The following is a 55729-nucleotide window of genomic DNA, read 5'->3' as shown; positions in this document are numbered from 1 at the left end:
AGTCAGCATAGGTCAACAGATACAGATTGTTTCAGATGTGACAAATCAAGAAAATAAAGATCAGTCATTTGCATATTTAGTACAAGTACAAGACAACAGCGGAATAACTGTATCTCTATCATGGATAACAGGTGCAATGATACCAAAACAGACTCTAAATTTAGGCCAATCGTGGATACCAACTTCTGCTGGAACATATACAGCACAAATCTTTGTTTGGGAAAGCATTAACAATCCAAATGCAATATCTCCGCCACTGGCACTACAAATTCAAGTTACATAGATAGAACTCTCAGAGTTTTCCATATCGAATTTGAACTTAGAAATATCATTAAATAATTGTCCAGCATATTTCATCATAGATTGCACAAGGAAGTACTAAAAAGAGTATATTCTCATAAGAAATACCTAGTTTTATCCATTTCAATATTTATTGTATTGCTGGTTGCTCTTTCCATAGTTTCAGAATTCATTTTCTTCTCACCTATCTTTATTTTTTATGTTCCAGCATATGCAATTTTTGATTTCATACTAATCGTAATAATTAGTGCATTATCTGGAATTGTTATAAGTTTAGGGATTTACCGCATTCACATATTAAACAACAATGTAAGAAAGTCTGGAACAGGATTATTTGGCTCTATTATTGGCACAAGTGCAGGAGCCTGTAGTTGTGGACCGTTGGGTTTTGCAGTAGTATCAACATTTGGATCTGTTGGAGGAATTGCCACATCTTTTTTTACAAATTATGAAACACCGTTGAGATTGATATCAATTGCAATATTGTGTTATACGTATTATACATCAGTCAAAAGCATAACGAATCAGTGTAAGATTGTCAAATAGAGTCAGGTATTACAGGATTACTGACATAGATTTTAATTTTATTTTGTTGTAAAAATATACAAATCTCAGGACGTCTAATAATCTCGGTAAGCACATACAGCGCATAATTAGGGGTTGTTACAAGTAAAATTCCCATACTTCCCATATAGACCTGCGACTCTTGCAATCTTTGCCCCTGAAGGATCTTCTTGAATTATAAGATTACATGTGGGACCAGAATGTTTGCCAGTTCCAATCTTACTTGCAAGAGCCATTGCTGCAACAACTGAAGAGTTTTCAGGATGAGGCTTTTCAAAAAGAGAGTGACCAACAATTTCAGGTACAGCAACCAATAATATTATTCCAATAGCAAATAGATTGATTGTTTTTTTACGATTTGAACTCAATGCGTTCAGGTTATTTTAGATTATTATAACTGTCATGATTATTATCAATATCAGCAATTCAGAATTTTTAATTGTCCAAAATATCTAATTTTTTGAACATTTATCAGTGAGAACACCTAACAATGACATTGAATAGATCCTCGGATCCTACACCTAAAAATGATACGAAGGATTTGCATAAAAAAGCACTTAGATTACAAAAAGATGGAAACCAGGAAGAAGCAATAAAGCATTTTGACAAGGCGTTGGAGTTTGAACCAAACAATTCAGAATTATTATATGACAAGGCAATATCATTTCAGATGCTGTTAAGATTTGATGATGCAGTAGAATATTACAACAAGTCATTGAGAATAGATCCAAGTAACTTTGGGGCATTTATCAACAAAGGACTATGTCTTTCAAGTCCAAATATGAATAAGCAAGAAGATGCTCTTTTTTGTTTTGACCAAGCTCTTGTACTAGTACCAAATGATCTTGGCGCCCTATCACTTAGAGGATATGCGCTAGATAGCATAGGCAGATATCGTGAAGCAATAGATTGTTTTGATAAAGTTCTTGAAATCCAACCAAGAGAAATCAATATTCTGATAAACAAAGGTCTGGCGCTATCACACCTTAGCAAATATGATGAGGCAATAGCGTATTTTGACACGGTACTCGATTATGAACCAGATAACTTTTTTGCAATGCAATTAAAACAAGAAGCTTCCGATAGTATGAAAAGAGATTTTTTGCGTTAGTCACAACAATACCCGATGTATCAAATGTGTAATCATATTAGATTGAATTTTTTCATATAACAATTATAGCGGTGAAACGTGAGTAAATTAACTAATTAGATCTAACTACATCAATGGTTAAATAGCAAAAAACTAGAACTTGATTAATTGAATAAAAAAGATGCTCAAGAAATAGTAAAAGAAATCCGGGCAATTAGTCAGTATGTCAGATTTGCAGGTGTGGTAGACAGCAAAGGCAAAGTTGTAGCATATGCCAGAAGGCCAGGACATGAACCTCTACTAAATATAAAAAATACGTCAGACCAGTTTTCCCATTTTGCTATCAAGACACGAATGGGATCACAATTTAATAGACAATTAGGAGATGTGCAATTCATGTGGGAGGAGAGAGAGAAAGTTCAGATTATTTCTTTTGCACTAGGTAAGAATACAGTGTGGGCATCAATTGATAAAAAAGTAATTCGATCTGAGGTACTCAGAATAATAGACAATTGTCTGCCCATTGTAAAGCATTTTTCATAGAAACATAAAAGAAAATCTGGAACAATAAATACTGGTGCAGTCAAGGGGCATTGTGAGTAAAAAATTTCTAGCAAGCATAGTTGTGGTTGTGCTAATTCTTGGTTCTACTAATTTGGCATATGCTACAAAACATGATACTTCCATATTTTCAGATGCGCAAAGATTTGCAGATTCGAATGCTTATAAAAATGATAATTATAGTTTTTCAATACAACCTCCTCTCAATTGGGGCGTTTTGACCAACTTGCCACCCAGTTTATCAAACCACACAATAGTGACATTTTCAAATAATGATAAAAGTCAGTTAGCCACGTTTGGAATTTCTCATAGACATATAGGTCAAAATGTAATAGATGCCATAAACAATCATACCGACAATGATGTTCTTGCTACAATATCTCAAGAGATGTCCGTTCCAAGCCCAGATTCCAAGACCATAGTATACAACGGAATTGTTGACAGGTATAACGACGGGATGCGGGTTGCAGTTAGTTGGGCCACGCAGTATACCGCAGATAATTCCACATCATTAAGTGAAAGTATATTTTATTTTCTTAACAGCGGAAACCAGTTTACCTTAGAACTTACAAGCAATCAGGATAACATTGATAAAAATTCACAATTGTTTGAAGATTCAGCAAATACATTTCTAGTAAGTCAGACTAGTCCAGTTCCAGAATTCCCCACCTCTCTTGTCATACTGATAGTTGGAATGTTCTCAGTCATCTTTATTTCTAGAATAAAAAACTAATAGGCAACAAGAGGACTACATTAGATGACAGATTTATGAGGGAAGTAAATGTCAGAGTGCCAAGCAGATCAAGTATAACAAGAGCCTAACTACAAAAGTACCTGAATACTGAATATATAGGAAAACATCAACATAGGTCTAAAAACTCTGAGTGAACAGTTATTATGTAGTATTTAGCAACGAAAACCATGTCAACAGAAGACAGACAAATGTTTCCTGCCACATGCGCAGACTGTAAAAAAGAAACACAGGTTCCCTTCAAACCAGCAGAAGGAAGACCAGTATATTGCAAAGAATGTTTACCAAAACATCGTCCAGCACGAAGATTTTAGGCTGAAAAACGCTTAAAAAAAATTTTTTTGAACTCATACCACATTGTAAAATCAGAAAGATTAAGTCATTTTCAAAACATAACATAATAGTTGTCCAAGTTACACGCATCTGAAAACTTTGCAAAAGAAAGACATTCTGGAATGACAGGAAAGGATGGAATAACTCCATATCATGAACATTTAGCGTCTGTGGTAGCTAGACTTAAAAATCTCGGAATAGCCGATGAAGATGTAATATCATCTTCATGGTTACATGATATAATCGATCATACGGAAACAAGTTTTGATGAGCTAGATCAAAGATTTGGATCCAAAGTAGCAGTTCTAGTTTTGTCAGTATCAAGAGACAAGAGTTTGCCTAGAGCCAAACAAGAAGAACAATATGTCAAACAGCTAAAGGGAATGTCTTTTGAAGCAAAACTAATCAAACTATGTGACATATCAGCAAGTCTCAGAGATTTGAAGAATTCGTCATTTTCAAAGACAAAGAAAACAAAAGAAGTAAAAAAGATGGCATTCCATCTGAGTATAATAAAATCAGATTTAATCAAAAATAAATCCCAATTTCCAGGAATTGTTAGTTTGATTAATGGTATTAATGATATGATTTCTGCATATGGTCAAAGGCCCATCGTCCTTCAATAGTGTTCATGAAAAGTACAATTATGATTAAAAATTCAATAGCATTTTAGAGTTGAATAAAAAAAGAGATTCAATGGTACTAGATCCATTAATTCGAAAAGAAATTGACAGTGCCATTAAAAATTGGTGTCCCAATGTGACACTTCTAAAGAAAGAAGAATCACGTTCACAGAAAGTTTGGAAATTCAAAAGTGGTTCAGATTTCATATATGGCTATCTAGTTGGTCAGATGGAAGGATACATTGCAGGCATGATTGTAGGAAGACATGGTAAGATACCAGATGCAGGTGAAACCAAAGAGATTAGAAAAATGGTAGAAATACGCGCTGAAGAAATTAGACAAGTAATGTCTAACCACGAGAAGAAAGAAAGATAGATTAGAAAATTCTTTACTAGGTAATCATATTTTTATTAGACAGCATTATTTCACAAACATGGCATTAGAAAAAAAGGATAAAAAAATGCTTGATACAATGATAGAAGAGGAAATATCCAAGATTCCCGGACTTGTGAGAAATCTTAGGCTACCTCAATTTCAAGATGCATTTCAAATTAAAAATGAGCCAGAGTACGTATACGGATATACCCATGGTTCCATAATTGGCAAGTTTGAAACCTATTATTTTGTGGTCCATTCTGGGAAAAAACCAAATGGTATTGAAGTTGAAGAAATTGGAAAAACAATATTTGAAAAATCAAGTGAAATAAGAAACGCCATATCTAAAAGTAGTGAATAGCACTACAGTAAAATAAGAAGATCAAAGAATCAGGACAACATTAATGGAATAGTGAATTTAAAAGATGCGCCATTTTTCAGATTTGGGTCAACCCACATTCTACCACCGTGTTCTTCAACAATACCCTTACAGATTGTCAACCCAAGACCTGAACCTCCATATTTTCTAAATTGCCTAGAATTACCCTTGTAAAACTTGTCAAATATTTTGTCCAAATCCTCAGATTTTACGCCCTCACCATTATCTTCAACAATAAACAACAAATCGGAAGTTCCATCTTTTTCAACTTTTATTATAATTTTACCATCAATTTTAGGAACAAAATCTACTGAGTTTTTTACAAGGTTTACAATAACCTGTTTAAGCATATTTTCATCAGCATGAATTTCCCCACATATGCCTACTACTATTTTTAATTCAATTTGTTTTTCAGCAATAATTGGTTTTAAGAGATTCATGCAATCATCCATAAGATTTTGTATGTTGACTTTTGTTTTTGAAAACTCTAATGATTTTAATTCGAGTTTGTATGTATATACAATATCTTTTACCAATTCTTCTAATTTATCAGCACATCTGTGAACGGTTGTAATCATTCTTTCCTGTTTTTCGTTTAACGGACCTGAGATATGAGACTCTAACATTTCTACACATATTTTAATTGGAGAAAGCGCAGACTTGAGATCATGATTAATTATAGACACATCTAAAGCATGTAATGCAATTACTCGTTCTTGTTCATTTGGCTGCAAATTTGATTCAAATGGAATGTCTCTTGTCATCACCATAACAAAACATTTGCCTAAAAAACAATATAAGAAACAGTCAAGATACTTTGAACAAACAAAAAACAGATTAGAAAATACTCAAATTATTACAAAAAATGACCATAAATGAAAATATTAGATAAAAATTGAGAAAAATGAGGAATCAGATATTATTCTGAACACCTTATTTTATTGGGAACCTTCTACTAGTTCAGCAGAAGCAAATCTCTGGCCTACTTGGGTAATTCTTACCTTTGCATTCTGGCCAGCTTTGCCGTCTTTAACAAATATCACAAAGCCTTCTACTCTTGCAATACCGTCGCCTTTTCTACTGATTTCAGTAATGGAAACGTCGTATTCTTTTCCGGTTTCTACTGGTTTTGGACCGTTATCAAAACTTCTACCGCCGCCACCGCCGCCGAATCTTCGACCGCCGCCGCCATATCCGCCGTTTGAACGTCCACCATAGGAACTTCCTCTATCGTTGTAACTCATCGTCGCACCTCCTTCTAATTGCGAAATAGATGACACTCAATAAAAATGCTCGAAATTAGTTTTTGATGTCAAAATTTTGACTCTTTTTCGATCATTGACTCATTTCATTATGCTTAATACGGATAGAGAGCGTCAATATTTATGGCAAAAGCCAAAGCAAAACCAAAAGCAAAAGCAAAAGCAAAGAAGAAATAAAAAATCTGACCTGTAAAAGGTCTTATCCTTTTTCTAAGATTCTTAGATTTTGTTATATCTAACAATTTCTCACACCACGCGATGAGAGTTTCGTGGTTGAGATTCCCAATTTACGTTCAAATTATTCTACAATCAGAGTATGATATTTTATAAAAATTAGCACTTGCAATAAAATCTTTTAAATGGATCATTGATTTTTAATTTTTACAAGTGTAATACGATATGAGTATAACAAAGACTATAGAATTTGATCAGTTTTGCAAGTCCATAATGACCGCAGATAGAAATGTACGTTCTGTTACAATAATAGACAAAAAAGGAAGAGCGGTTCATAACATATCGCATAAAAAATTTGTGCAACCGAGTATAGAGAAATGGAATGACATCCATTACATGGAATGCATGTTTGACATATCCATGGGAGCAAAGTTTGACAATCTGTACGGACCTATCAGATATCATCATTCAGACAAAGATAATTTCATGATGTTTAGTTTTCCATACAATAAATATGTCACAATTATTACAAGTACAAAAAAGATTAGTCCTATTGCATTTGCAACAAAGATATCCAACATCATAATTAATTTCAAACAATAATCATCAAAGTCATAATCAACATGATTTTTTCTAGATCATGTAGTTTTCAATCTATCTACAGCCTTTTTGAAATCATTCATTGGAACAATTTTCACCGTACTTATTGCTGATATTCCCACGGTTATACATAACTGCTCAATATCATGTGCACTTGTCGCATCCATAATTATTATCCATTCATGCTCAAGAACTGACATATAAAAGCCCAATATTTTTTGGATATGAAATTTTTTTTTATTTACTTTAAGTTTACCTTGGATTTCCAGAAATATTTTTTTACTGTTTTTATTGTTTAGCGGACATAATTCTGGACTATGTACAGCAAAAACTCCAAAGAGCATCATCTCAATTCAAAGTGATTTCTAATAAAGCTTAAGGCAAGTAAGGAGATTTTTGATATAAGTGACATAATAGATGATTCTCAGTTATGGAATCCAAAATTGCCTTTATATGAAAATAGGATCAAGGCATCAACAGATGAACTTATTATTTATCATGATTTTCAATATTAGGAGGTCAAATAATTGAAACAAAAAATTGGTAAAATTCTTGTTCCGATGGATGGTTCGGACAAATCATTCAAGGCTCTCAATGAAGCAATTTATTTGGCAAGACAGTGTCACAGTACAATTACGGGATTGTGCATCATTCCCATCTATACCATCAATTTGGGAAAATTACTAACTTCATTAAAGAATCAATCTCAAAAAGAGGCAAAGAAATTCTTAGCAGAAGCAAAAAAGCAATGTGCACAAAATGGTATCGTATTCAGCGAAAAAATAATCTATGGAAACCAATCTTGGGAGATAACAGAGTTTGCTGCATACAAAAAATTCGATCTGATTGTAATAGGTTCTCGTGGGATGAGTAGAACAAAAGAAGTATTCCTTGGCAGTGTGGCAAATAACATAGTTCACAAATCCAAAGTTCCAGTACTTGTTGTAAAATAATCATAATGTAAAAGTTAGAACTGAAAAAATCGTTTAAATGAATGAATACTCAAGCAACCACATGATAAAGCACATCATGATACCATATGACAAATCAGAACCTGCCAATCGTGCTTTTGAATATGCAGTAGATCTTGCAAAAAAATACAATTCTACGATAAGCATAGTATCATGTGTGGTCATTCAAGTTCCTACAGATCCTTATTTTGGAACAGCATACATGGAAACTACAAAGTTATTACGAGAGGATGCACTTAGTTCAATATCAAAGCTAGAACCAAGGTTAAGAGAATCAAACATACCATTTAAGACAGAAGTGTTAGAAGTCATATCAATTACAGAATCTTTGATATCATATTCAGAGTTGCATAACGTCGATTTAATAATAATTGGCTCTCGTGGATTAGGAGGTTTTAAGAAATTACTGCTCGGAAGCGTAGCAAGCGGAGTATCTCAGCATTCAAAGTGTCCAGTGTTGATCGTAAAATAATAACAACTGCTCATAGGTATCATAACAAAGAATAAAATATGTTTTAATTCAAATTTTTCTGACGACGTTACATTTTTTTCTCATGTTATTTTCTTGAATGATAAAGTTGATCTCCTTTATGGATAAACTGTTTTCTACAATCAGCACATTTTGTTATATGATGATGAACTGTAGTGTATGATCTATTAGATCTTTGATCTTTTGAGAATTTCATTTTGCACTGATCACATTCAAACTTCTTTCCAAAAAACTCTACGATATCAATCATAACAGTTACAAATAAGAATATAAGTAAAGCAGGTTTTTAGATTATTTTCTATATCGTGATACAAATGTGTTAGTAGAATTACCATTCAAATCTATTACAAATTGTTGTCTTATGAGATTGCCATAGACAACTAGATCCCTTGCTAACATATCTAACCGTGATTCTAGTTTTGATGTAATTTTTCCATTTACAAAATCTTCACTATCACTTACAGATACTCCATATGGGATACTCCATCCATAGCACTGTCTAACTGCTGTTCTCATCTGATCCATTGCTGTGAGGCCCTTCTCATGAGATGCACAAATATATCCAAATGTCTTTCCCGCAAATTCCGCCCAAAAGTAATCAAGAAAGTTTTTCATAGCCCCTGACATAGAACCATGATAATCAGGTGTAGAAAGAATCAATGCGTCAGACCAGTTAACATCATCTTGGACTTTTTTTATCTCAAAAACGAATTGATTTTCAGTTGGATCATACAATGGTAATTTAGTTTGTTTTAGATCAAGTAGTCTCGTTTCCGCACCCTGTTTTTTTGCAAAATCTAATGCAGTTGACAAGGCAGTTGTACTGGACGCACCTTCACGAAGACTAGATCCAACTCCTAGAACTTTTAACGTCATAATCATCTTGTTGCTTGATGGGAATAAATAATCTCGTTTTCTTGAATTTTTCTAACTTGGGAATAAAAAAGGTGTGACCAAGTTTTACAATCCACAGTCAACTAATATAAGAAATTTCAATATGTCTTAGGAGCATAGTGTAATTTGAAATTCTATATAGAATTCAATCCATGTAAAGAATGTAGGGACATAATTAAGGAATTAAAAGATGATATTCATATACAAACTGACGATGGATCCAAGAAATTTTTACGGCACATAACGTATAATCATACCGAAGTAGTTCAAGCAATAATCGAAGAATTTCCAAAAGAATCAGATAAGGATAACTTTCCTTGGTTTAGATAAGACATATTTTCATATCAAATCTTATTTTCTGAACCAGTCCTGTGTGATTATTTTAATTTCATCCATAGATTTTTGCATATTTGTAGTTTTTATTTCATCATCAGCATTCATACCTTCTGCCAAAATTCCACGTACATCTGAAAATCCCATAAACTGAAACTCTATTTTGGCAAGCGACATTGCGTGCTCCCAGTACATCATAGGTTCTTTCGTGTAAAACCCCCCAGACGATATAATTATCAGAGCCTTCTTCCCCTCCATCAAACCAAAATATTTTCCACCTACATTGTTCCATGTCTGACCTTTTAGCATGACAGAATCAAACCATGCTTTTACAGAAGCAGGCATTGAAAAGTTATGCATTGGAAAAGCCACTACAACGATATCAGCAGATTTCATTTGTTGTGTCATACGATCCATTTTTGCTAGAGTCACTTTTTGTTCAAGTAAAAGTTCTTCTTGTAGATAATTTCTTCTAATGTAAGCATTTATGCTTTCAACATTGAACATATCTGGAACATCTACACAAAGATCTAAAATTTCAATCTCAGAATTTTTTATTTCATTTCTAAATATATCCAATAATTTCTTACTGCTAGACCTCTCTTCTCTTGGAGTATATTTTACAAGCAGTGTCTTCAAGATCTATTTTTTAGAATTTAATGTATATAACATATACTACAAAAAATTTATTTAATTTTACAGATATGATGATACATTTGGAGTTTGATCTATGCTTCTCTCTATTGCAGAATAAATCGGAGTCTCTAATCTACTAAGAGTCTTTTTCCTGATGAACCCTACCGTCATTATATCGGCAGGAAAGATTAAGCTAAGTAACCAATCAAATCCAACTTTAATTTTCTTTTCACGTGTTGGCAAGTGTGCCCAATAAAATGATCTCCATAAAACCCATGCTGGAAATCCACGGATTTTTCGCCCATTTAACAATGCAACACCTGTTCGTTTTCCAATTGTGGCCATTACTCCTTTGTTATGATAAGTAAATGGCTTCATTGAACTTACATTGCCAGTAATTTCTGCAACCAGGTTTTCTGAGACCAATTTGGCCTGTCTTATTGCTATCTGTGCAGTTGTTGGATATACAACTTTATTTTTATCATCAACCAGATTAGCACAATCACCTAACGCAAAGATACTAGGATAGTCTTTTAGTCTCATATACGAGTCAACAACCAAGCGACCTGATTGACCATGTTCACATTTGAGTGAAGCTATCAGTGGATCTACTGTAACTCCCCCTGCCCAGATCAAGGTAGCGCATGGAACTATAGTATTATCACTTAAAAGCACATGATCTTCTCCTGCATCTACTGCCTTAGTATTTGCAATTACCTCAATTCCAGATTTTCTAACATAATCAAGTGCAAATTTACCAAGTTCATCCCCAACCTCTGGCAGTATTCCATCCCTTGCGGATACAATAATGACATGGATTTTTTTAAAATCAATATTTTTGTAATAGCTTTTTGCCGCATTTTGCAGGAAATGATTTATCTCGGTTGCAATCTCCACTCCTGCAAACCCTCCACCTACTACGACGAATCTAAGAAGTTGTTCTTGGAGAATTTGATCTCTTTCCTGATCAGCACATTCCAGTACGCTTATGATATGATTTCTAATAGCTATTGCATCCTCAAGAGTCTTTATAGTAAATGCAAATTCTTCGATATTATTATTTCCAAAGAAATTATCCTTACTGCCAAGAGCAAGAACAAGATAATCATATTCTAATACGGTTTCTTTTTGATCAAATATTCTAATTACAGAAACACTTTTGTTTTCTACGTCAATTGACAGAATTCTTGCATGACAAAAGTTTGCTGTCTTACAAAAAGTTCTGATCGGTGTTGTGATATCACTTGCATGAAGCATACCTGACGAGATTTCAGGAAGCATCGGCGTGAAAAGGAAAAAGTTGTCTTGACTAACCAAAGTAATTTCCGTATCACGTCCTTTGAATTTATTTTGTATCTCTCGTAACACATTGCTTCCAGCAAAGCCACCTCCAAGTATAAGAATCCTAGTCTTGGCAGGATTTTTTGTACTAAATTTTCTTATCATTTTTCGTACCTACCATCATATCCAGCAAGAAGATAAAAGGAATGCGTATTATACATGCATAGTCAACTGTTAGTACATCAATAAACTAGTAGCTTATTTGAGATGAACAAACCCGTAGAAAATATTTGTGTATTATACATTAGAAGATTAGTAGTTCGTTCCATTTCAATATGGTTTGTCTCAATTCTAACTCTATGCCTATATAGAGACAACATGATTTTCATAGTCAGAGTAGAAGAAGACATATCAGGACAGATTTGTTAAAACCAGATTTGCTCAAGCGGCTAACTTTCTCAGATTTCCGAAATTAATTTTAACTATTAATGAAATTCTTTAGACATAGAGGGTAATTGAAGGTAAAATACAGTACTATACAAAATGATTACATGTACAAACTGTGAAACTGTTCACATATCAGAATCTGCACTCGTATGTTCAGACTGTGGAACTGCGTTCAATTAATCAACAGAATCAGACATAAGAAAAAATCCATTCCTATTAGAAAATAACGATCTAGTTACTTTTGAAGAATCCATAATGCATGGAAATTTATTCTTCTACAACATGAATCAATCATGCATGAAGACAAGGGCATTTGCAAAGGCACGTGTAAAGAATACAAAGTTAGAAAACCAAGAGATGGAACTAGTAGATATTCATCAGGCCAAGTACGTTGTCAGATCTGTGGGGTATTCATGTCAAGAGAGGCATGTCATGACAGAGAAGATAGGCCTGTAACTGATGAAACTGTAGATTTGTATTGTAATTGTTGCAATTGCATGGTAAGATCTAGACCTAGAAACAAACCTGGAACTAAACATAGTAAAAAAACACCTCAAAAAGAATACGATGAACTGAAAGAATTAAGAAAAAAATATTGAAAACGGTTCACATATTACAAAGATGAATTTTTCCACTCTGATTCAGACTTTCCAGATTTAAAAGTGCATCATGATAACTTGCCCTATTTGCAAGTTCATGTTCTAGTTTATTGATACCTTTTTGTCCATTAGTAAAATCATGCATTCTGGATGGGTGAATGGCGTGCAGTAATTGATGTACCAATACAACAGTTATCATCCTTCTGTTATCTCTAGTATCTTCCCTGAGCATATCATGAATACATATTTTGTACAAGGGTTGACTTAGTAACCCTCTAATCAGATTGATATCACCTGATGCATTACCATTATTTTGTATCTTCACATCAAAGGTCTTGTGTGCAAAGAAATTTGCACAGTCTACAAAGCTTTTATCATCAGGTTTTTCATCATGATATTCCACGATCAAATTTTTTGCATCTTCTAGACAATCAGATAGCCAATACGGACTATCCGTGATAGAGGTCATCGAAGATACATTTTTCACACTAGGTTCCACATTGATGTTTACAGTATCTATTGAAGAGGGCATATGCAATTCGTTTGGAGATTGAGATACAATAGAATTTGAAAAAGCGTCTGCTTTAACATACTCTACATTCTCAAGCATCGTGCATTTGTGTCTCTGAGGTGATAGATGGTCTTTACAATAGACATATCCGCATAATTTACAAGGCATGCTCAAAGTTCCATCGATTTTTGTCCCATCAAACGTGCAATATTTTTCCGTAATTTACGAATAGAATCCATTTAAAATAAAGTTGGTTGTTTATGGATTTGACTAAAAGGTTTAGGACATCTAAGTATTTTACGGAATTACGCTGTATGAAAAATATACCGCATCCATCTCAAAGAGATATCCAATATTTTTTAGGATTTTTATGCCATTTAAGTAATTCTTTTTTTTCTTCTTCGCTGACATAATTTCTTGAAACTGCAGCTTCAATTAGATCTGAGAATATAAGCAGTGGATGCATTTTGCATTTCGTTTTCTCAAAGTTCTTCTTTGCAATATCGAGATCATAAGTAAAGATAAAGACGCAGTCACTTACCTTTCCTCCATTTCTTCTCACAGCCGTGATTGCAGATATTGCACTTCTGCCTGTACTTACAAGATCTTCAATCACTAAAATTCTATCACCTTTTTTCATATCACCTTCTATCTGTCTCTTTTTACCGTAGCCTTTAGCTTCAGGTCTTATGTATATCATAGGCTTGTTAAGTCTCTCAGCAATTAGTGCAGCCCATGGAATTCCTGCAGTGGACACACCTCCAACAATATCAAAATCCAATCTTTTTGCAATCTTGACTACTTCATCAACAACGGTTCGTCTCTTATTTGGATAGCTTATCAATCGCCTATTGTCGCAATACATAGGCCCTTTGATACCAGATACAAAAGTGTACAAGTATGGTTTTGTAAAACTAAAAGTTACTGCTTTTATGTCAAGTAACATTTCAGCAACCCGCTTTGAAGCCTTAATTACCAATAACCATCAAACATACAACAAATACGACGTATTTCTGAATAACGATTTATTCAGAGAAGACTAATAACATAAAAAAAATTGATTACCAAAGATGGTAGATGTAATTTTCTTTTTCAATGTTTAAGAACAGTTTTAATTTTTTAAACTAATGTCCTACAGCAGCAAGGCCCATATTTTCTGTTAGATTTATTGTGAGATGTCTTCCACTAGTTTGAGTTGTCGTAGAGTTTGTACTAGTTGAGTTTACAGCAGGAGTTGTAGTTGGGGTTACAGGATTAGTTGTTGCATGGTTTGTTGGAGTTACAGGGGTTGCAGGTGCAATATTATTACTCCAAGTTTTAGTGAGGTTAACAGTAACATCAAATCCAGCCAAGGTGCCAGTAAGTATCGATGCAGTTTCTTGGTTTGAGTTTACATCTATCGCAAATCTTGCAGTGTCACCCGCTTTAAAGGCGCCAATTTGTCCTGGGTCTGTTACCGTAGACATCAGACAAGTAGCAGTAGAAGAAGAACAATTAGTGCTCTGAGATATAGAAATGTGTGCCAGTCCTCTTCCCGCCGGAGACTGGATTATAATTATACCATTATTTCCATTAATGACAGTCCACATGATTGCACCATGAAAATTACTGCTTTCAGCAATAGGTCCTTTTGTGGACAATTTCATAGTATTTGTCGTAGTTTGCCCATATACAGCATGGTCAAGAGGTAAAGATGCAATACCTAGTACCAGAATTATCATGAAACTTGCTATTAATTTGGACTTCATTGCCATACTTGAATCAGATAGCCTAGAAATTCACAATGGTGAAAAAATATGAAGAAATTAGCTAGGTTTCATCAAGATTTTTCCAAACAAATTTCCTTTGAGCATCTTACAATGAGCCTCTACAGCATTTTCAAATGCATAGATCGAGTCAATAATAGGTCTCAACTTACCTTTGGATACCCAAAACATCCCGGATTCAAGTTCAGCACGAGTACCTTGAGTAGAGCCCAAGATGCTAACACCTTTGAAGAAAATATGTCTCAGATCTGTATTTACATCATATCCCGTAGTTGCTCCAGTTGTAACTAGAGTAGAGCCGTATTTTAGCAAGGCAAGTTCCTTGTTCCAATGTGAACCACCAATATGTTCAAAGATTACATCTATGCCAGGACCAGTTTGTTTCTTTTTTGCAAGATCTTTTGATATAGCATAGACTTGTTTGTGCCAGTCATCTTGCCTATGATCTACAGCAAAGTCCGCGCCAAGTTTTAAGCAATCTTCCAATTTGCTTTGACTTGCAGTTGTAATGACATCACAATCATATAGTTTAGCTATTTGGATACCAAATGTTCCCATTCCTGATCCCCCGCCCATTATCAAAACAGTTTGTCCCGGCCTTATCTTTGCACGACCAACTAACATGTGCCAAGAAGTGGTCATTGTCATTGACGCCGCTGCTGCATTTTCAAAACTAATATTATCAGGAATTTTCAAAACGTTTACTTCTGGAAGATGAGCATATTCACAAAAACCTCCCCACAGAGGTCCTGTTTGAAATCCCCATATTTTCCTATTACGACAATCATATTCACGGCCCTCGGTACATGCAATACAAACTCTACATGAAAGATTCCCATGCGAAACAACTCTATCTCTAATCTTTATTGTTGTAACATCATCACCTATTGCAACTACTTCTCCTGCAGCATCAGTTCCCGAAATATGTGGCATTGGAATTTGAATCGGTTTTCCCCTCATACCCCATATATCATCATGATTTAGTCCAGCCATTTTGACTTTGAAGACTACTTCATGTGATTTTGGTATAGGAATAGGAATCTCTTCAATTTTCAATATCTTTGAAAAATTATCATCAGGTGCATATTCTTCATACACTAATGCTTTCATAGCATCTTTGAAATAATTCCATCAATATTAAGAAATTGTTCTAGTTTAAGAAATGTATGATAAAATTAGAACTATGCTTGGTCCATAGAATCAAAAATATGATATTATTTTACAAATAAATAGTCACTATCATTTCTTAATTTATCCAAAGCCAAAATATTTTCCATGTCATTTCGTGTGCTCGCGATAGGCATTACTTTTGGATTTTCTTCTATTATAACAAACATGTTATTTCGTTCATGTTTGATTTTGATGCTAGATAGTTTGCTCCTGAATAGCTTACTTTTCTTTCCGTCAGATGCCACCATAAATTTTTCTACGACTAACAGTCCATTTTTTACCATAAAATTAATTTTTCTGTGAACAGTTGTACGCGAAATTTGAGTTTCTTGTATAATATCATTCATGGATTTTGCAGTATCACGTGTACAATTAATTATGCTCATAGATTGTTCGTCCGACAAAGAATGCAGTATTGCGTTATAGAACGTTACACTATCAACTGTCATAGAATCACCTTTTTTCATCATGAAAGGATAAAGAATTATTTTGATTTAAGATGTCATTTTCACATTATGAACAAACAGAATAGAACGTAATATTAGATAATGATTTTTTTGCTAAAACTGAAAATTACAACGTTTTCATGTACAGTTTTAGAGTCAATACGAATATGGAGCGATTCCAAAATATTTGTCACATATAATACAATAAACTGCAGCCATTTAGATCCCAACTGAGTTTCAAAAATTAATCTATATTGGTCATTTTTTACAGTGTTGGTAAAACTAAACCATCCACAATATTTACTCATCACAACAAAATGATTCTCGGTTATCTCATCTAATTTGTATTCAATACCCTGTATCGCAAAAAGCTTTCTCACTGCATCAGGTCCTTCTTTTGCAATCTCCTCAAGATCTATATCAGATATCTTATCAATCATTCTAGAGAAAAGAAAATCGAACATTGTTACTGCAGGTAACGCATTAATTTGCATATCAAAAGAGACATTTTTGAAAAGGATTTTCGTAATAAGTGCATTTAATGGAAGATCTCGCTTGTCAGCCTCTTTTTTCAATATTGATGAAACAGAATTTGGTAGTCTGAGTGTAACTCTATGAGAGCCAACTCTATTTTCCAAATTTTCGTGCATCATCTTTTTGTGATATATGCAATTTGTCATATAAACAAGTCCATAAATTCCAAAGTTTGGAATTAATCATTACACATAAAGATTAAAGAAGCAAAATCATTTGAAAAAATATTAACGAAGTTTTTATTAACATAATTTTAGATTTCACGACCATGTTTTAGTGCTAAATCCATTTTTATCATATCTAGTTTCTCAACAGAGTCATGCAGACAGGGTTTAAGATCATATAGAGCTCAATTGAAAAAAAGTTGAATAAGATAGTATTTTTTGTCAAGCCAGATACGGTTACGACTAACAGATAGAGATATCAATCTAACAGAAAAAATAATCTAAAGACATGGAGAATAATTAATGAATTTCATATATTTTGTATCTACAAAATCAAATTACATTATACCACTAGCATTATTCTTAGGAGCTCTTTTGATTTACGGATATGATTTAGAAGGACAACCAAGACATGGAGATGAAATCAATTATCTTGGATGGGCCGGAAATTATATCAAGCTGATAAATAATGGGGATTTTGCAAATTCATGTTTGATATCAATTGATAACTGCAATTCTTTGTATCACATACCTGCACATGGAGCAACATACAGTCCACTGCGCATGATTTTGATCGGACTGCCTCTAAGTTTTGAACATCAAGATTCTGGAAATTTTTATGATTGGTCGTGTTATTGGTTTACTTGCTATAATTTTCACTATGCACCCACAGTTGAACAGATGGCAGCAGGACGCTTGCTCTCACCAGTCTTTGGCGCATTAACCATAGTTGTTGCGTTTCTAGTTGGAAAGATTCTCTTTAACAGATATGTGGGATTTGCATTCTCACTTCTTTTCCTGTTTTACAATCTTTGGGTATGGTACAGTAGAACAATAATGACCGAAGTGCATTACATTTTCTTTAGTATGCTCTCATTATTGCTTTTGCTTTACTCTTTCAGAACTGGGCATTTGAAGATAAAATATTTCATTTTAAGTACAATTTCATTTGGTTGTGCAATAACTTCAAAGCTATTATCGGTAGAATTTTTACCCTTGTTTGCTACAATTATAATAACAAATTATTTTTTCAATTCATCTAAAACTAATAGCTATACAAAAAAACTTGTAAAAATAATATCCATTATTTCGGTATTTTTCTTATTATCAATATTTTCATTTTTACTAACACAGCCAGGATTTTATAAAGATCCACTTCTTCAAATTAAAACAATAAAGTCAGATATGGATAATTACAACAGAGATGTTTGGTTCATTGCATATCCAACCATTCAAGGCATTCAACCTACCCGAATGATCTCACTCTTTCATTATACATTATTTCCAAGCCCCATACAACATCAGATCCCAGGAGCTTATCCAAATTCCACGTTTAATTTAGGATGGAATAATCCTCCTACCAATTCTAGCATACCAATTACGATTTTTTTCTTCATAGGATTCGCGTATTTGATTCAGAAGATAAGAAGATCTAGAGATTGCAAATCAGAAATACTGATCCTCTCATGGTTTGTAAGTACTTTCATTTTAACACTCATGATTGCAAGAGACTTTTCATTAGAAAGATATCTTTTGCCATTTTTACTTGCCATTATTTTTATTGCGTCGTATGGATTTTGGAATTTTATAAAAAACATACCAAGTAGAAAAATAAAAATATCTTTTGCAGCATATTTTCTATTTGTACATGCTGTTACGTCCATGTCATATTGGCAAAAAATCTACCAATCACCAGGTACACTCTGGACTAATCCTTTACCGTATGGAACATTACAAGAATCACTAGTCAATCCATTTACCTTATTTGTAAATTTGACATTTATTGTCTTTTTCATATACATCATTCTAGTTAGATTTCGTGTTAAAGTAGCAGTCTGATTTTAAATTTTAAAACACTATTCTTCAGAATCACAATCTTCAAGTCTATTTTGGTTGTAGAGTAACTTGTTATCTCCTATTTTTATAATAGAGCCAATCATAAAACACAATTCGCTTCTTTTTCCACTAGAATCTATTATTACAATTGATGAGACATCATCACATGGTACAGATACTAAGATAATAGAATCCTTTTGATCATTTTGAACTTCAACCCAGCAGGCGTTTGGTAAAATAACCTTACATTCCAGAAAATTAGGTAGCGATATATCTACAGACACGAGTCAACTATTTTTTCACCATTTATTATACATTATTTTGATTAGTATCATTGTTAATCATAGAATCAAAATCGATTGATGAAGGACAATATACCCATAAAACCTGATGGATTTTTGACAATAAATGTCTGATAACCTATTAGAAGTAATCGAACAGCTAATGAATTCTGGTACAGTGGATTCGCAAAGACTAGATCATATCCTGACTTCTATCAAAACAGGAAAAAAGATCTATTCATCTGATCAGAGATATCTCGAGGCAGTAATTTCTAAAAATATAACAAATGAATTTGTTCCAAGATTAATTGAAGAAGTAAAAAGTTTGAGCAAGTCTGTTGAAAAAGAAGTTGAAAAAACATTACATATTAAAACAAGTCCCTTGTGGTATTACTTGCCTCTTTTTTTCAATATAGTGGGAGGTACAATCTCTTATGTCATATTAAGAAAGACCGATTTGCAAAAAGCGAAAAAGTGCTTTATTTTCGGTCTAATATTATTTCTGATTCCAATTACTATATTTGTTGTACTTAATCTTGTTCCAGGCATGCAATATTCTGCATATATGGTAAAAAAAGCAGCAGGTGAACAAAACCTAAGAATCTACGATGTGGCCATAATAGACTCTAACATACATATTGAGAACGTAAAAGTTGGCGATGTCATAATTTTCTACAATCCAGGAACACATCAGGAAGTACTAATTCATAGAGTTGTGCAGATACTTTCCAAAGATCCATTCACTATCAAAACAAAGGGAGATAAGAGCTTAGAGTCCATAGATGGATTGGATTATCCAATTACAAAACAAGAGTACATTGGTAAGTTAGTATACATAATACCACAGATTGGATATGTCGCAAAACTTGTCACTGCAAAATCAATTCTGATAACTATTTCTACCATTGTTGGAATTGGTGTTGTTCAACACATGCTATATCGTAAGAAAAAATCTTCGTCGATAGACCAAAATTCATGATACAGAATAAAATATTCATATTTCAGATATCATTTAGATTATTTTCATTTTATTTGTTATTCTTTTAGCCCTCATTTTTTCTTAATTCTCCTTCTTGTTAAAAAAGGCATTAAGGCAAAAAATCTTACAATGTTCACAGAGACAGGTTAAGGAGTACAAAGAGAAACCCTCATTTGTTGAAAGACTTTAAGAATTCATTGTAAAAGATTTGCCAAATGATGATGAAAAGAAACCCGATGATAAGATTATCATGGATTATGAATAAATAATTAGAGAGAGAGCACTGTTAACATCTTTTGAAGGTTTTTTGTGTGGTTTTTTGTTGACCATAGCAGTGAATTCTTCTAATAATTTCATACTTGTCAATAAAGCAATTCTTCTAATTGTCATATCATCAATAACAGTATCAATCTCACTTTTCATTATGCCAGTAATTTATCATCATTTAGAATATTCATACCTCGATTTTGAAAAGTTCAAAAAAGAAGTCACAAGTTTATACTCTATGGACTAGTACCTGCAATGATCACTCTATTTTTAGGCATAGAATTAGCCATGTCTTCAGTATTAACAAATAATATTTTTGCATATGTGTTGGGCGCAATACCATTTATGCTTGTAGGAATAGTCTACAAATTACGAAAATAACAATAATTTCTAATTACATTCATAGGTTATTTTTAATTATATGATCAATAACAAATAACGGAAAATTCTTTCAAACCACATAGAAGGCATCAGATATATCCCAAAACAGCATAATTGAAATATTTAGAATCCAAACTACACTAGTTGAAAAGATCCCTTTTCACATTAGTCTTAGTAGGAGGCTTTTCAGCCATAATCATATTCCTAGTAACAAGTTTTCTACCTTTAACTATCACATCGGAGAAATACAGCATTTTGGTTGATCCAATCATGATTCAAGATGAGATGGGAACAGAAACACATGTTACCATAAAAAATACCGGTACAGATACCTTGACTAACATTGTAGTAAATTATGGGGAAGCTGTAAAACCAGATGTTATTCCCAAATTAGATTCTGGAGAAAAAATTTCACTCTCACCACCAGTTGGTAGCGACTTAAAGGTGGTAAAAGTAACTACAGATGAAGGAATAGATATAACAAAAGTATACCGAACTCCTACTAGTGTAAGCTTTGTTGGAAACTCCGGCTACGGCGGATAACATTGCATGTTTACCTCAATATCACATTCAGTAGAATGTTAAGAATTATTTTCACTGACAAAATAAAATCAAGATTTAGTCAGAATATTTTTTTGCAGTTTTTATTAATTTTAAAGCTATTTTTTCAGCATCAGAATCTGGCAATATAGTACATAAAATAATACCATATCGTCCAAGTGGAACGGTAATTCGTTTTACTTTTTCATATTTTGCCATAGCATATAGCGGCTCACCAAGAGTTCTATGAGATCTTCTAGTTACCCATCTAAGTGAGGCATCTGCAAGAGATTTTTCTATAGCCTCCTTTGTTTGTAGACTTTTAGTTCCCGCGCGTTCCCTATAATGAAAATCTGTCCTATAAGACATTGCAACCATGAGAATGTCTGCATCAGATTGTATAATTTCTTCACATATTTTTTCAAGATTCATCATTTCTTTCCCGAGAGAGTATCTCCTTTTTCATAGCATTTTTCAGCCGAATCAAATAATGCAATTGATCGGTTTATCATTTTTGGAGCATTATTACGGTCATCATTTGCTTTGTCAACTAGAGACTGTCCAAAGTTTCTCAGAGCATTGGCTTTGTTATACCATGCATTGGCATATTCAGGTGCAATCTCAATTGCAGCATCATAGCACATAATGGCCTCTTCAAATCTATTTAGCCGTGATAAGACAATACCTTTGTTATTCCAAGAACTAATATGGTTTGGATCTAGTTCAAGCGCCTTATCATATGCAATTAATGCATCATCATTATTTCCCTCTTTTGCTCGTTCATTACCTATACCATACCAATAATTGTAATCATTACTTGTCATATGTAATATTATTTTATTGACCTATTTTAAGAACAAGATATCAAGACAATTCCACACTTTAGACATAATAAATAACAAGATATCAGATTAGAGAAATGTATGCCATCCATTTTCTACAAGCGCTATTGAGTATTATTTATCCTTCACGCTAATTTGACATGAAGAACAATTTCAACATCTCGTAAAGATTAAAAAATCATGTAGACATTTTTCATGTTTTTGATAATATTACTTACACCAATAAAAAAATTCGTTTTTAAACGCAATTCTTTTGTAGAATTACATCAACTTACCATTTCTATGAACTGCATAACTTTATCATCATAATTAAATGCAGTCAACTCTTTTACAATTGAATTGGTTATTTCTTGATGATCTACACCAAAAATTTCTTGTAGTATTCCCTTTAGATATTCTGGATGTTCATGGCATTCTGCAATAGATGAGTTAAATTTCTTGTAGAGTCCATAGTTTACTTCATCTAAAAGTGGAATCCCACCTTTTTTAAGCAAAGTACTTTCTATTGCTACTGAAACTAGAGCTTTTTTTGTCTTATTCATATATAGAAATATGATGCAATGATTTTAGATAAGAATCTGACTGTTATTTCATTCAAAATAATTTACAAAAATGGAATATTGTAACAAAGATCGATTCCAATCTGGAAATCCAAAAAACTATCTAACTGATCGGATTGGTATGGATATATCTTCAATTGGAAGCAAAATGTGAACAGATGTACCCTTTCCCTTCCCTTCAGACTCTGCCCAAATCTTCCCCCCATGATTATCAATGATTCCCTTACAGACTGACAATCCAAGTCCAGTTCCCCCATGTTCTCGAGTTGCTTTGGTATCTACTTGGTAGAATTTAACAAAGATTTGCTCAAGATCACTTTTGGCAATTCCTATACCATTATCTTTTACTAGAATTTTTGCCATACCATCTTCTTTATATGATTTAATCAGTATGGTTCCCGTTTGTTTTGGAATAAAGTCTAAAGCATTTGTAATCAGGTTTGTCAATACTTGTTGTAATCTTATTTTATCACAATAACAAAAGAGTGCAGACATGAGATCAGTTGTAATTGCAATTTCTTTTCTTTCAGCACTTGGCTTCATTCTATCTATTGATTCTGTAATAATTTGAGATAGACTTTGTATTTCCTTATGAAGTACCAGCTGTCCAAGTTCAATCTTTTGTGAATCTAATATATCAGAGATTAATTTCAAAAGCGAGTTGGAGCTAGAACGAATAATTTCTAGTCTCTCTTTTTGAGTAGGATTTAGAGGGCCCAAAGCTTCTGAAAGCAGTATGTCAGCATAACCTTTGATCGGCGCAAGAGGAGTTTTAAGTTCATGTGTTATCATGGCCATAAATTCATCTTTAATCAGATTCAGTTTTTTAAGTTCATCCAGTTGTTTTGATACCAATTCTTCTTTTGCTTGCATTTTATTTCTTACAAGATACATCGTAGTAAGATCTATCAAAGATATAGTTCTTCCAATCAGATTACCTTTTACATCATAAACACTTGCCCCGCTAAGCAACGTTGGAAATATTTTCCCATTTTTTCTTTTTAACCAAATTTCTTTGAGTGATATTTCGTGAGTTTTTTTCCATTTTTTTAATTCAGATTTTAACACATTGATACTTTTTTCTGCACTATGATCAAATATGGATTTTCCAATAATTTGTTTTTTTGTATAACCCAGTTTTTTTGCATATGAGGTATTACAGGATATTATAAAACCATCTTTATCTATAGTTCTTTGCAGGACGGGTGAACTTTCATAAATTTGTCTATAATCAATTTTATCTTCCAACTTCTTTTCTTTAGGCTTGATTTTGTTCATGGTTCGCATCTGCAAATAATTAAGATCTCCAGAATATTAGGTATTAACATCGTCAAATTAAACAAAATAATAGCATAAAAACTCGTAACGGATTGAGTTTAAAACCAAATACCTGTTGATGCATGAATGGAGTAAGACACCTCCTTTTTAGACAATTATTTGAAGAGTTAGAGAATATTTACTTGCCGCCATATTTTAGCCAGGCATTATTTGAGATCTCACCATAATATCGCATACAGTCCTCACAAAATGAATCCCATTCATCAATCTTTAACATATCAAAGAATTCTTTTGTCCAATCATATGAAGGAGATGATCTATACTGAAATTGTTGAATTGTATAGATCTCTTTTTCCTGGAATTTGTTTAGGCACCTTTTGCATTGAGCATTCTTCATTCTTTTCAAACTGTCCTTGTTTAGTAATAAATCAGGCAATGAATAAAGATATCAAGTAACACTATAAAATAAACTCAAGTTGGAACAGAACATTATAGCAATAATTTGTGACTGTGATGAGACACTTGCTCCAGACACCACGGGATTTTTACTCGATTACAACGGATTATCCCAGAAATTATTTTGGGAGAACATATCCAAAATGGTTTCTCAAGGATGGGATCCCCCTTTAGCATACATGAATGAGATTGTAGAGTTGATGAAGTCTGGGCATATCGAACAAGATACCAATGAAAAATTAGCTGGACTTGGAGAACATATTATTCCATATAAAGGAGTTCCAGAATTTATACCAGAATTAAAATCAATGATAAAGCAAAACAAGGATTTTGTTAGGGCCGGTATTAGCCTTGAGTGCTATATCATATCATCAGGAATTGAAGATCTAATCAAAGGTAGTATTCTTACAAAATATTTTGATGGCATATTTGCTGGAAGGTTTGCAACGGATATGCACGATATGATAATAGGAATAAAATCAAGTGTTACGTTTACCGAGAAAACCAAATTTCTGTATGCAATTAACAAGGGAATATCAGGAAGTGACTTGCGAAAAAAACCATATCTTGTAAACAATGCAATCAAGCGTGTAGACAGAAGGATTCCTTTTGAACATATGATATACTTGGGGGATGGGCCAAGTGACATCCCGTGTTTTTCTACAATTCGAGGATATAGTGGAAATTGTGTTGGAATAGTTGGAAAAGATTCAGCCATCAAAGGATATGAACTTGCTCGAGGTAAAAGAACTACCGTAGGTCCGTATTCTCGAGATTATAGAAAAGGAAGTGACTTGCGAATGATGTTAGAGACAATAATTTACAAAGTTGGATATCAAATAGTAGCAAAACACAAAGAATAGTTTATTTTAAAAATCAAGTTTTCAATCTAGAAAAAAATATCAGTGACATCATACTTACAATTAATGCAATAGGCGCAAATGGAAATTCAGGTATTGTGTTATGATTTACTGCCGTAGAACTGGACGAAGTGGAGGATATAGTATTACCATCAGGATAAACAAGTGAGACAGTTATTGCATCATCACCGCTTGCAGCTAAATATCCATCGGTTGGGCCACAAATTGGTGAACATGTAGAGGTAGTTGAGGACAATATTACATATCCTGCAAAATCTCCAGTGTTAAATCCAGTCTCAACAAGCCTGTACTGTATACTACCCTCCCTAGTTGAAATAATCACTTTACTTCCATCCTCTCCTATCGTATCTATTGCATAAGGATTTGAATTAAAATCAGGTGCATGAATTAGAATATCAACCTTAGAACCAGGGGAAAGAACATCTGGAGATATTACAATTAAGGGAGAATTATTTGAAGATACGTATTGTGTACCACAGTTTACATTTGTTGTGCAAGATGCATAAACATCCATAACTGAAATTATGGAATAAGACACTCCAATCAATATAACTATAATTGAGAAATGCAAAATTTTTAGTTTATTAATTTTATGATTCAAAGTAAATCCAGTCAACGATAACGCTCAGAAATTGTCGCTAAATTTTATCACATGTGCATCTAGCTCATGATGCATGTGTTTTATTAAATCGTCATATAACGTTAATTTTGTTGTACATTGTTCATACTTGAATTTCTTTTTGAAAATATCCACGATACCTAAATTATAATGCTGGTAGATAAGACTGTTGAATATTTTCATCTGAAATATGTTAGAAAATTACATTATCAGTTTTTTATTTGCGTCTTGTTTTGATTTAATTTTTCTACAACTCTCATGTATGAGTCAATAAAGTCTTGTGCGTATAGATTAGCGTGTTTTTCTGATCCTCTATGAGTTCCCCGCTTTGAGCGTATATGATGATAATATTCATGTAAAATAACAAAGGGATTATAGAAAATGTCAGAGTTTAACGCATAAATTTTTTTTTCTTGTACAACATATACAGCATAAACAGTTCTTCGTTTCTTTTTGATTGTACCAACTACAATTTCAGGAGTATCAACTTTATACAATTCGCTTAGATTCTCTAATGCAATCTCTGTCTTTTTATCTAAAATCAAAGACACTATCTTTGCTTTTACCAAATCGTCAAGTTCATGCATTGTATGAAAATAACATATGTATGATATAATAGAATCTTGTTAAGTGTTAGTCCACTGTATAACAGGCTCACATAAAAAACTCTTCATCACTTTAGGAATGCATTAATAATGGATTTTAAAAATATTCAGTAGAATAGTGTGACAGAAACAAAAAAGGATAAGAATCACTCGAAGCAGGATAAAATAAAACCATCTGGTAAAAACAAGTATATCGCACTTGGAGTTATCGCTGCCATAGTAGCTGTAGTATCATATGTAATCTATAGTACCGACAATACAATCGATAGTAGATTTCCTTCAATTGATGGCATACCTTGTGAAACTCAAGAATACTCTACATTTCACATCCACGCACACATGGATATTTTTGTCAGTGATCAGCACATAGGAATTCCCGCCCAGATAGGCATAACAAATTCATGCCTGTATTGGTTACATACTCACACTCCCGATGGAATAATTCACATAGAATCACCTGCAGAGAGAGAATTCACAATAGGACAGTTTTTGGATATTTGGAAGTCAACAAGTAAAACATTATCAATTCCAGATAATGAGCCAGAAATTTTCATAAATGGAAATTTGGTTTCTACAAAATTAAACAATACGGCAATGAGTGCTCATGATGAAATTGTTCTAGTATACGGAAATGTTCCACAAAACATGCCATCATTTTATCAATTCCCAGAAGGATTGTAAAAGTTTGCTCTTCATTCAAACTAGAACTTCATAATACATCATTTGCTATAGGAACGCATCTTTCAACTAAAATATATATTTTACAAATTTTTTGTAAAAAATAATTTACATTATCAGCTACAGCCAAGTTGGGCCATTATTTTTGCAACTATATCAGGCGATATTGTTGAATTGGTAAGAGTTGCATTCACCGTCTGGCAAACAGAATACGGTACTGAGGGCGGTGTTGGAATTGGAGTGGGAATCGGTGGTGTTGATGGAGGAGTTGGAGTTGGCATAGTAATTGGAGTAGGAATTTGTGGTGTAGAGGGAGTAGATGGAATAGAATACGTGGGATTATAATTTTGAGCAGGAACCGATGTAGTCCTTATGTAATTTTTTGCAGATCCATGAACAATCTGAGCATTATTCAGATTTTCTGAAAGCCGGTTCCATTCTCCAGGTAGACACATGTGATTTCCACATATCATGGTATTCCCAGTCCTTGTAGTAATATGTTGATCATGTAAGATGGAAAAATCGCGTTTTACTAATTCATATGCGGACGCTGGAATTATTTGCCCCAAGACAGATGTTATTAAAATTGCCATAACAGATATAGTAAATATTATCTTCCCACCATCATATTGCATTAGAATCCACAAAGTACTTTCTCCCATTTAAAAATACCTCAAGATTCCAACCGTGATATCACATACAAAACATGCCTCATAAATCACAAAAGAAATGATTTACAGACTCTTTGTCTTGAACTGGAAAAAAACTTCTTTTCGTGTTCCTTCCTGGTCCCATGCTGCAACTTTGTATCTGCCTGAAATTTTCCATTGTTTTGTATCAAACCGTAAAATATTGGAGTAAGAACCTTTTTGTGAGTTAATGTATTGATCTTCACTAAACATCTCTTTTTCAGAAGGATCCAAGACAACGAGATGCATTGCAAGTTTTGGGGTAAGTGATTCATAATCCAATTTTATTTTTACATATTCGCCTTCAGCATAGATTGCCTTGTCAATGTTTAGAGTAATTTTATTAGGCATTGTTTTGATTCATTTGTCTGTAATTTAAAAAGATAGCCATATCATACCAACTTCAAATTCCACATAGGTGCCAAGTTTTAGAAAAATGGTTCATGATCATACATGGATTATTCCATTTGTAATCAAGTACTGGATTGATTTTACAAACTCATCATCAGATAAGAAATCTTCTGACCAGTATTTTGCATCATTTTTAACCCATGTTGGTATTGTAGGTACATTGTTTGTCCTAGTATTAGTTTGAGAGATAAGAATTCCTTGTTGCATCATGTATTGTATACCTTGGGCAAATTGATTATTAGATATGGAACCATCTGACCACAACTTGGCATTTTGTTTTATCCAGGGCGGAATTGATGTAGAAGCATTTACAACATTTGAAGAATTTATTTTATTAGTATCAAGTAATTTGTAAGATGTCTGACTTATCGAGACTTTACCATTTGTGTTTACAGCATTAAATACTACCAATTGTATGAGTATGCCAGTATCTTTGTCTACCTGTACTAGAATAGAATTTGTCTGATTATTATTTTGCCCAGACATAACATTTCTTTGATAGATATTGAATTGTATAGACTCCTCATGATATGCATTATTCAATTTTAAAGGGGTTGGGAGTATGTACATAAAATTCGATATTTGCCCGCTAGGTCTTGTAAATAACGATTTAGATAGATCAAGTGTATCAGATTCACTGGCATTTGTGCCATTTTGTATTACAGTTGTTTTGACTGCAATGTTTTTGTTATCAGTTGGATTTACAAAATCAAATCTTACTGTTTGGTTTCCAGCATCTGTGGTTATCTTGTATGTCACATAATCACCTGGTAAAACACAGATCTGACCATTTTGACAAGACGGATTTGAGACTGGAGTTATATTCGACATAATCATCGAGGCCTCACTTTGTGGGGCATTTTTTGGTAGGTCACTTGATGGTCCTTGCCCATAGACTACCATCATAGGGATTAGATTTCCAGAAGGAGCAGTAACTGATGTAGAGTATTGCGGACAGACCTTTGAAAAGTCTCCATTTTGACACTGATTCACTAGTGCTTGTATATAATGAACCCAGTTGATTGCTATCGTATCAGGCTCTCCAAAATATCGTAGTGCAAAGTGAGACAATTCATGTGATAGAACCCATGCACCTGCCCAACTCTCTATCTGCGTATCACATGAGCACACATAGATTGCTTGTGTACCTGTTCCAGTTATTTCATACATACCATAGAATCCTTGCTGGACTAGTTTTTGACCCACTGTATTATCTGATACAACTATTGGAAGTGTATACGTCGACAATCCTGAAAAATATTGTTGATAACTCTTTTCTGGAATGCATAACGAATCTTGAAGGTCAGATTGTACTTTATACAAAGCAAGATATTCTTGTGTTATTACTTGATAGAATTTCAGGCTCGCATATTCAGCGTCTGAGCATTTGTCACTTTCTGTGATATAAAAAACAGCATATGATAATGGTCCACTGTTTTCGTTTTTTTGTTGTTGTAGTGTTACAAAATCCTGAACTGTAGAATTTGTTGTTTGTGCAAATGCTGGAACAATAGAAAATACTAAAAAAAAAGATAGTAAAAGACTAAAAATGCTTTTTTGCACACAGTTTCATCAGATATATTGAATTTAATGTTATTTTTTCCTAGACTTTTCTCTAGTAATGACATGAAGTATGGATTCAGTCAGGCCAGGTCTCCTAGTAGGTGAAAGAAACATTGCAAGATCTGTAGCAGTTACAATTCCAACTACTTTTCCTTGTTGCAACACAGGAAGTTTCCGAATTTTGTTTTTTATCATCAGATCTGCTACTTCCTCTATAGTCTGTCTAGAAGACGCGTAAATCAGAGGTCTTGTGGCAAACTCTCCCAGATTTCTATTCTTAAACGAAATATCGGATTGGGATACTCCTTTTACAATATCTCCTTTAGTGACAATACCAAGAGGCTTACCTTTGGAAGTAACAACTAGACAACCTACTCTTTTTTTTGCCATCATTTTAGATGCATCATAGACCGTCTTACTAGATTCAAGACTAACAACAGATCTGGTCATTATTTTCTCTACAGAGGTTTTGCTATGTGAGACAAGAACTTCCAAGGCTTCGTTCTTTCGTATCTTGTCTATCATGGCCTGAACCTGCGTCATACTCATGTCTGCTTGATAAGATATGGATTCTACTGATAGGTCTGAATGATGATACAATGTATCAATGAGACTCTTTTTTCTCTCTAGTTCAGTTTGAGTGCCTTTAATTACCATCATATTCTTGAGGATATTTTCTTGTCAGATTATTAAAGAACTAGCTACAATCATCAGAGCTAGCACACCCCTTATTTTCGTGATTCGCATATTCTATTAAGCATAAATATGTGTAATAAAAAATCAGAGTTTCTTTTTATCACATAAGTACACATTAGATCTCATGTTTAGAGAGTTTCCTGAGCTTAAACCTCCAAAAGGAAAATTTCGAATAATTGGAATAGAAAAGTTTGAGATTCCTGGAGAAGCACACTGGATAGTAGAAGACCTTGACAATCGTGAAGAGGCAGTCAAGAAAGCAAGAGAAATGACGAAAAATGCTTCAAAAGATGCAGCCCATCCAAGTGTAGCAACTGTGTTTTATGTTTATGACGAGAATGGAGAATACCTAGGTGGTGATATTCATTCTAAATAATTAGAGATTAAGATCATCGGATTTATTGAGCGATACATTTTGCTCTCTTCTTCTTTTGATGTACAAGCTGATTGCACAGAAAGTCATTGCTCCAAGTAAAATTATACCAGGTACTACCCAGCCTATGTTCATCATAATGATTTAAATTTCTTTATTGCTTCTCTTGTCAATCGCTCTTTTTCTTCTTCTGTAATAACAGTAGGATCATCCGAGACCAAAGCTTTGTTATAATCTTCTTCAGTATTTGATTTCATCTTCTTTTTTTCTTCCATGTAATAACATGAATTCCTACTCTATTATATTTATCACAATCATTCCATTTTAATTTCATCTACGATGAAATACTTCATTAATGAAATAATATACGAGGACGTCCTAATGTTCTCATGGGAATAATTTGTATGAATAAATCGCATCTTTTCGTGCATAGACAAAGCCTTGTTCCAAATCTGCCTCATTACTGATCTATCTATAGGCCACAACGTATCACTAGTGGAAATCATTATTCTCCCTCCTGAATATTTAGCAGAAAATGGCTTGGTCTGGGTTGCAAATTGTTTAGGCATTGCAAGTTCTGTCACCATCAGATTCCAAAAATCATCAAATTTCATCATCCTATAATGCATAATCGTTGATTTAACTAGTTTCACTCGGATTCAGTTTTATTATTACAACAAAAACAGGTGTAGATAGTTTTTGTTTCATTTGTAGATTTATCCATAGGAGAACCACATTTGGGACATTCCATGACACATCAAAAACAAATCCCGTATTTAGAAGATACAAACAAGTGGTTTTAACAAAAAATGTGTCAAATACACATTATATCATAGAACTCATTTAAGCAAGATCATTAATACAATCATCATGCAGACAACTGGATCATGTATGAAGTGTGGATATCAGGCAAGACCTAGAAAGAATCAATCAATTGGTACGGATACTCCCACTTGTCCAAAATGTAATAATGCATTAACATAGATTCTACAGATCACCATACGAGGCTTTTAATCTAACATTGCACTACTAATACCGTGGAGTAGTGTGAGTTTGCACATCCCTGATGTTTTATGTCGGAGAAGGACTGGAGTAACTAACCAGCTCGCAATGAAATAAAAATTATTTTGATTCTAGTTTTCTTTTTTGTTTGCAGGGAGGACAGATGGGACCATAATCACGATCTTTACTGAATATCACTTTTTTACAGTCCAAACAATAGTAAATTGGCATTTGATCTCTTATTTTATTCTAGTTATTATCACTATTGCATACAATAGGTTTTAGATTCTCTTTGCAACATTTCAGCAAGTTCTAAATTAGATTTTAAATTTTTGATTAATCACTACGCGAAAAAACCAAAGTTTCTTTAAAAAATCAAGTAACAGAATCAATAGGTATTAGACTTTTAGGATTTGGGTTAAACTTGCTTACTATGTATTGTACCTTGTCATCACCTTCGGGCATTGGATTTGCACATCTACCGCATTTTGGTAAAACTACAACTGCATCAGCATCAATTTCCCCTATGAACCTATCACACTGTGAACAACGAACTGATTTTTTATCATAAATATTCATGGCAGATAGTTAGTGTTTACCCCTAATAAGGGCACTAATGATTTCTATTGATGAAAATAGTTTTTGCATCAACTAATTGTTGCAAATCATCTGACCCAATCTGTTAAATGTCAGACATAGAATATCAAATCATGTCATATTCTGATTGGATGCCATTTAACAAAGAAAATGTAGATAGATCTACTGTAAAATCAGGCGTATATTTTCTGGGCTCAGAACATGAAACAACATACATTGGGGCAAGTAACAACATACAAGGAAGATTAAAGGAACAACTCAGTTCGAACGATCCTTGCATAAAATCCACGGTCTCATTTTGTTATCATGAAACATTATTCCCAGAGGCCGAAGAGGAAAAACAACTAACGGCGTTCCAATTTGAGCATGGTAGATTACCAATCTGTAATAAATCAAAATAATTCACAACTAGTTTTCAGAACTAATATTTCATAAATATAAGAAAATAAATTAAAAATTTATTTTGCGGTTTCTATTTTTACTAGTTCTTCATTGGCAATTTTTCTTTCAGATTCAAACATAGTTCTTTGTCTATCACTTAGATACTGTTCTTTTAGTTTTTCATCCACCTGATTGATCCTCTCTTTGTAGATCGCAATAGATTTAGTGATAGAGTCTTTCTTGTTCATGTTCTTTTCTGCATCAAGCGATGATTTAGCAATATCTATTTGCCATAGTCGTCATAGTAATCATAGTTATCATAGTTAGAGGTATACTCCAAAATGTGTTAAATTATAATTGATTCATCACTAGAATAATTTGGATTTAATCTTTAAAACTGATTACGTTATACACAAAAAACAAGTGTCAGAGATTACTCCCGAGCGATTACAGACCCTAGCCCAACTTAATCGGCTAAACAATATTATCGCTCACTCTATGCTTATTACTTTCAAATAATCATAGAGACACTTTTTTTTAATTTGAGCGTTGTTGAGGAATCCATCTTTTAAAAGGTCCAGTTTTGATATTCAGGTGATGTTATTTTTATAGTTCTTACGCAGTATGAGTATGTGATACAGTGCTATAACGGAGATTGTAAATTTATAATTTTAAGAAATACTGAATGTAGCAACTGTGGTACTGATAATACACTTGAGGCATTAGAGATTGCTTTTAAAAAACTAGAAGATTCCGGACTAAAAGATTTTAATGAGTTTATGCTGGTACATTTCCCTTTAAAAGAAATACGTGATAAACATGAAATACGATTACTCTCATTAGAAAAAGAACATCTCACATCAAAGCTTCAAAAAATACAAAAAGTCCAAGTAAAATGATTACATTAGCATGTCAGAAAAATCCGTGTTAAGATCCTGTATATCTTTCAAAGGCATTTAGAAAAGGATTCAAGATCTTTTGTGGAAGTTTTCTCCTATTTCTTCTTAGAATAACATAACAAGTTATTATCTCTCTGATTTTTTCTTCAGGAGTAAGATTTTCTAAATCATATTCAACTAAAAAATCAGAATAATCTTTTCCGCTGATACGGATAATCATTCTGGGAGACAATAGAGAGCATTTTTGGCCTTATCGATTTAATGGAATTGATTGAATTGAAGATTACTAGAGATTAATCATCAATTAAAGATCTTAGACGGATCTTGGATTTGATTTTTCCAAATTTGTAAATTTATACCAATTTTTTCTTTTTATACAATATTCTTTTTCACTTTGATATTCTACCCTCTTGTGTTCATTGAGTTTTTTATCTTCAAGTATTAAATCCAATTTCTTGAGTCGCTCAGAATAATATTTAATTGATTCAGTTGCAAATTCTTTCTCATTCATAATATATCACATATCCAATCAAAGATTTAGCAATATCTATTTTTGATTTATGACATATCATTAATCTGCTTTCTATGTGCTGTCCCCAACTGTATCTGAGGATACACTGGTAAGCCTTCTTCATATTCAACTTTCTCCTCGTCAAAATAATCAAAATCTCCAGCGCCTTTGTAATCTGACAAGAGTTCCAGTATGAGTATTTTCTCTCGACTTGGCTTTTGGGACATTTCATATGTAATAACATAAACATCGATTGTTTTGTTAATCCGCGGATCATACCAATGACCTTCAACACATTTTTCGTAAAAAACTTCAGTCATTTTACCATTTTTTCCTTTCAGAGCAACCTACCACTAGAATAGGCGTTCTACGTTTCATACAGTCGTAGATTTCCTGCGTACCTTAAAGATTCCCCAATAAATTAGCCAGAGATGGTCTGATCATAATAAATTTTAGCCATTACTCATTTCGTATATTTTTCTATAACTGTACGTTCTCCAACAGTTCGTATTTCAGTCAAGAGATCATCTAGAATTTTAAGTCCTTGCACAATCTGTTCTTTTTTTAATGAACTATTTTCCAGTTTATTTGTCATTACTAGTTTTTCATTATATACAAAACTTGAAAGGCTAATACTATTTTGCATATTCAGTCCCAGATAGAATTGCACATATTCTGATACAGTTCTAATACCCATATCAGAACATTGAATTTCCCAGTATTTGATTTAATTGTATCATATTAGTAAAATAAAAAAGAGTTCAGAACCTATTGTTTCTTTGATTCTTCAGATTCTTTTAATGCATTTATGTCATTATGCGATGACTTGTTACAAGTGCAAGATTTAATTTTTGCAATGATTTCTTTTAACATGATTAGACAGTGTTTGGCACATATATAAGTCAGGAATTCAATACGAGTGATTCGTTTTTTTCTTTTTGTCCCTGTCTACAACAAGAATACCGTCAAACCCACCAAGATGAATAGTTTTATTGGCAGGTAGTTTTTTCATTTCTTTTCTTTACATTTACAGAGTATAGTATCTTGAATAGGATCACTAACGTATTCTGAGACCATGTGCTGATTATTATAATCACAGTTACAGCACGGATAAACAATTTCAAGCAGGCATTGTTGACTATCACATACAAAATTACGATGACATTCTGAACAGTGGTGTTTTCTGCCTTGTGTCACTAGATGGTAGATAGTCATACTAGTGTTTAAGCAATTTCCATTACATCCTTGATCGCAATTATCAAGATCTGCAATATAGCATATACACTAGACAAAAATAAAATACAAAAATTTTGTTTATTCTAATTTAGTCGTTTTCCATGGGAACTGGATTTTGGTCCAGATCTTACATGAAAGTTAAGACAACACTTGCATTCCTTTTCAATGCATTCTTTTTCTGTATGATGCCCACAGATACCACAATCACAGTGAATCTGGATACGTTCTATACTGCTCATTTTTCTAACATATTACATACCGCGTCAGATAAAAGTGATCGCTCTATAGTTTACACTAAATACAATTTTAGAATGAAAAATTGAAAAAAGAAATGACGTATGATTGTGTCGTGTATAGTCTCTATGTATTATGACTGACTGATGTATTGGGTTGTTAGTAACAGCCAGCTCGCCCCTCGGCGAACCTTGGGGCATACACTGCTGTTCTATCAAAGCAGTCTTCTGCTGCCACCCTTCGTCTTACGACCGGATACCTTTTCTCGGGATAGGTTTCCTCCTTAGATGCTTTCAGGAGTTAGCCTAAATGGCTTAGCTGCACGGCTTGCCTTATCAGACAACCGTTAAACCAGAGGCCACGCTGCTCTGTTCCTCTCGTACTCGGAGCAACTTCCCCTCAAGTATCCACGCTTCCATCAGGCAGAGTCCGACCTGTCTCACGACGGTCTAAACCCAGCTCATGTTCCCCTTTAATAGGCGAGCAGCCTCACCCTTGGCCCCTGCTGCAGGGCCAGGATGGGAAAAGCCGACATCGAGGTACCAAACCGCGGGGTCGATAGGAGCTCTCGCCCGCGACGAGCCTGTTATCCCTGGGGTAATTTTTCTGTCACCACGAGCCCCCAATAGTGGGGACGTCATGGATCGCTAGGCCCGAATTTCTTCTCTGAATCCCGTGCGTTTGGAGATCCAGTCAGTCCAGTTTGTGGCCTTGCCCTCTTCAACGGATTTCTGACCCGTTTGAACTGAACTTTGGGCCCCTTCGATATCTTTTCGAAGGGGTGCCGCCCCAGCCGAACTGCCCACCTGCACCTGTCCCTCAAACTAATGAGGTAAGAGGTACGAAGGAAAATGACTGGTGTTACACTTTTGCTTCCAACGCACCCGAAAATGCGTTAGCATGGCTACCAGTTACTCTATGCAAATTCCACCATACCACAAGCACAAGCTGCAGTAAAACTCCACGGGGTCTTCTCTCCCCGATGGAAGATGCTGGACTGTTCGTCCAGCTTATGTGGCTTCACCGGGTTGTAGGCGGGGACAGCGGGGCCCTCGTTGTTCCATTCATGCACGTCGGAACTTACCCGACAAGGCATTTGGCTACCTTAAGAGAGTCAGAGTTACTCCCGGCGTTTACAGGCCCTTAGCTCAGTTGAACCCAAGTTTTAGGTACCTGCACTGGCCAGGATTCAGTGACTATACGCATCCTTTCGGACTAGCAGTCACCTGTGTTTTTATTAAACAGTCGGGACCCCCTTGTCACTGCGACCTGCGACGGCAATTCTACATTACCGCTGCAGGCATCCCTTATACCAAAGGTACAGGACTATTTTGCCGAGTTCCCTCGCCTACGGTATACCCGATACATCTTAGACTTCTCATCCAGCGCACCTGTGTCGGATCTCGGTACGATCATTATAAGACGCTCACTACACATTTTTTCATGGTCTCTTGGACTCGAGCAAACTCAGCTAACGCCAAGCCATTAACGTCTCGAATTGGTTCTCGTCATTGCGACACTCCCCAACTCTTGAACGCTTAGACAGAACGATGGTTCTGTAAGCCCTATCCGAAAGCGTATGCTAGATTATAACGCACCTATAAGGTACTTGAATATTAACAAGTTTCCCGTTCGATCAACTCTGTTGAGGTTGATCTTAGGATCGACTAACTCCCGGCTGACGACGCATTGCCGGGAAACCCTTACGCTTGCGATGGTGGAGATTCTCACTCCACTATGCTGTTACTGCCGCCAGGATCTGCAATAGGAATCGGTCCACAGGACCTCACGGCCCTGCTTCGACCCAATCCCTACGCCTAACTACCATGTGTTATCATATGATAACAATCTGAAGTATCGGTGCTTTGCTTTAGCCCCGTCCATTTTTGGGGCATCCAAGCTCGGCAGGTAAGCTGTTACGCACTTTTTAAAGGATAGCTGCTTCTGAGCTTACCTCCCTGCTGTCTTGGCTTAAATACGCCCTTCAGTTTGACACTTAGCAAAAACTTGGGGACCTTAACTTCAGTCTGGGTTGTCCCCCTCTTGATTACGAGCCTTACGCCACGTAAATCCGTCTCTTTACTTCTACGACGCACATCCCTTCGGAGTTTGAATGGGCAGCGAAAGATTTCTCTCCCGACATGCCCTATCGGTGCTCTACAGGACACGCTGTCTCCATAAAGGCTGTACTGCGATACACTTCGTTAGGAACTAGCGATCACCAGACTAGATTGGTTTTTGACCCCTATCCCCAAATCAGACAAACAAATTGCACGTTAGAACTGCTTCAGACCTCCATCAGGCTTTCGCCCAACTTCGTCTTGTTCAGGGATAGATCGTCTGGTTTCTAGCCTTGCCGCTATGACTCTACGCACTTTCACACGCTTCCCCTCGTTATTCACTGCGGGAACTTGGTTTCCCTTCGCCTCCATCTTTATAGATTTAGGCTTGCCATAACAGTAAGCTCCCTGGCCCGTGTTTCTAGACGGAACGCATGACACTGGAGCTATGAACGCCAGACCTTCAGCCCTATTGCTAGAACCTCCAATCTGACAAAAACTCCTTTCATGCCATGCACGTCTGTAACCAATAGATTTCAGGCACTTTTCACCCCCCTTCCGGGGTACTTTTCAGCTTTCCCTCACGGTACTACTCCGCTATCGGTCTTGAGAAATATTTAGCCTTAGATGCTACTTTCACCTATATTCATTGCCCACTACCAAGGACAACTACTCGCGTTATGATAAGATCCTCTCTTCTTTCGCTCACGGGGGTTTCACCTTCTTCGCCAGGCCTTTCCAGGCCACTTAAGCTCTGATTTGAGGATCGTAATATCATAACAACACCACATCTCTACCATGTTACCATGGCAGATTCAGTTTGGGCTGTTTCCTTTTCGCTCGCCGCTACTTGGGAAATCTCTGTTGATTTCTTTTCCACGTGGTACTCAGATGCTTCACTTCCCACGGTTCGATCTCAACTACCATTGTAATTGAGTATGCTTAACGCATTGGATTCCTATTCGGACATCTCAGGATCACAGGTCGCCTGCACCTACCCTAAGCTTATCGCAGCTTGCCACGTCCTTCATCTCTTCTCAAGCCAAGCCATCCCTCTATTGGCGTCGGCACATCAGCATATTCAGTCATAATATTACACGACTATACACGACGATCATCGCTAGTCCCAGGTTACGGGTACCAGCTACGTCCTTCACCGAACAATTTCTTGTCCAGTTGCATCTTTTTTGTTGAAGAAAGTGTGGGCAACCCACACAACCCAATTATGTTTAAGGAGGTGATCCGACCGCAGGTTCCCCTACGGTCACCTTGTTACGACTTCTCCCTTGTTGCTAAACTCGTGTTCGATGACGTCAATTAGGCGTCACCTCGCACAAACCCAACTTCAATGAAGCGACGGGCGGTGTGTGCAAGGAGCAGGGACGTATTCACTGCGCGGTTATGACGCGCGGTTACTAGGGATTCCATATTCATGAGGGCGAGTTGCAGCCCTCAATCATAACTGAGATAGAGTTTAAGGATTGCCTCCCTCTTTCGAGTTCGGAACCCGTTGTCTCTATCATTGCAGCCCGCGTGTAGCCCCAGGGTTTCGGGGCATACTGACCTGCCGTGGCCCCCTCCTTCCTCCACTTCAGCAGTGGCGGTCCCCTTAGTTAGCCCAGCTACTCCTGAGAGTAACTGCAGCAACTAAGGGCAGGGATCTCGCTCGTTACCTGACTTAACAGGACACCTCACGGCACGAGCTGGCGACGGCCATGCACCTCCTCTCAGCTTGTCTGGTAAAGTCTTCAGCTTGACCTTCATTCTGCTGTCTCCCCGGGTAAGATTCCTGGCGTTGACTCCAATTGAACCGCAGGCTTCACCCCTTGTGGTGCTCCCCCGCCAATTCCTTTAAGTTTCAGACTTGCGTCCGTACTTCCCAGGCGGCAAACTTAACGGCTTCCCTGCGGCACTGCATTGGCCATAAGCCAATGCATCACCGAGTTTGCATCGTTTACAGCTGGGACTACCCGGGTATCTAATCCGGTTTGCTCCCCCAGCTTTCATCCCTCACCGTCGAACGTGTTCTGGCAGACCGCCTTCGCCACTGGTGGTCCTCAATGGATCAGAGGATTTTACCCCTACCCACTGAATACCGTCTGCCTCTCCCACTCCCTAGCTCTGTAGTATCTCCAGCGGCCCATCTGTTGAGCAGGTGGATTTAACCGAAGACTTGCAGAGCCGGCTACGGATGCTTTAGGCCCAATAAACGTCCTGACCACTCGAGGTGCTGGTATTACCGCGGCGGCTGACACCAGACTTGCCCACCCCTTATTCACCTGTGCTTTTAGGACAGGCAAAAGACTCCTTTATCAGGAATCACTCGGACTGACCCAGTCGTGCTTTCGCACATTGCTAAGGTTTCTCGCCTGCTGCGCCCCATAGGGCCTGGGTCCGTGTCTCAGTACCCATCTCCGGGCTTCTCCTCTCAGAGCCCGTACCTGTAATCGCCTTGGTGGGCCATTACCTCACCAACAAGCTGATAGGCCGCAGTCCCATCCCATGGCAGTAAACTGTTTGGACCATAAGCCATTCCAGGCACTATGATCTATCGTGGTTTATTCTCAGTTTCCCGAGGTTATCCACGTCCACGAGTTAGGTTGACTACGTGTTACTGAGCCGTCCGCCTTGTATTGCTACAATGACTCGCATGGCTTAGTACCAATCCGATAGCAGTCAGGTCCGGCAGGATCAACCGGATTCGTTTTGTTCGTACATATTTCAGTACGCGTCGAAGTAAGACGTAATATTTATTGGAAATTGGTGGATTGCACACACTTTCTTCAAACTTCGGATAAGATCTTTTGATCAAACCCACATATTGTATGCGTAACTGGAGGCCTGTGAATCACAAACTGGTATACTACCAAACATCATCACAAGCGCCGCCTTGCTGTTACGTATGCAAAAAGGGGATCAAAGAGAAATAATATAAACCATGCCCAAAACCTGCTTTTTTTATAATTATTATCCGATCACTAATATTAAACAGACTGGCAATTGCATGCAGTTGTCTTCTACTTTAGATACATATAAGAAAAATACCAAGAAATCCGCCAAGATATTTGAGAGATCAAAAAAACTTCATGTCAACGGTGTTAGTCACAACATAAGATTTTTCGAGCCATATCCGTTTGTCACAAAGTCTGCAAAAGGCAAGTATCTGATAGATGTAGACGGTAACAAATACACAGATTATTGGATGGGTCATTGGAGCCTCATTTTAGGTCATGCCGTACCAAAGGTCGCAGACAAGGTTAGAAAACAAATTCAACATTGTTGGATGCATGGAACCGTAAACGAAAATACGGTAGAATTTTCAGAGATAATACAAAAAGCAGTTCCAGTTGCTGAAAAGATTCGATATGTTTCTACTGGAACTGAAGCTACAATGTATACAACAAGAATTGCAAGAGCGAAAACTGGAAAAAAAATAATTGCAAAAATTGAAGGTGGGTGGCATGGATATACAACCGATTTACTAAAATCAGTCAACTATCCATTTGATCAATCAGAGAGCGCAGGATTAATAGATGAAGAACACATAATTTCCATTCCGTATAACAATCTAGAAAAATCAATCTCAATTTTAGAATCTGTAAAAAACAATCTAGCCGGCATAATAATAGAACCATTGCTTGGCGGTGCAGGTTGCATTCCCGCAACAAAAGAATATCTTACAGGAATTCAAGAATTCACTCATAGTAATAACGCACTTTTTATTTTAGATGAGATTGTTACAGGCTTTAGATTCAGATTTGGTTGTCTTTACAAAACAATGAATCTTGACCCAGATATTGTAACATTAGGAAAAATTGTTGGCGGCGGATTTCCAATCGGAGTGATTTGTGGAAAAGAGGAAGTGATGAAAATTACCGATGCTAACTCAAATAAAAGAATCGATAGATCATATATTGGAGGAGGAACATTTTCTGCCAATCCTATGACTATGACGTCAGGAAAGGCAATGTTAAAATTTTTAAAGAAAAACTCTGTTCCAGTCTATAAAAAAATTGGGAGACTGGGAGAAGAAACACGAAAAGGATTATCAAAAATATTACAAGACAAGGCAATAATCACAGGAATGGGATCATTATTTATGCCACATTTTTTGGCAAACGGTATAACACAGATTACAAATGCAGAAGAAGCATCAAAGTGCAACATAGATATCCTAAAAAAATACCATTTCGAATTGATTGCCAAAGAGAAGATATTCTTCCTTCCAGGTAAGCTTGGGGCAATATCCTACGTACATTCAGAATCAGACATTAAGGACCTGCTTGAAGCTTCAAAGAGATTCGCAGTTTCGTTAAAATAATTAGCCAAGCTCATTAACTAATCAAATAAAGAGATTCCAGTTGTGTATAAGATAATCATCGTTGCAGTAATTACAATTTTACTTGCCCCGATGGCAGTATCGTCCTCCTTTGCTGAAAATTTCAAGACCAGTCCATTTTTTGGAAAAGATGCAGGGGATGGATTGACAACATACAGCATACAGTATTCATCAGTAAAGGACATCATAAGCCCATCAGTTAGTACAAAAGACAAGTCCATAAGTTTCAACTTGGTTGGAAAAACTGATACAAATAGCACTTTGATTCTGAAACTACCAACTGGACTAATTAGCGGTCCATTTATCGGAGTCTTTGTAGACAATAACATAATTACGAATTACTCCATAACAAATGAAACTGGAGATACAGCAATATCAATACCAATCACTCCTCTTACTGAGAACATATCCATTGTCGGAACTACCGTGGTGCCAGAGTTTGGACCAATAGCTGCCATTGCATTAGCAATAGGAATTATAGCAATAGTGACCATTACAAGATTCAGACCAATTCACCTATAAAATATAATCAATTGGAAAAAGTTTCTTTTATTTAATCAAGTAGAATAACTTTGATCAGGATCAAAGCGTTTTCCACGAGTGCGTGATTCTATATCTTGAGCCATGGAATCAAGATCAGATGTATCACCAAACTTTCGATAAGTCATCTTTTCAAGTGTCTTAAGTATACTCTTTGCAGAACGATACTGTGGAAGTTTTGGTTCATTCAATTCAGCATACAAACCAATTCCCTGTATTCCATTCATCTTTGCAAATCCAAGTATCAATCCATTAAATCCTGTAATAATAGAAGATTCAGGAGTTGTCAGTATCCCAAGTTTTCGTACTTGTTCTGTTAGATCTTTAGATGTAGTAGTGACAAATGTTTTGGGTTCGCCATCAATTGGTTTTTGAGTATGAAAACCACCTAATGTGTAGATGAATCTTGTAGAATGTTTTTTTGCCACATTTATGACATCTTGACATAATACGTTGAGCTCTTCCGTAGAGGATGGTTGACCAGAACCTCCTCCAAATACAATGATATCTTTTGCATATCTATAGTCCCATTTTTCTTCTGGAATGTCAATGTATCCTCCGTTATCAATGACATATGCAGGGTATGATGGTTGTACTTCACGAAATATCGATGTATTTAGATTTGAATTGATAAAATCAATCACAATACTTCCTACATCGCCCATATCTTGCATGGCTGCAATTAAGAGAGGTTTTGAAACATCAGGCTCACTCTTTTGTATAAAATCCATACTTATCATATGATCTTTTATGATTAATATCTTATCTCTCAGACTTGACTCATTCTGTCTTTTTGTCAAAAATAGAAGTAGAATGGGCTGCGAGCGATTATTTACTAGATATTCGTAGGTATCTTGTTGGAAGATAGAGAACCATATCCATTTAGTAAATATTCTGAGAACAAGACTCTTCTCAATTCAATTTTCATGAAAGAAAAAATATCAAAGTATTCTAAACAAATAATTGACAAATATTTTAAATCATTACTAAGGGCGCACAAAAGTGTAGAATTAACTAGAGATTTACTTGAACTTGGCATGATACAAGACATAGTAGCAGATTATCTAAGGGATATGCAATGGCATGTAAAACATGATACATCCTATTCAGATTTTGATCCTCAGTATAGGTTTGATCTAGTGGCAAGAAAAGAAAAAAGAGTCATTGTTGTTCTTATTCAACCTGAAATTACCAGACAATCAATATTAGAAATTCAAAAAGATGTCTTTAGTGTAAAAAAAGAGATGCCAAGTACTCGAGTGCTCTTGGCTACAGATATTTTGGAATTACCTTCCATTTTAGAAAAAAGTACACTTTCAGATTTTATTATAGATATGGCAAAAAAATACAAACTGGGGATACTTCTAGTAGATAAAAATCTAGACTATCAAGAGACATGGCTAGTCCCATCAGAATTTCTTTATGCCTAGTTTCAATTCAAATTTTCAAGACAAATAGAAGGATTTCCAAGAATTTATTGGAAAAATAGTTGGGTTATTATGGGATAACAGCTTGACAGGTGTGTTATTTATGGTAGTACAAGGCTCTGAATTGGACGCACGCTGTGGTAGATGTGGAAAAGCCAAGATGTTAACAGACGGTACTACAGGTGAGCGATTCTGTGGAGGGTGTGGATTTGTAGTAAATGAAATTGTAAACGACTTGGGTCCAGAGAGACAATCATTTTCAAAAGAACAGTTCGAAGATAGGGCAAGAACTGGTGTTCCAACATCCCTTGCAATGCATGACATGGGACTTGCAACAGTAATCGGACAGGCAAATAAGGACTCGACTGGGAAACCATTGTCAGCATCAATGAAAAATACAATCACACGTCTTAGAACATGGGATAGTAGAAGCCAAGTACATGAGGCAACTGAAAGAAATTGTAGACAAGCATTCAGTGAACTTAGTAGACTAAAAGACAAACTTGCTCTATCAGATGCAGTAGTTGAAAAGACTGCATACATCTATAGAAAGGCATTAGAAAAAGGATTAGCAAAAGGTAGATCAATTCCAGGATTAATTGCAGCTGCATTATATTTATCATGCAGAGAAACCGGCACACCTAGAACATTAAACGAAGTTGCAAGAAGAATCAATGTGAAAAAGAAAGATGTCTCAAGATGTTACAGATTATTATTACAAGAGCTGGACATGACTATGCCAGTACTTGATCCAATAAAATGCATGTCAAGAATTGCAAGTGAATCAGGTCTTAGTGAGAAAGTAAAACGAGAGGCACTTAAGATTTTAGAACAAGCAAATGAAAAAGAGATTTCGGCAGGAAAGGATCCAATGGGCCTTGCCGCTGCAGCATTGTATCTATCTTGTGCAATACATGGAGACAGTACAACTCAAAAGGTAATTGCAATTGCAGCAGGGGTAACAGAAGTAACCATACGAAATAGATACAAGGGATTACGAGAACTCTTGGATATTCAAGTTCCGGACAAAAAAACAAGGTCCGAATTGGCTTGAAGAATTACTCTAAAAAATTTGTCAGCTACCCATAAAATTAACAAGATGTCCTATGCTGAAGATGTAATCCTAAAGGTGTGGCAAAAAGGTCAGATTGATGAATACAACATTCCTAATAATTTTAGAAAAGATAATTGTGGTGCATGGATTGAAAGAACGGAATATGAAAATGTCAACTCTCCATTTGGATGGCATATAGACAAAATAAATCGCGACCTGGATTCAGATGACATAACAAATCTGTATCCAGTTCATTCTAAGAACAATGTAAGAAATCAGGATGGAACCATAAATTGCAAGGTAACGTCATCAGGTACAATAAACGTTGAGAAATTATAATTTCTAAAAAAATTATCTAAAGTGTGATATAGCTACCTTTTGCCCAACTTTAAGATCCTTTTGGATCTTGACCTTCTTTACCGCTTCCTCAAAGTCTTTCATCTTTACCTTTGCCATTTCAACTTGTTTTTCTGCCTCTTTTGGATCAGGATATTTTTCAACAAAGTTATGTAATACGATAGAGGCAGCAGTATTTGCAATTGCTGCAACATCTGCTCCGCTCATACCATCAGTCATCTCTGCAATCTTTGTCAAATCAACATAATCGGGGTTTAGTCCAGTTGGAGTTCCCATCTCCTTTTCAATTGGAATATCACGTGAACTAATCTCCAATATTTTGAGTCTGCCTTCCTTATCTGGAATTGGAACTACAATGATTTTATCAAATCTACCAGGTCTGATTAGTGCTGGATCAATCATGTCAGCTCTATTAGTTGCAGCTATTACCACTACACCATTCAAAGAAGTGATTCCGTCCATCTCTGTTAGTAATTGACTGACAACTTTTTCTGTAGTTGCACTCTCTCCCATTCCTCTAATCGGAGCAATAGAATCAACTTCATCAAAGAATATGACACATGGTGAAGACTGTCTTGCTCTTCTAAATATTTCTCGAATTCCACGCTCTGATTCACCTATCCATTTAGATAGTAATTCAGGACCTTTTACTGAGATGAAATTTGCCTCACTCTCTGTTGCTACGGCTTTTGCCAAAAGTGTTTTGCCAGTTCCACTTGGCCCATGTAGCAAAATACCTCGTGGCATTCTATATCCAAGCTGAGAGTAAAGATTAGGATATTTCATTGGCCATTCTACAGCTTCCTGAAGTTCTCGTTTTACATTCTCAAGTCCACCAATTTGGCTCCACTGTACATCAGGAGTTTCAATATACACCTCACGCATTCCAGCAGGAGTTACATCCCGGAATGCAAGTTGATAGTCATCAGCATTTACAATAAGTTTATCCAAAGTTTCTGGGGGAATTTTTTCGTCAGATAAATTGATTTCGGGCAATAATCGTCGTAGGCATTTCATTGCAGCTTCTTTGCATAAATACTCCAAATCAGCTCCTACATATCCATGACTTGAGCCTGAAATTTTTTCCAAGTTTACATCTTCAGTTAGAGGCATGTTTCTAGTATGAATCAATAAAATCTCTAGTCTTCCCTTTTTATCAGGCACTTTGATCTCAATTTCCCTATCAAATCTTCCAGGCCTTCTTAGAGCTGGATCTAGTGCATTTGGCCTATTTGTTGCAGCAATAACAATTACTTTACCTCTTCCTTCAAGACCGTCCATGAGGGATAACATTTGTGATACTACTCTTCTCTCAACTTCTCCTGTTACCTCTTCTCGTTTTGGTGCAATAGAATCAATTTCATCTATGAAAATAATTGAAGGTGCTTTTTCTTTTGCCTCCTTGAATATCTCACGTAGTCTTGCCTCACTTTCACCATAGAATTTGCTCATTATCTCAGGACCTGATATACTGATAAAGTGCGCATTAGTCTCATTTGCAACTGCTTTTGCTAACAGTGTCTTGCCAGTTCCTGGCACTCCATACAGTAAGACACCTTTTGGAGCTTCAACACCTAGTTTCTCAAATATTTCTGGATGTCGCATTGGAAGTTCAATCATTTCTCGTACTTTTCTTATTTCATCAGACATTCCGCCAATGTCTTCATATGATACCTGTGGTACTCCACGTAGACTCTCTCCTTTTTCAGCAATATGAAATTCTGTCTTTGGCGTTACAAGTACTGCGTCAGTAGCTGGAGTAATTCCAATTACCTGAAATGTCAACCTGCCACCAAAGTATGGCACCATTATATTATCACCTTTTACAAGCGGAATATTTTCTAGAGAGTCAGTAAGATATCTTTCGTCAATTGGAGGTATAGAATCAAGCGGTGCAACTATGACTTTTTCTGCAGGAACAGTTTTTATTTTCCGTACAGTTACAGTATCACCAATTCCAATACCTGTGTTGTTCCTGCCAAGACCATCAACTCGGATAATTCCTTTCCCTTCATCAGATGGATATAGTGGAAGACATCTCGCAACAGATCTTCGTTTTCCAGTAATTTCTAAAATATCACCAGTTGATGCACCAAGAGCATCCATTGATTCATAATCAATACGTGTTACACCTCGACCTACATCACGAGTATACGCTTCCAATATTTTTAATTGAATAGAATTTTGGGCTATACATATACATGGAAGGCATGTCTTGTTATACCTTTGGAATCTTTGATACACATGACATTTACTTACTAGATCTGACAAGGAACAAAAGGAGTAAAAAATCCCATAATACAAAATAATTGAGAACTTTTATACCATAAATGTAATTTCAAGATCGAATTGGATGCATATCTTGAAGAAGAATTATACGATCTCATAACATATTGTATTCAAAACTCTAGTGCTTCAGATTATTCCATCAAAGAAGATAGAATTAAGGAGATAGGCCGAGAGTTATTTGCTGATGGTGGAGTTGACGCACTTGAAAACATGTATTTTTCCATAGAACATAGAGTTAGGGAAGAGATTTCAGAAGACGCCAAGCCTTATCGTTTCCTTTGGAATGATATTTCTAACGAGTGGAATCATTAGGCAATAGAAGCCAAGGGCTCTTCCTTTATTGTTTCTTGCATCGTTCTTCTTGCCCTAGCTAGTACCATTCTAAGATGTTCGATTTCTATGTCATCAATCATTTCACACATGATGATTTTATAAAATAATTATGATACTTAAGAGATGTGTATCTATAATGTAAATGATCTATTGGATTCAGGATTATTTGTCGGTTTAAGATTTGCGCAATAATCAATCCATTGATGTGTAAATGAAATCTCCTTGTCACCATGCACATAGCAGCCAATTACATTTTTACCATCTACTTTTAGTGGAAAATCTACTACAAATTTTTCTTGTTCATCTATTTTTCTAAAATATGTTGGTCGAAGGCCCATTGAGTACAATTCAATAACATATTCAAAAGGATTAATTCCGCCAAGTTTTTCTTTGACTGATTCAAATGCTGCATATCTTGCAGCATATTTTGCAGCATCTCTTGCCACATCCCTTACAGTTTCACCAGAGAGAAATTCACTACCATACCAACCATAATTATTTCTGGCAGATTGGCTTGCTTCTTTCCAAGCATAATTCCATGCAGAATCCCAAGTGTTAGTACAGTTAGATTTCATTGCCTCAACTCTTGCCAAATCCCAAAGTGAGTCAGATGCATGCTGAATAGTATCATTTTCTTTTTTCCAATGCATTAAGGATGTAGTGTATTTTTCAACAATTTCTTCTACCTTTGATAAGATAGTGTTAGCTTCTGCAATAGAACGGGCAGGAGTGAAATATGTCACAGATTGTAACTTAGAAATTTGTGAATTACTTGAACTGGTTTGAGACATTTTCAGAATTCAAAACTTATCAGTTTTATATTAATCTGTTTTTTTACGCTCATACAATCTCTCTGGAGGTTCATGTCCATCCTTTTTACGTCCTGGTAGATATAACTTGGCTACTGCACCCATCATAAATCCCCCAACTACCACTATTGCAATTCCACTAACAATTAATACCAAAACTCGTCCAATTGATTTGAGTACAGCCATCCCTTTCTAGATACATTTGCAGGTAAATAGGGTTTAGCCATGAGTGTTAACTTGTACTCTTTTTTCAATCCATCATCTTTTAGAGTTCTGTAATTTCAGAATCTCCAAGATATGTTGACAAGTTTCCCGTTATCTTTTTTATGATCCCAAGCGCTGATTTTATTTCTTGTTCTGAAACCTCTTTTGTTGAAATTTTCTTAATTTGTGTAGCAGATTCCATAATAGAATCCCATAGTGAATCTGTCTTGGAGGTAGTATAGACTCTTTTTATTCTCCTATCTTGAGAGTCTAACTTTCTTTCTACATACCCATCCTCTTCCATTTTGTCAATTATTGGCACAAGCGTAGGACTTTCAATTCCTATCTTATCAGCAAGTTCTCTTTGAGTAAGACCAGAATGTAGGTAGAGAGCAAATATGACTTTTGATTGGGTTATTGTTATTCCTATTTTATTACGCAGTTCAAGATCAAATGCCTTTTGAAAAGTTTTGGACGCAGAGTAAACTACAAAGCCTATACTATTTTCATAATCAAACTTTTTCATTTGTCTCCTAATCATTAGGAAGCTAATGATTATATAGACCTTATCCTATACACTAGATATGAAAACAATGAGAGGAGAAAAAAGAAATGGCAATTAGTATGAAACAACAATACCGATCAGAGTTAGGAATAGTCTCAGAGATACTACAAGTAACAATGGATTGTGGCATTCAGGGTACAATAATATCGTCAATTGCAAGAAGAGCAAACCTATCACATTATACCGCAATGGAAAAATGTCAAAAATTACTTGATTTTGGACTTATGGAATCCAGAATAGATAAGAAAAGTCGTTCTTTTATAATTACCGAAAAAGGAATTCAATTCTATCACCAGATGCAAAAATTTCTAGAAATTGCTCAGGAAATAAAAATAAGATGTTAGATTAGCAAATAGATTATTCTTCTATTACAAGACCCAATTTTACTTTAAAGAGTTTAGTCAGATTTCTTACAGAAACATTACTTACACCGCAAACCTTTGCAATCTCTACTTGTGTTTTTTTCTCATTAGTGGTGCATGTTGCCAAGTAAACCGCTGCTGCAACTAAAGACATCGGATTTTTTCCTATAGAAAATCCAGCATCTTCAGATTTCAACAATAAATTCAAAGCATTTCTTCGTGTACTTTCACTGACATTAATCATACTACAAATTTTAGTTACAAATTCTACAGGATCATAAGGTTCCAACTTTAGATCCAGACTTTTTACCATCGTTCGGTATGCAGTGGCAAGATCACCTTTTCTAATATTTCCAGCTTTTGCAATATCTCGTAAAGTCCTGGGAGTTGCAGTCTTTCTACAGGCAGCATATAACGCCGCATAAAGTATTGAAGAAATCCCCCTTCCGCGAGTTAGTTTTAGAGCAGCTGCCTTTCTGTAGATATATGCAGTTTCTTCAATTACATTATCTGGAAGCGAAAGTTGTGATTTCATTGTATCAAGTAACACAAATGCTTTCCGTAGATTGGAATCGTTTCCTTTTGATTTACTTCTACTATCCCAGATTCTAAGTCTGTTAAATGTATTTTTCATGTACCCAGATAGTGAATTACCAGAAGCATCTTTGTCTTGACTTCCTATGGTGGTTGCAAGACCCATATCATGTATAGCAAGACTTGATTTAGCTCCGGTTCTACTTTTATCGTTAAATTGTTCAAGATCAAACGAGCGTAATTCAGGTCCTACACTATCTATTTTTTCTATCAAAACTTGACCGCAGCTTGAACAGAGAATTTCACCCGCATCATTGTCCGTTATAAGAGGTCCCCTAGTACAGACATCTAATTTGCATTTGTCAAACATCTCATCTTGCAATTGGGTATATTATGTCAAATTTGATTAATTAGTAATTTGCGACAAATACTAGGGTTATTTCGCAGTAGCTATAGCTAATTTCTCATTCTAAGACTATGGAATAAAATAATTTTCATCCTAAATGCTTTTTCGGTCATGTTAGATCTATACTCATCAAGATTTTTAGTTTTATTCAGTTGTATCAACTTTATTCAAATCACATGTATTAGAATATACGATTATGCTGTTATGTATCCGGTACAAACATACACATCAGCAAAGAGTGATTTAGCATCCACTTGCTTTAAATTAAGAATAGCTTGCTACAAAGGAATGTCAGAAGATTTAATCCGTTCAATTGAAGAACTAATAAAATCTGAGAGGGGAGATGTTGGAAGGCTGCAAGATATTCTGACTACAATTAAAAATGGTGAATCGATTTCTTTTGAGGATCATAAATACATCGAGAGTCTTGTACAGAGTCAATCTCCATCCAATCCAATTTCAAATTCTGACAACATGAGCGGTGATACTGTAAAACCAATGAATGTTGCTGATAATATCATTCCTGAATTAAATTCAGAAATTCCTAATCCAGAAGTCTCTGAGAGAGAAGATGTGAAGAGAGCCCCAATCAAAAAATATGCATCAGTTGGCATAGTAGTTGCGATAATACTTGTCGCATATATCGGACTAGACGTATACGCAGTAAATAACTTACAATTTCGTCCTCATCATGGCCAGCAGACAGTAATTTCTGAAACCCAGCTTGCAATAAAATCAGATGTATGCAATCCGGCATATTTTCCAGCCACATTTACCAAGTATGAAATAACTGCATTTTATAATACAGATGAGATCGAAAAAGCTACCATTGCAGGATCTACATTATCACCAAAATCTGCAGCCATATTGGATGGAATATTTGCAATAAATAAAGAAGCAGTAACCAAAATTGGAAATCAAAATGCTACGTTTGATCCAACCAAAGCTACAATAACAACTTCAATAGATGCACCAATTTTTGGATTCATACCATATACAGTAGATAAGAAATATCCAGCCCAGGAATTCCAGAATAGAATAAAAAATCCCCCTCCAGGCACATTTGACTGCATGTATTAGAATCAAAGATATTCGAGAATACATTTTCAGATAAATTACTAATTATCATCAAAATCATTTTTTGGTAAAAAATATCCAATCACCCACAGCAATCAAGAGAATATCACTTTGAGAATCAGATCTGTCTACAATCTTTTCAAAATTCATTAGAAAACACCAAAGATCTCAGAGTTTTACAATGAAAACAATTTCAAACATAGAGGTGTTAGATTTTTCATATTTTAACTGTATGAGACATGTATTTTAGTAGTCATGTAAATCAAGAAGACTTCAAAACACTTCTCAAAATTGATAATCTAGATCATTTTAATATTAATCTTGTACAATAATGACTTTGATGAAATCAAAGAAAAAGAAAATAAAAATTGAAGATAAAACAGAAGAAGAGATAAAACAGATGGAGCATGAACAAGCAAAAGAAGAACTACATCAAGCAGAATTAGCAATGGGTTACGAACAAGATGAGAAATTTAATGAATCCGAAAACTAATTCCAGTTTTTTAGAATCAGCATAATATTATTTTCTGTAAATTAAAGGGGTCGGTCAGACCCCGATTTAAGATCCGAGTCCCCTTTCAAGTTGATTACACTCCATACGTGAAAGTGCTTCATATGTGCATGTGTTTTCATTTTGAATAAACCACTCAGAAGATACCCTAATCTAAAAATTAGATGAGATATTAGAAATAACGACGTGAGTTTTTAGGTATCATACATAATATCACACTCAGTAATATGAAATTATTAAGAAACGCTAAAAATACTCGTCCATTTCAAAATGAATTAGTCATCAAATTATAAATAACTAGAAAAAATGCCAATTAGTCTTTCTTTCTTTCTCTTTTTCTCTGCAACATTCTCTGTTCTCCTTCTGCAAATCGTTTCTTATCATCCTCTGTTACAAGTATAAGTGAAGGAACTAGAGTCGGCTTTCCAAAGTCGTCCAATGCAACAGAAGTAACAAAAGCAGTATTTGTTAGGATCCTATTTCCTGTCATCAAATTTTCTGCTTCAACTTTGACTTCAATCTCCATTGAGGAATGAGATACGTAGTTTAGTCTAGCATTGAGTATGATTGCGTTTCCAACCATAACAGGTTTGAGAAAGTTTACTCTATCAATTGATGCCGTTACTGCATTTTTCTTACAGTGTCTTTGAGCGACAAGTCCAGATATCAAGTCAATTTGTTTTAGAATTTCTCCACCAAAGACATTACCTGCAGGATTTGCATCAGAAGGAAACATCCTTACAGTCATCTCAGTTTTTGACTCTTCAACACTCTTTGGTTTTAAAGACATAGTATTGCAATCAAACAACTGATTAATTTATGAGTTTGTTCTTTGGTTATCCGTAAAACACCGTTTAAGTAATAGACATCGTGACAAAAAACATTGAACTCTGTTACGGAGACTTGTGTAGTGACTGTATCAAAAAATAAAGTATTTGCATTTTTATCAAACATTGAAAATCTTCCAAAATGGAGTACAAAGTTTGTTAAAAAGATAATTTTAGCAGATGGTAAATACAAGGCAGTAACACCAATTGGTGAAGTATTCATACGACTAGACACAAACGAAAAAGCAGGCCTTATTGACATCTATGCCGGTTCTACTGAAGACAATATGACACCAGCATATCTTAGAATAATTTCTCTTCCTGATGATTCTACTGCAGTAATGTTCACTTTCTTTCAGTATGCTACTACATCTAGTACTATTTGGAAGATATTTTGCGAATGGATAAAGATAGAAGTAGAAAACATCAAAAAACACTTTTCCTAACGTAAAAAATCAATCTTATATTTTATGTAAATTACAGATAACAAATGAAATATTTCTGGTGGAGATTTCTAGATTACATAACTGGAGCCCTAGTTGGAGGAGTCATAGTATTTTTTGTAAACAAATTTGTCTGTCATCAATGCATAGGCCAGTATACACCTGTTCTAATGCTTGGATTATGGATTGGATTTATGCTACTTTGTAATTTCATCTTTCAAAAAGCAAGACCGTCAAGCATAAAACAAGATACGGTATAAAATGAAATCCCCCCAGAAAGCAAATATAGCTTAACTGATATCCCTCTAATGAATGGCATTTTTTGAAGATTTCTGTAAAAGCGTAGTTGCACTAGACCAAAAGATAAGATTTGCAGGAATTGCAGATGGAGATGGAACACTTGAAGGAGTATCAGAGAGAACTGGTCTGACCCCCATCATGAAACCAGAAGAGAGGGCACAGTACGCAATAACTGCTGCCACAAGGCAATACACTAGACTAAGATGGGAATACCTTCTTGGAAGAATATCCTATGCAAGTTCACATTATGCAAATATCATTAGAGCTACAATACCAATAGCAGATGAAAACAGAAGACTTGCACACGTATTGTTGTTGTCATTTGATCCTGATGCAGATGATTTCCATCAAATAATTACAAAGAAAATAATTCCTCTAGTAAAGCAGAACATGGAAAGATTCATGCAAGAAGCTCAAAAATAAAAAAAATTATCTCCCAGTGTTAATAGTAGGACGTTCAAGACCACGCTGGTCAACATATTGTGGTACCCTTGCATCAGTACAGACCGGAACATGCTGATCTTTATTGTCTTTACAGAAGTTTACTATCTGCAACATTTCTTGGTCACAATCAGAAGTCGGATTTGTTACACATGTATCTACGTCACTGGTTAGCGTAGAAACAGAATCAGGACTCTGGTTTAAACCCGGCATTAGACTTTGATCTTGAGAACCAAGAAAGGGCGAAATAAAAAAATATATGCTAAAACCAAACGCCACTGCAATTATAAGGTAAGTTGAGATCTTTCTTGCCCTGTCCACAATATGCTTAAAAATTTCTAAATTATAACTGATACTAATTTACGATACTACAATCTTCATTGTAAGTGTGGGAGACAATGCATCTGGATTATTTACACTTGTCCACACATAGATCTGTGCAGTATATGTACCAGGAGTGGTAGGCATCCATGACTGAGAGGGACTAAGTGATTGTCCTGCATCAAGCGTTCCGGTAATCCAGGATAAAGAATACACTACACCGTCTTGGTTTTGCACTTGGACTATATACGCAAAGGGTTGAGACCTGTCTAGACCATTAGCAACATCGGTTGTTATCTGTACTTGTTTTCCAACTTTTGTGTCCCACATACCATTTTCAAGTGTAGCACCAGATTTAGTTTGAGAATATCCAGACGGAATAATGGAAAATACCATAATCATGGTAAAAAGTAATACAACAACAGTTTTGTTCACAATAAGAATTCAATACTCTCATTTTTTAGGGTTTGGTAAATTATT

Annotated in this window: 78 protein-coding genes and 2 rRNA genes (1 of these 80 cut by a window edge); 33 read left to right on the top strand and 47 right to left on the bottom strand. The window is 35.3% G+C overall.

Translation table 11 applies throughout. The features are described from left to right. Both C0Q33_RS08645 and C0Q33_RS08640 read left to right on the top strand, forming a co-directional pair. On the top strand, positions 1-283 hold the 3' end of the coding sequence (locus tag C0Q33_RS08645) for a hypothetical protein (protein WP_101478198.1). Its footprint begins 953 nt before the window's first position; only the last 283 of its 1236 coding nucleotides appear in the window; its start codon lies off the left edge, out of view; the stop codon is at positions 281-283. Between the two features lie 80 nt (positions 284-363). Continuing rightward, positions 364-846, top strand: coding sequence for a hypothetical protein (locus C0Q33_RS08640; RefSeq protein ID WP_101478197.1), 483 nt, complete (start codon positions 364-366; stop codon positions 844-846). A 107-nt stretch (positions 847-953) separates the two neighbouring features. Here the strand turns inward: C0Q33_RS08640 and C0Q33_RS08635 are convergent, their stop codons facing one another. Next, a complete protein-coding gene (locus tag C0Q33_RS08635) occupies positions 954-1232 on the bottom strand; it encodes a hypothetical protein (protein WP_101478196.1) in 279 nt (92 codons plus the stop codon). 128 nt (positions 1233-1360) lie between these two features. Here C0Q33_RS08635 and C0Q33_RS08630 point away from each other — a divergent pair, with 128 nt between their 5' ends. From C0Q33_RS08630 to C0Q33_RS08600, 7 genes are all read left to right on the top strand, one after another. Continuing rightward, positions 1361-1975, top strand: coding sequence for a tetratricopeptide repeat protein (locus C0Q33_RS08630; protein ID WP_165776497.1), 615 nt, complete (start codon positions 1361-1363; stop codon positions 1973-1975). Positions 1976-2122: 147 nt separating this feature from the next. After that, on the top strand, positions 2123-2497 hold the full coding sequence (locus tag C0Q33_RS08625) for a hypothetical protein (protein WP_101478194.1): 375 nt from the start codon (positions 2123-2125) through the stop codon (positions 2495-2497). A 52-nt stretch (positions 2498-2549) separates the two neighbouring features. Next, complete coding sequence (locus C0Q33_RS08620; RefSeq protein ID WP_133121061.1) at positions 2550-3248, top strand: hypothetical protein; 699 nt, start codon at positions 2550-2552, stop codon at positions 3246-3248. 188 nt (positions 3249-3436) lie between these two features. Continuing rightward, positions 3437-3580: a CxxC-x17-CxxC domain-containing protein gene (locus C0Q33_RS08615; RefSeq protein ID WP_101478192.1), complete on the top strand. Its 144-nt coding sequence runs from the start codon at positions 3437-3439 to the stop codon at positions 3578-3580. 90 nt (positions 3581-3670) lie between these two features. Beyond that, the gene (locus tag C0Q33_RS08610) at positions 3671-4225 is read left to right on the top strand and encodes an HD domain-containing protein (protein WP_101478191.1); all 555 of its coding nucleotides are present in this window, start codon (positions 3671-3673) and stop codon (positions 4223-4225) included. Between the two features lie 70 nt (positions 4226-4295). Next, positions 4296-4598 carry a hypothetical protein gene (locus C0Q33_RS08605; RefSeq protein WP_133121060.1) on the top strand — a complete coding sequence of 101 codons (303 nt, stop codon included), beginning with the start codon at positions 4296-4298 and terminating at the stop codon, positions 4596-4598. Between the two features lie 58 nt (positions 4599-4656). After that, positions 4657-4959 (top strand): hypothetical protein, encoded by a 303-nt coding sequence (locus C0Q33_RS08600; protein WP_101478189.1) that lies wholly within the window; start codon positions 4657-4659, stop codon positions 4957-4959. Between the two features lie 29 nt (positions 4960-4988). Here C0Q33_RS08600 and C0Q33_RS08595 read toward each other — a convergent pair whose 3' ends face one another. Next, positions 4989-5741: a sensor histidine kinase gene (locus C0Q33_RS08595; protein WP_165776496.1), complete on the bottom strand. Its 753-nt coding sequence runs from the start codon at positions 5739-5741 to the stop codon at positions 4989-4991. 174 nt (positions 5742-5915) lie between these two features. Then, entirely contained in the window at positions 5916-6221 is a 306-nt protein-coding gene (locus C0Q33_RS09530) for a TRAM domain-containing protein (protein WP_101478187.1), read from the bottom strand. A gap of 417 nt (positions 6222-6638) precedes the next feature. Here C0Q33_RS09530 and C0Q33_RS08585 point away from each other — a divergent pair, with 417 nt between their 5' ends. After that, positions 6639-7016 carry a hypothetical protein gene (locus C0Q33_RS08585; protein ID WP_101478186.1) on the top strand — a complete coding sequence of 126 codons (378 nt, stop codon included), beginning with the start codon at positions 6639-6641 and terminating at the stop codon, positions 7014-7016. Between the two features lie 35 nt (positions 7017-7051). Here C0Q33_RS08585 and C0Q33_RS08580 read toward each other — a convergent pair whose 3' ends face one another. Further along, positions 7052-7357 (bottom strand): hypothetical protein, encoded by a 306-nt coding sequence (locus C0Q33_RS08580; RefSeq protein ID WP_101478185.1) that lies wholly within the window; start codon positions 7355-7357, stop codon positions 7052-7054. 183 nt (positions 7358-7540) lie between these two features. Here C0Q33_RS08580 and C0Q33_RS08575 point away from each other — a divergent pair, with 183 nt between their 5' ends. Together C0Q33_RS08575 and C0Q33_RS08570 are read left to right on the top strand one after the other, a co-directional pair. After that, positions 7541-7966: a universal stress protein gene (locus C0Q33_RS08575; RefSeq protein WP_245867410.1), complete on the top strand. Its 426-nt coding sequence runs from the start codon at positions 7541-7543 to the stop codon at positions 7964-7966. Positions 7967-8027: 61 nt separating this feature from the next. Further along, complete coding sequence (locus tag C0Q33_RS08570; RefSeq protein WP_165776495.1) at positions 8028-8456, top strand: universal stress protein; 429 nt, start codon at positions 8028-8030, stop codon at positions 8454-8456. A 309-nt stretch (positions 8457-8765) separates the two neighbouring features. Here the strand turns inward: C0Q33_RS08570 and C0Q33_RS08565 are convergent, their stop codons facing one another. From C0Q33_RS08565 to C0Q33_RS08550, 3 genes are all read right to left on the bottom strand, one after another. After that, a complete protein-coding gene (locus C0Q33_RS08565; protein ID WP_165776494.1) occupies positions 8766-9350 on the bottom strand; it encodes an NADPH-dependent FMN reductase in 585 nt (194 codons plus the stop codon). A 369-nt stretch (positions 9351-9719) separates the two neighbouring features. Next, entirely contained in the window at positions 9720-10340 is a 621-nt protein-coding gene (locus C0Q33_RS08555; RefSeq protein WP_165776493.1) for an FMN-dependent NADH-azoreductase, read from the bottom strand. A gap of 57 nt (positions 10341-10397) precedes the next feature. Then, positions 10398-11783, bottom strand: a complete 1386-nt coding sequence (locus C0Q33_RS08550; RefSeq protein WP_101478180.1) for an NAD(P)/FAD-dependent oxidoreductase — start codon at positions 11781-11783, stop codon at positions 10398-10400. 575 nt (positions 11784-12358) lie between these two features. Here C0Q33_RS08550 and C0Q33_RS08545 point away from each other — a divergent pair. Further along, positions 12359-12664 (top strand): hypothetical protein, encoded by a 306-nt coding sequence (locus C0Q33_RS08545; RefSeq protein ID WP_177996838.1) that lies wholly within the window; start codon positions 12359-12361, stop codon positions 12662-12664. Positions 12665-12671: 7 nt separating this feature from the next. Here C0Q33_RS08545 and C0Q33_RS08540 read toward each other — a convergent pair whose 3' ends face one another. The 6 genes from C0Q33_RS08540 to C0Q33_RS08515 form a co-directional block, all read right to left on the bottom strand. After that, positions 12672-13397 (bottom strand): AN1-type zinc finger domain-containing protein, encoded by a 726-nt coding sequence (locus C0Q33_RS08540; protein WP_101478179.1) that lies wholly within the window; start codon positions 13395-13397, stop codon positions 12672-12674. Between the two features lie 115 nt (positions 13398-13512). Continuing rightward, a complete protein-coding gene (gene pyrE, locus C0Q33_RS08535; RefSeq protein ID WP_101478220.1) occupies positions 13513-14121 on the bottom strand; it encodes an orotate phosphoribosyltransferase in 609 nt (202 codons plus the stop codon). Between the two features lie 178 nt (positions 14122-14299). Further along, positions 14300-14923, bottom strand: coding sequence for a hypothetical protein (locus tag C0Q33_RS08530; protein WP_133121059.1), 624 nt, complete (start codon positions 14921-14923; stop codon positions 14300-14302). A gap of 57 nt (positions 14924-14980) precedes the next feature. Continuing rightward, positions 14981-16051 (bottom strand): alcohol dehydrogenase catalytic domain-containing protein, encoded by a 1071-nt coding sequence (locus tag C0Q33_RS08525; RefSeq protein ID WP_101478177.1) that lies wholly within the window; start codon positions 16049-16051, stop codon positions 14981-14983. A gap of 104 nt (positions 16052-16155) precedes the next feature. Beyond that, positions 16156-16560 carry a hypothetical protein gene (locus tag C0Q33_RS08520; RefSeq protein WP_133121058.1) on the bottom strand — a complete coding sequence of 135 codons (405 nt, stop codon included), beginning with the start codon at positions 16558-16560 and terminating at the stop codon, positions 16156-16158. Between the two features lie 92 nt (positions 16561-16652). Continuing rightward, the gene (locus tag C0Q33_RS08515; protein ID WP_101478175.1) at positions 16653-17237 is read right to left on the bottom strand and encodes a hypothetical protein; all 585 of its coding nucleotides are present in this window, start codon (positions 17235-17237) and stop codon (positions 16653-16655) included. Between the two features lie 321 nt (positions 17238-17558). On the opposite strand from C0Q33_RS08515, the gene C0Q33_RS08510 reads away from it, so the two are divergent. Next, the gene (locus C0Q33_RS08510; RefSeq protein WP_101478174.1) at positions 17559-19094 is read left to right on the top strand and encodes a phospholipid carrier-dependent glycosyltransferase; all 1536 of its coding nucleotides are present in this window, start codon (positions 17559-17561) and stop codon (positions 19092-19094) included. 17 nt (positions 19095-19111) lie between these two features. Here the strand turns inward: C0Q33_RS08510 and C0Q33_RS08505 are convergent, their stop codons facing one another. Further along, entirely contained in the window at positions 19112-19375 is a 264-nt protein-coding gene (locus C0Q33_RS08505) for a hypothetical protein (RefSeq protein WP_101478173.1), read from the bottom strand. A 124-nt stretch (positions 19376-19499) separates the two neighbouring features. Between C0Q33_RS08505 and C0Q33_RS08500 the strand changes: the two genes are divergently transcribed. Continuing rightward, positions 19500-20351, top strand: a complete 852-nt coding sequence (locus tag C0Q33_RS08500) for a S26 family signal peptidase (RefSeq protein ID WP_133121057.1) — start codon at positions 19500-19502, stop codon at positions 20349-20351. A gap of 255 nt (positions 20352-20606) precedes the next feature. On the opposite strand, the gene C0Q33_RS09410 is transcribed toward C0Q33_RS08500, so the two are convergent. Beyond that, positions 20607-20774: a hypothetical protein gene (locus tag C0Q33_RS09410; RefSeq protein WP_165776491.1), complete on the bottom strand. Its 168-nt coding sequence runs from the start codon at positions 20772-20774 to the stop codon at positions 20607-20609. A gap of 369 nt (positions 20775-21143) precedes the next feature. Between C0Q33_RS09410 and C0Q33_RS08495 the strand changes: the two genes are divergently transcribed. Beyond that, complete coding sequence (locus tag C0Q33_RS08495; RefSeq protein WP_101478171.1) at positions 21144-21542, top strand: hypothetical protein; 399 nt, start codon at positions 21144-21146, stop codon at positions 21540-21542. A gap of 75 nt (positions 21543-21617) precedes the next feature. Here C0Q33_RS08495 and C0Q33_RS08490 read toward each other — a convergent pair whose 3' ends face one another. The 5 genes from C0Q33_RS08490 to C0Q33_RS08470 all read right to left on the bottom strand — a co-directional run bounded on the left by C0Q33_RS08490 (position 21618) and on the right by C0Q33_RS08470 (position 24655). Further along, a complete protein-coding gene (locus C0Q33_RS08490) occupies positions 21618-21971 on the bottom strand; it encodes a hypothetical protein (RefSeq protein WP_101478170.1) in 354 nt (117 codons plus the stop codon). Further along, positions 21971-22363, bottom strand: a complete 393-nt coding sequence (locus C0Q33_RS08485) for a tetratricopeptide repeat protein (protein WP_101478169.1) — start codon at positions 22361-22363, stop codon at positions 21971-21973. Before C0Q33_RS08485 ends, C0Q33_RS08490 begins: the two co-directional genes overlap by 1 nt. A 284-nt stretch (positions 22364-22647) precedes the next feature. After that, positions 22648-22923 carry a hypothetical protein gene (locus tag C0Q33_RS08480; protein WP_101478168.1) on the bottom strand — a complete coding sequence of 92 codons (276 nt, stop codon included), beginning with the start codon at positions 22921-22923 and terminating at the stop codon, positions 22648-22650. 117 nt (positions 22924-23040) lie between these two features. Further along, entirely contained in the window at positions 23041-24219 is a 1179-nt protein-coding gene (locus C0Q33_RS08475) for a PAS domain-containing sensor histidine kinase (RefSeq protein WP_165776490.1), read from the bottom strand. Positions 24220-24397: 178 nt separating this feature from the next. Further along, on the bottom strand, positions 24398-24655 hold the full coding sequence (locus tag C0Q33_RS08470; protein ID WP_320416820.1) for a hypothetical protein: 258 nt from the start codon (positions 24653-24655) through the stop codon (positions 24398-24400). A gap of 40 nt (positions 24656-24695) precedes the next feature. On the opposite strand from C0Q33_RS08470, the gene C0Q33_RS08465 reads away from it, so the two are divergent. Beyond that, positions 24696-25538 (top strand): HAD family hydrolase, encoded by an 843-nt coding sequence (locus C0Q33_RS08465; protein WP_101478165.1) that lies wholly within the window; start codon positions 24696-24698, stop codon positions 25536-25538. Positions 25539-25551: 13 nt separating this feature from the next. Here the strand turns inward: C0Q33_RS08465 and C0Q33_RS08460 are convergent, their stop codons facing one another. After that, entirely contained in the window at positions 25552-26103 is a 552-nt protein-coding gene (locus C0Q33_RS08460) for a hypothetical protein (protein ID WP_101478164.1), read from the bottom strand. Between the two features lie 281 nt (positions 26104-26384). Further along, positions 26385-26762, bottom strand: coding sequence for a hypothetical protein (locus tag C0Q33_RS08455; protein WP_101478163.1), 378 nt, complete (start codon positions 26760-26762; stop codon positions 26385-26387). Positions 26763-26900: 138 nt separating this feature from the next. Here C0Q33_RS08455 and C0Q33_RS08450 point away from each other — a divergent pair, with 138 nt between their 5' ends. Beyond that, positions 26901-27461, top strand: a complete 561-nt coding sequence (locus tag C0Q33_RS08450) for a hypothetical protein (RefSeq protein WP_101478162.1) — start codon at positions 26901-26903, stop codon at positions 27459-27461. A gap of 113 nt (positions 27462-27574) precedes the next feature. Here C0Q33_RS08450 and C0Q33_RS08445 read toward each other — a convergent pair whose 3' ends face one another. From C0Q33_RS08445 to C0Q33_RS08430, 4 genes are all read right to left on the bottom strand, one after another. Further along, positions 27575-28120 (bottom strand): hypothetical protein, encoded by a 546-nt coding sequence (locus C0Q33_RS08445; protein WP_101478161.1) that lies wholly within the window; start codon positions 28118-28120, stop codon positions 27575-27577. A gap of 72 nt (positions 28121-28192) precedes the next feature. Further along, the gene (locus C0Q33_RS08440) at positions 28193-28498 is read right to left on the bottom strand and encodes a hypothetical protein (RefSeq protein WP_101478160.1); all 306 of its coding nucleotides are present in this window, start codon (positions 28496-28498) and stop codon (positions 28193-28195) included. A gap of 96 nt (positions 28499-28594) precedes the next feature. Continuing rightward, positions 28595-30121, bottom strand: coding sequence for a hypothetical protein (locus tag C0Q33_RS08435; protein ID WP_101478159.1), 1527 nt, complete (start codon positions 30119-30121; stop codon positions 28595-28597). 30 nt (positions 30122-30151) lie between these two features. After that, positions 30152-30781, bottom strand: a complete 630-nt coding sequence (locus tag C0Q33_RS08430; protein WP_101478158.1) for a CBS domain-containing protein — start codon at positions 30779-30781, stop codon at positions 30152-30154. 160 nt (positions 30782-30941) lie between these two features. On the opposite strand from C0Q33_RS08430, the gene C0Q33_RS08425 reads away from it, so the two are divergent. Further along, positions 30942-31193 (top strand): hypothetical protein, encoded by a 252-nt coding sequence (locus C0Q33_RS08425; RefSeq protein ID WP_101478157.1) that lies wholly within the window; start codon positions 30942-30944, stop codon positions 31191-31193. On the opposite strand, the gene C0Q33_RS09615 is transcribed toward C0Q33_RS08425, so the two are convergent. The 4 genes from C0Q33_RS09615 to C0Q33_RS08415 all read right to left on the bottom strand — a co-directional run bounded on the left by C0Q33_RS09615 (position 31194) and on the right by C0Q33_RS08415 (position 32771). Next, positions 31194-31325, bottom strand: a complete 132-nt coding sequence (locus C0Q33_RS09615; protein ID WP_281258849.1) for a hypothetical protein — start codon at positions 31323-31325, stop codon at positions 31194-31196. It lies immediately after the preceding gene. Next, positions 31325-31465, bottom strand: a complete 141-nt coding sequence (locus tag C0Q33_RS09405; protein WP_165776489.1) for a hypothetical protein — start codon at positions 31463-31465, stop codon at positions 31325-31327. The genes C0Q33_RS09615 and C0Q33_RS09405 overlap by 1 nt, the downstream gene beginning before the upstream one ends. Before the next feature lie 39 nt (positions 31466-31504). Next, a complete protein-coding gene (locus C0Q33_RS08420) occupies positions 31505-31804 on the bottom strand; it encodes a hypothetical protein (RefSeq protein WP_101478156.1) in 300 nt (99 codons plus the stop codon). A 763-nt stretch (positions 31805-32567) separates the two neighbouring features. Then, positions 32568-32771, bottom strand: a complete 204-nt coding sequence (locus tag C0Q33_RS08415; protein ID WP_101478155.1) for a hypothetical protein — start codon at positions 32769-32771, stop codon at positions 32568-32570. Between the two features lie 131 nt (positions 32772-32902). Here C0Q33_RS08415 and C0Q33_RS08410 point away from each other — a divergent pair, with 131 nt between their 5' ends. Continuing rightward, the gene (locus C0Q33_RS08410) at positions 32903-33190 is read left to right on the top strand and encodes a GIY-YIG nuclease family protein (RefSeq protein ID WP_133121054.1); all 288 of its coding nucleotides are present in this window, start codon (positions 32903-32905) and stop codon (positions 33188-33190) included. 57 nt (positions 33191-33247) lie between these two features. On the opposite strand, the gene C0Q33_RS09400 is transcribed toward C0Q33_RS08410, so the two are convergent. Beyond that, a complete protein-coding gene (locus tag C0Q33_RS09400; RefSeq protein ID WP_165776488.1) occupies positions 33248-33418 on the bottom strand; it encodes a hypothetical protein in 171 nt (56 codons plus the stop codon). A 384-nt stretch (positions 33419-33802) separates the two neighbouring features. On the opposite strand from C0Q33_RS09400, the gene C0Q33_RS08405 reads away from it, so the two are divergent. Continuing rightward, positions 33803-34069 (top strand): hypothetical protein, encoded by a 267-nt coding sequence (locus tag C0Q33_RS08405; protein WP_101478153.1) that lies wholly within the window; start codon positions 33803-33805, stop codon positions 34067-34069. Between the two features lie 28 nt (positions 34070-34097). Here the strand turns inward: C0Q33_RS08405 and C0Q33_RS08400 are convergent, their stop codons facing one another. From C0Q33_RS08400 to C0Q33_RS08375, 7 genes are all read right to left on the bottom strand, one after another. Further along, positions 34098-34301, bottom strand: coding sequence for a hypothetical protein (locus C0Q33_RS08400; protein WP_133121053.1), 204 nt, complete (start codon positions 34299-34301; stop codon positions 34098-34100). Positions 34302-34382: 81 nt separating this feature from the next. Further along, positions 34383-34580, bottom strand: a complete 198-nt coding sequence (locus C0Q33_RS08395; protein ID WP_101478151.1) for a hypothetical protein — start codon at positions 34578-34580, stop codon at positions 34383-34385. 47 nt (positions 34581-34627) lie between these two features. After that, positions 34628-34900 carry a hypothetical protein gene (locus tag C0Q33_RS08390; RefSeq protein ID WP_101478150.1) on the bottom strand — a complete coding sequence of 91 codons (273 nt, stop codon included), beginning with the start codon at positions 34898-34900 and terminating at the stop codon, positions 34628-34630. 143 nt (positions 34901-35043) lie between these two features. Next, positions 35044-35277, bottom strand: coding sequence for a hypothetical protein (locus tag C0Q33_RS08385; protein ID WP_101478149.1), 234 nt, complete (start codon positions 35275-35277; stop codon positions 35044-35046). A gap of 622 nt (positions 35278-35899) precedes the next feature. Beyond that, positions 35900-36055, bottom strand: a complete 156-nt coding sequence (locus C0Q33_RS09395; protein WP_165776484.1) for a hypothetical protein — start codon at positions 36053-36055, stop codon at positions 35900-35902. A gap of 135 nt (positions 36056-36190) precedes the next feature. Beyond that, positions 36191-39189 (bottom strand): 23S ribosomal RNA (locus C0Q33_RS08380). 153 nt (positions 39190-39342) lie between these two features. After that, a 16S ribosomal RNA gene (locus C0Q33_RS08375) occupies positions 39343-40812 on the bottom strand. Together the 16S and 23S rRNA genes form the textbook arrangement of a ribosomal RNA operon. A 302-nt stretch (positions 40813-41114) precedes the next feature. On the opposite strand from C0Q33_RS08375, the gene C0Q33_RS08370 reads away from it, so the two are divergent. Next, positions 41115-42431, top strand: coding sequence for an aspartate aminotransferase family protein (locus C0Q33_RS08370; RefSeq protein ID WP_101478148.1), 1317 nt, complete (start codon positions 41115-41117; stop codon positions 42429-42431). 42 nt (positions 42432-42473) lie between these two features. Further along, a complete protein-coding gene (locus C0Q33_RS08365) occupies positions 42474-42971 on the top strand; it encodes a hypothetical protein (RefSeq protein ID WP_101478147.1) in 498 nt (165 codons plus the stop codon). A 35-nt stretch (positions 42972-43006) separates the two neighbouring features. On the opposite strand, the gene C0Q33_RS08360 is transcribed toward C0Q33_RS08365, so the two are convergent. After that, a complete protein-coding gene (locus tag C0Q33_RS08360; RefSeq protein WP_101478219.1) occupies positions 43007-43720 on the bottom strand; it encodes a PAC2 family protein in 714 nt (237 codons plus the stop codon). A gap of 126 nt (positions 43721-43846) precedes the next feature. On the opposite strand from C0Q33_RS08360, the gene C0Q33_RS08355 reads away from it, so the two are divergent. The 3 genes from C0Q33_RS08355 (at position 43847) to C0Q33_RS08345 (ending at position 45809) form a co-directional block, all read left to right on the top strand. Continuing rightward, positions 43847-44419, top strand: a complete 573-nt coding sequence (locus C0Q33_RS08355) for a hypothetical protein (RefSeq protein WP_101478146.1) — start codon at positions 43847-43849, stop codon at positions 44417-44419. Between the two features lie 100 nt (positions 44420-44519). Further along, complete coding sequence (locus tag C0Q33_RS08350) at positions 44520-45470, top strand: transcription initiation factor IIB (RefSeq protein WP_245867408.1); 951 nt, start codon at positions 44520-44522, stop codon at positions 45468-45470. Between the two features lie 18 nt (positions 45471-45488). Then, positions 45489-45809 (top strand): HNH endonuclease, encoded by a 321-nt coding sequence (locus C0Q33_RS08345; RefSeq protein ID WP_101478145.1) that lies wholly within the window; start codon positions 45489-45491, stop codon positions 45807-45809. Between the two features lie 12 nt (positions 45810-45821). Here C0Q33_RS08345 and C0Q33_RS08340 read toward each other — a convergent pair whose 3' ends face one another. Further along, positions 45822-48020, bottom strand: a complete 2199-nt coding sequence (locus tag C0Q33_RS08340) for a CDC48 family AAA ATPase (RefSeq protein ID WP_101478217.1) — start codon at positions 48018-48020, stop codon at positions 45822-45824. Between the two features lie 156 nt (positions 48021-48176). Between C0Q33_RS08340 and C0Q33_RS08335 the strand changes: the two genes are divergently transcribed. Then, positions 48177-48428, top strand: coding sequence for a hypothetical protein (locus C0Q33_RS08335; RefSeq protein WP_101478144.1), 252 nt, complete (start codon positions 48177-48179; stop codon positions 48426-48428). Between the two features lie 152 nt (positions 48429-48580). Here C0Q33_RS08335 and C0Q33_RS08330 read toward each other — a convergent pair whose 3' ends face one another. The 3 genes from C0Q33_RS08330 to C0Q33_RS08325 form a co-directional block, all read right to left on the bottom strand. Continuing rightward, positions 48581-49240: a DUF2203 family protein gene (locus C0Q33_RS08330; protein ID WP_101478143.1), complete on the bottom strand. Its 660-nt coding sequence runs from the start codon at positions 49238-49240 to the stop codon at positions 48581-48583. A gap of 30 nt (positions 49241-49270) precedes the next feature. Next, positions 49271-49444 (bottom strand): hypothetical protein, encoded by a 174-nt coding sequence (locus C0Q33_RS09390; protein WP_165776487.1) that lies wholly within the window; start codon positions 49442-49444, stop codon positions 49271-49273. A gap of 79 nt (positions 49445-49523) precedes the next feature. Then, complete coding sequence (locus C0Q33_RS08325) at positions 49524-49988, bottom strand: MarR family winged helix-turn-helix transcriptional regulator (RefSeq protein ID WP_165776486.1); 465 nt, start codon at positions 49986-49988, stop codon at positions 49524-49526. A gap of 86 nt (positions 49989-50074) precedes the next feature. Here C0Q33_RS08325 and C0Q33_RS08320 point away from each other — a divergent pair, with 86 nt between their 5' ends. Next, the gene (locus C0Q33_RS08320; RefSeq protein ID WP_245867407.1) at positions 50075-50371 is read left to right on the top strand and encodes a winged helix-turn-helix domain-containing protein; all 297 of its coding nucleotides are present in this window, start codon (positions 50075-50077) and stop codon (positions 50369-50371) included. Between the two features lie 13 nt (positions 50372-50384). Here the strand turns inward: C0Q33_RS08320 and C0Q33_RS08315 are convergent, their stop codons facing one another. Continuing rightward, positions 50385-51305, bottom strand: coding sequence for a transcription initiation factor IIB (locus C0Q33_RS08315; RefSeq protein WP_245867405.1), 921 nt, complete (start codon positions 51303-51305; stop codon positions 50385-50387). Positions 51306-51617: 312 nt separating this feature from the next. Here C0Q33_RS08315 and C0Q33_RS08310 point away from each other — a divergent pair, with 312 nt between their 5' ends. Both C0Q33_RS08310 and C0Q33_RS09385 read left to right on the top strand, forming a co-directional pair. Then, positions 51618-52409 carry a hypothetical protein gene (locus tag C0Q33_RS08310; RefSeq protein ID WP_133121052.1) on the top strand — a complete coding sequence of 264 codons (792 nt, stop codon included), beginning with the start codon at positions 51618-51620 and terminating at the stop codon, positions 52407-52409. A 337-nt stretch (positions 52410-52746) separates the two neighbouring features. Continuing rightward, the gene (locus C0Q33_RS09385; RefSeq protein WP_165776485.1) at positions 52747-52899 is read left to right on the top strand and encodes a hypothetical protein; all 153 of its coding nucleotides are present in this window, start codon (positions 52747-52749) and stop codon (positions 52897-52899) included. A 331-nt stretch (positions 52900-53230) separates the two neighbouring features. On the opposite strand, the gene C0Q33_RS08305 is transcribed toward C0Q33_RS09385, so the two are convergent. After that, entirely contained in the window at positions 53231-53707 is a 477-nt protein-coding gene (locus C0Q33_RS08305; protein ID WP_101478140.1) for an acyl-CoA thioesterase, read from the bottom strand. A 93-nt stretch (positions 53708-53800) separates the two neighbouring features. On the opposite strand from C0Q33_RS08305, the gene C0Q33_RS08300 reads away from it, so the two are divergent. Genes C0Q33_RS08300 through C0Q33_RS08290 form a run of 3 tightly spaced genes read left to right on the top strand, consistent with a single transcriptional unit; the run spans position 53801 to position 54910 of the window. Further along, entirely contained in the window at positions 53801-54190 is a 390-nt protein-coding gene (locus tag C0Q33_RS08300; RefSeq protein WP_133121051.1) for a hypothetical protein, read from the top strand. A gap of 44 nt (positions 54191-54234) precedes the next feature. After that, a complete protein-coding gene (locus C0Q33_RS08295; protein ID WP_101478138.1) occupies positions 54235-54447 on the top strand; it encodes a hypothetical protein in 213 nt (70 codons plus the stop codon). Between the two features lie 52 nt (positions 54448-54499). Continuing rightward, positions 54500-54910, top strand: coding sequence for a hypothetical protein (locus C0Q33_RS08290; RefSeq protein WP_101478137.1), 411 nt, complete (start codon positions 54500-54502; stop codon positions 54908-54910). 6 nt (positions 54911-54916) lie between these two features. Here C0Q33_RS08290 and C0Q33_RS08285 read toward each other — a convergent pair whose 3' ends face one another. Both C0Q33_RS08285 and C0Q33_RS08280 read right to left on the bottom strand, forming a co-directional pair. Continuing rightward, complete coding sequence (locus C0Q33_RS08285; RefSeq protein WP_101478136.1) at positions 54917-55249, bottom strand: hypothetical protein; 333 nt, start codon at positions 55247-55249, stop codon at positions 54917-54919. Positions 55250-55288: 39 nt separating this feature from the next. Further along, positions 55289-55684 carry a hypothetical protein gene (locus C0Q33_RS08280; protein ID WP_101478135.1) on the bottom strand — a complete coding sequence of 132 codons (396 nt, stop codon included), beginning with the start codon at positions 55682-55684 and terminating at the stop codon, positions 55289-55291. Positions 55685-55729: the final 45 nt, after the last annotated feature.

This window comes from Candidatus Nitrosotalea bavarica (assembly GCF_900167955.1).
Classification (GTDB): domain Archaea; phylum Thermoproteota; class Nitrososphaeria; order Nitrososphaerales; family Nitrosopumilaceae; genus Nitrosotalea; species Nitrosotalea bavarica.
This window is presented reverse-complemented; position numbering and strand designations above follow the sequence as displayed.

Coding starts and splice junctions, on each gene's coding strand:
- C0Q33_RS08615 (WP_101478192.1), top strand. CDS start 3,437: ATGTCAACAGAAGACAGACAAATGTTTCCTGCCACATGCGCAGACTGT.
- C0Q33_RS08605 (WP_133121060.1), top strand. CDS start 4,296: ATGGTACTAGATCCATTAATTCGAAAAGAAATTGACAGTGCCATTAAA.
- C0Q33_RS08600 (WP_101478189.1), top strand. CDS start 4,657: ATGGCATTAGAAAAAAAGGATAAAAAAATGCTTGATACAATGATAGAA.
- C0Q33_RS08595 (WP_165776496.1), bottom strand. CDS start 5,741: ATGACAAGAGACATTCCATTTGAATCAAATTTGCAGCCAAATGAACAA.
- C0Q33_RS09530 (WP_101478187.1), bottom strand. CDS start 6,221: ATGAGTTACAACGATAGAGGAAGTTCCTATGGTGGACGTTCAAACGGC.
- C0Q33_RS08585 (WP_101478186.1), top strand. CDS start 6,639: ATGAGTATAACAAAGACTATAGAATTTGATCAGTTTTGCAAGTCCATA.
- C0Q33_RS08580 (WP_101478185.1), bottom strand. CDS start 7,357: ATGCTCTTTGGAGTTTTTGCTGTACATAGTCCAGAATTATGTCCGCTA.
- C0Q33_RS08570 (WP_165776495.1), top strand. CDS start 8,028: ATGATAAAGCACATCATGATACCATATGACAAATCAGAACCTGCCAAT.
- C0Q33_RS08565 (WP_165776494.1), bottom strand. CDS start 9,350: ATGACGTTAAAAGTTCTAGGAGTTGGATCTAGTCTTCGTGAAGGTGCG.
- C0Q33_RS08550 (WP_101478180.1), bottom strand. CDS start 11,783: ATGATAAGAAAATTTAGTACAAAAAATCCTGCCAAGACTAGGATTCTT.
- C0Q33_RS08545 (WP_177996838.1), top strand. CDS start 12,359: ATGCATGAAGACAAGGGCATTTGCAAAGGCACGTGTAAAGAATACAAA.
- pyrE (WP_101478220.1), bottom strand. CDS start 14,121: ATGTTACTTGACATAAAAGCAGTAACTTTTAGTTTTACAAAACCATAC.
- C0Q33_RS08530 (WP_133121059.1), bottom strand. CDS start 14,923: ATGAAGTCCAAATTAATAGCAAGTTTCATGATAATTCTGGTACTAGGT.
- C0Q33_RS08525 (WP_101478177.1), bottom strand. CDS start 16,051: ATGAAAGCATTAGTGTATGAAGAATATGCACCTGATGATAATTTTTCA.
- C0Q33_RS08520 (WP_133121058.1), bottom strand. CDS start 16,560: ATGACAGTTGATAGTGTAACGTTCTATAACGCAATACTGCATTCTTTG.
- C0Q33_RS08515 (WP_101478175.1), bottom strand. CDS start 17,237: ATGACAAATTGCATATATCACAAAAAGATGATGCACGAAAATTTGGAA.
- C0Q33_RS08510 (WP_101478174.1), top strand. CDS start 17,559: ATGAATTTCATATATTTTGTATCTACAAAATCAAATTACATTATACCA.
- C0Q33_RS08500 (WP_133121057.1), top strand. CDS start 19,500: ATGTCTGATAACCTATTAGAAGTAATCGAACAGCTAATGAATTCTGGT.
- C0Q33_RS09410 (WP_165776491.1), bottom strand. CDS start 20,774: ATGAAAAGTGAGATTGATACTGTTATTGATGATATGACAATTAGAAGA.
- C0Q33_RS08490 (WP_101478170.1), bottom strand. CDS start 21,971: ATGAATCTTGAAAAAATATGTGAAGAAATTATACAATCTGATGCAGAC.
- C0Q33_RS08485 (WP_101478169.1), bottom strand. CDS start 22,363: ATGACAAGTAATGATTACAATTATTGGTATGGTATAGGTAATGAACGA.
- C0Q33_RS08480 (WP_101478168.1), bottom strand. CDS start 22,923: ATGAATAAGACAAAAAAAGCTCTAGTTTCAGTAGCAATAGAAAGTACT.
- C0Q33_RS08475 (WP_165776490.1), bottom strand. CDS start 24,219: ATGAACAAAATCAAGCCTAAAGAAAAGAAGTTGGAAGATAAAATTGAT.
- C0Q33_RS08455 (WP_101478163.1), bottom strand. CDS start 26,762: ATGCATGAACTTGACGATTTGGTAAAAGCAAAGATAGTGTCTTTGATT.
- C0Q33_RS08445 (WP_101478161.1), bottom strand. CDS start 28,120: ATGGGAGAAAGTACTTTGTGGATTCTAATGCAATATGATGGTGGGAAG.
- C0Q33_RS08440 (WP_101478160.1), bottom strand. CDS start 28,498: ATGCCTAATAAAATTACTCTAAACATTGACAAGGCAATCTATGCTGAA.
- C0Q33_RS08430 (WP_101478158.1), bottom strand. CDS start 30,781: ATGATGGTAATTAAAGGCACTCAAACTGAACTAGAGAGAAAAAAGAGT.
- C0Q33_RS08425 (WP_101478157.1), top strand. CDS start 30,942: ATGTTTAGAGAGTTTCCTGAGCTTAAACCTCCAAAAGGAAAATTTCGA.
- C0Q33_RS09615 (WP_281258849.1), bottom strand. CDS start 31,325: ATGAACATAGGCTGGGTAGTACCTGGTATAATTTTACTTGGAGCAATG.
- C0Q33_RS09405 (WP_165776489.1), bottom strand. CDS start 31,465: ATGGAAGAAAAAAAGAAGATGAAATCAAATACTGAAGAAGATTATAAC.
- C0Q33_RS08420 (WP_101478156.1), bottom strand. CDS start 31,804: ATGAAATTTGATGATTTTTGGAATCTGATGGTGACAGAACTTGCAATG.
- C0Q33_RS08415 (WP_101478155.1), bottom strand. CDS start 32,771: ATGAATATTTATGATAAAAAATCAGTTCGTTGTTCACAGTGTGATAGG.
- C0Q33_RS08410 (WP_133121054.1), top strand. CDS start 32,903: ATGTCATATTCTGATTGGATGCCATTTAACAAAGAAAATGTAGATAGA.
- C0Q33_RS09400 (WP_165776488.1), bottom strand. CDS start 33,418: ATGAACAAGAAAGACTCTATCACTAAATCTATTGCGATCTACAAAGAG.
- C0Q33_RS08395 (WP_101478151.1), bottom strand. CDS start 34,580: ATGAATGAGAAAGAATTTGCAACTGAATCAATTAAATATTATTCTGAG.
- C0Q33_RS08390 (WP_101478150.1), bottom strand. CDS start 34,900: ATGACTGAAGTTTTTTACGAAAAATGTGTTGAAGGTCATTGGTATGAT.
- C0Q33_RS08385 (WP_101478149.1), bottom strand. CDS start 35,277: ATGGGTATTAGAACTGTATCAGAATATGTGCAATTCTATCTGGGACTG.
- C0Q33_RS09395 (WP_165776484.1), bottom strand. CDS start 36,055: ATGAGCAGTATAGAACGTATCCAGATTCACTGTGATTGTGGTATCTGT.
- C0Q33_RS08370 (WP_101478148.1), top strand. CDS start 41,115: ATGCAGTTGTCTTCTACTTTAGATACATATAAGAAAAATACCAAGAAA.
- C0Q33_RS08360 (WP_101478219.1), bottom strand. CDS start 43,720: ATGGATTTTATACAAAAGAGTGAGCCTGATGTTTCAAAACCTCTCTTA.
- C0Q33_RS08350 (WP_245867408.1), top strand. CDS start 44,520: ATGGTAGTACAAGGCTCTGAATTGGACGCACGCTGTGGTAGATGTGGA.
- C0Q33_RS08330 (WP_101478143.1), bottom strand. CDS start 49,240: ATGTCTCAAACCAGTTCAAGTAATTCACAAATTTCTAAGTTACAATCT.
- C0Q33_RS09390 (WP_165776487.1), bottom strand. CDS start 49,444: ATGGCTGTACTCAAATCAATTGGACGAGTTTTGGTATTAATTGTTAGT.
- C0Q33_RS08325 (WP_165776486.1), bottom strand. CDS start 49,988: ATGAAAAAGTTTGATTATGAAAATAGTATAGGCTTTGTAGTTTACTCT.
- C0Q33_RS08320 (WP_245867407.1), top strand. CDS start 50,075: ATGGCAATTAGTATGAAACAACAATACCGATCAGAGTTAGGAATAGTC.
- C0Q33_RS08310 (WP_133121052.1), top strand. CDS start 51,618: ATGTCAGAAGATTTAATCCGTTCAATTGAAGAACTAATAAAATCTGAG.
- C0Q33_RS09385 (WP_165776485.1), top strand. CDS start 52,747: ATGAAATCAAAGAAAAAGAAAATAAAAATTGAAGATAAAACAGAAGAA.
- C0Q33_RS08305 (WP_101478140.1), bottom strand. CDS start 53,707: ATGTCTTTAAAACCAAAGAGTGTTGAAGAGTCAAAAACTGAGATGACT.
- C0Q33_RS08295 (WP_101478138.1), top strand. CDS start 54,235: ATGAAATATTTCTGGTGGAGATTTCTAGATTACATAACTGGAGCCCTA.
- C0Q33_RS08290 (WP_101478137.1), top strand. CDS start 54,500: ATGGCATTTTTTGAAGATTTCTGTAAAAGCGTAGTTGCACTAGACCAA.